Below are 54165 nucleotides of genomic sequence, written 5' to 3'. Positions count from 1 at the left end.
ATCGGACGCGACCTCACGGAGAGTTATCGTGGCCGCCTGCCCGCGGGGGTTAGTATTGCCCGAGACGAACGCCTGGTCGTCATTCCTCGCAAGATGCTCGTAGCCGCCAAGCCGGATATCCCTGATGCTTAGAAACGTCGCTGCGGCGCAGTCCCAGCTGCTCACTCCAGATGAGTATTTCTCCGATTTCTGGCCGTACTTCCAAGGGCTCGAACGGGTCTTCTGGAAACTGGAGACCCGCCAGAGCTACCGCGAGCCGGACGAGCCGAGCTGGCTGGCCCTCGACGCCGGCGACTGGGGCGAGGCGATCCGGCTCATCGACGAGCGCCGCCACGAGATCCAGCGGCCGCTGCGCGAGGCGGGGGAGTTCGCGATGCGGCGCGTCCGGCTCGTCGAGCGGCCCTTCAGCCGCTACCTGCAGTGGGAGCTCTACTACATCCGCCTGCGGGCGCTGGCGGGTGAGCACATCCGCGTGCTCGAAGCCGACCGCCTGCCCGCGCTCGGTTTCCCCGGGCCGCTGCCCGAGCTGGTCGTCCTCGACTCGACGGTCATGTACGAGGTGCTCTACAGCGAGGACGGCACACTGACCGGAGCGCGCAAGATCCTCGACCGGTCGTTGATCGAGAGCTGCGGAGACGACATGGACAAGCTCTTCGGCCAGGGGGTGGAGCTCATTCCGTACATGGCCGCCGAACGCGACGTCCTCCCCCCGCCCCTGCGCCACTCCGCCACGTTGTAGCCCGGTGAACAGGCGGTCGTTCGGACGCTACTGGGTGACCATCCTGCTCCTGCTGTCGGTGGTCGCCGCCGCCGGGCTGGTCGTCGCCTCGCCGTTCTTCCTGGCCGCCCTGGGGCGCAGCCGCGGCGACTGGTCGGTGCTCGGCGACATCGGCCAGACGTACGGCGCGGCCTCGGCCATCCTGGCCGTCCTCGCGCTCATCGGCGTGGCGTTCTCGCTCGTGCTCCAGGCCAGGGAGGCCAAGTCCGCCAGGGAGCAGGCGCTGCGCACGCTGCACGGCGACCTGATGAAGATGGCGATGGACGACCCGCTCTACCGGGCCTGCTGGGGAGCGTTCTTCGCCTCCGGCGACGAGGAGGGCCAGCGGGCCCACCTGTACGTGAACATGATCCTCAACCACTGGCTGCTGATGTGGGAGCTGCGCTCGATCACCGAGGCGCACCTGCGGGAGATCGCCGCCACCGTGCTCGCCGGGCCGATCGGGCGCGACTTCTGGCGGCAGGCCCGGACGCTGCGGACGACGAGCGCCGGGTCGCGCAGGGAACGCCGGTTCAACCTGATCATCGACGACGTCTACTCGGAGGTCACCGCCGGCGGGGCGGCGCCCGTGGCCGCGCGGGCGGCCCGCGGGGGGAGTTCTGTGGTGATGGGGGTCGGGGTGGCGCTCGCGCTGGTTGTTGTCGTTCAGCGTATTTTGCGGGGATTCGTCAGGGGTGGGCGCTAGTTTCGTCCACCATGAGCTACGACCTGTACTTCGGCTCGGAGGACGACGAGCCGCGCCCGCCGGACCTGGTGGCCTGGAACAACGTCGTCACCCAGGCCCGCGCGCTGCTCGGCGACGTGACGGTCTTCGAGGACCCGCCCAACTGGGAGCTCGAACACGAGGGCACCGGCATCTCCGTGGACCACTGGGCGGGCGGCTGGGGGATCAGCGTGCCCTACTGGTGGCACGGTGAGGCCGCGGGCAGGGTCGTGGACCTGATGTACCAGGTGGCGCGGATCGTCGAGCGCGAGTCGGGGCTCGACGGCAACGATCCCCAGCTCGACTGCCCGCTCGCGGACGCGGACGCGGCGGCGGCGGTCCGGATCTTCGACGCGGTCGCGGTGCGCTCCGGAAGGATCTGACGGGGTGCGCTCCGGAAGGATCTGACCCAGCAATCTGAACGATCGGTCGTTAATGTATGCTGGCGGCATGGCCGACGTGAAGGAAGACGGTCGCCGGGCGCGCGGGCAGCGCAGCCGTGAGGCGATCCTCGGGCAGGCCGTGTCACTGGCCTCGGTGCACGGTCTGGACGGGCTGACCCTGGGCCGGCTGGCCGAAGCCGCCGGAGTCAGCAAATCCGGATTTTTCGCCCACTGGAGGGATAAAGAGCAACTTCAGCTCGACACCATCGAGTGGGCCGTCCGCCAATGGACCGACGAGATCGTCAAGCCCGCGCTCAAGGCCCCTCCCGGCGTGGCCCGCGTCCTGGCCCTGCACGAGGCCCGCCTGCGGTTCTACGAGAGAGGCGTCCTGCCCGGCGGGTGCTTCTTCTACACGGCGCGGGTGGAGTTCGACGACCGTCCCGGCCCGGTCAGGGACCGGGTGGCCGAGTCGATGGCCGACTGGCTGAGGTTCATCGAGCGGCTGGTCCGGGAGGCGGTCGAGCTGGGGGAGCTGCCCCCGGAGACCGACCCGGCGCAGCTCGCGTACGAGATCGACGCCCTCGGCGAGGCCGCGGTCACCCACACCCGCCTGCTCGGCAGGGGCGAGGCCGCCTACGAGCGGGCCCGCCGAGCCGTCCACGACCGACTGAAGGAGTTCGCGTGACCCAGACCCGCCCCGCCCAGGTGCACTTCGACGACCTCGACGCGATGGGCCTGCTGCACAACTCGCGTTACGCCCTGCTGGTCGAGCGCGCGATCTCCGCCTACTGGGCCGAGCAGGGCTGGAGCTTCGACCCGGCGATCTCCAAGTTCAAGGACCTCTACCTGGCCGTACGCGAGTTCAAGATCACCTACAACGCGCCGGTCATGGGCGCGGGCGAGGTGCAGGTCGACTTCTGGATCGACCGCATGGGCCGCACCAGCGGCGTGTACGGCTTCCGCGTCCTGTCGCAGGACCGCTCGGTCGTGCACGCCGAGGGCTACCGTGTCAACGTCAACCTCGATCCGCAGACCTTCCGGCCCACGCCGTTCAGCGCCGAGCTGCGTACCGCCGCCGAGCCGCTGATGGCGGGCTGAGCCGCCGACGGTAGACCCTGCACTACTGCGGGCCGTTCCCCGCCCCGGATACGGTCACCGGGTGGGAGACAGGACCGCGCTCGAAGCGCTCACGCAGCGGCCGCCCGGCTTCCTCCGGTCGGCGTGGCCGTGGCGGTGCGTGGCGTACCTGGTGGGCAGCGTGGTCCCGGGGGCGGCCGTCGTCCTCGGGGTCATCGCGGTCGGGCTCGCCGGGCCGCCGGCCGGCCTGCTGCTCGTGCCGGTGCTCTTGGCGCTGGTCGTGCCGCTGGTCGCCCGGTTCGAACGGGTGCGGCTGCGCCTGGTGGACACCGTGCCGCTGCCGCCGGTGCCCGACCGGCGCCGGCGGGAGATCGGGGTCGCGGTCATGACGGTGTTCGCGATGTGGTGGATCGACCTGGTCATGCTGGGGTTCACCGTCGGGGGGCCGGTGCTGCTGATCCTGTCGCCCGCGGTCCAGCCGGAGGCCGGGCCGGCCCTGGGCGCCGTGGCGAGCGTGGCGGGGGTGCTGCTGCTGCCGGTGGCGGCGTACACGATCACGGCCTGGGGCGGGGCGCGCGGCGCGATGGTCAGGGCGGTGCTCGCGCCGGCCGCGTCGGAGCTGGGCGAGGTCGTGCGGTCGCGGGCACGCCTGGTGGACGCGTTCGAGACCGAACGCCGCAGGATCGAGCGCGACCTGCACGACGGCGCGCAGCAGCGGCTGGTCGCGCTGTCGATGACGCTCGGCCTCGCCCGGCTGGACGTGCCCGACGACTCGCCGACGGCCCGGCTGCTCGACGTGGCGCACGACGAGGCCAGGCAGGCGCTGGCCGAGCTGCGCGAGCTGATCCGGGGCGTGCACTCGCAGGTGCTCACCGACCGCGGGCTGGGCGCGGCGATCCGCGACGTGGCCGGACGCTCGCCCGTCCCCGTGGACGTGGACGCCGACGAGCTGGGACGGCTGCCCGCGCCCGTCGAGGTCACCGCGTACTACGTGGTCAGCGAGGCCCTGGCGAACGTGGCCAGGCACAGCGGAGCCGCCAGGGCCACGGTCACCGCCCGGACGGCGGCCGGCACGCTGGCCGTCGAGGTGCGCGACGACGGCGTCGGCGGCGCGGACCCGGCCAGGGGCACCGGGCTGACCGGCCTGGCCGACAGGCTGGCCGTGGTGGCGGGAAGATTGTCGGTGTCCAGCCCGCCGGGCGGCCCGACCCTGGTACGAGTGGAGATTCCGTGCGCGTCGTGATCGCCGAGGACGCCGTGCTGCTCCGCGAGGGGCTGGTGGGGCTGCTCGAACGGTTCGGCCACACCGTGGCGGCCTCGGTCGGCGACGCCGAAGCCCTGGTCGCGGCGGTCGCCGAGCACCGCCCCGACGCCGTGGTGACCGACGTGCGCATGCCCCCGGACTTCACCGACGAGGGCCTGCGCGCCGCGCTCGGCCTGCGCCGCCGTCATCCCGAGCTGGCCGTCCTCGTGCTCAGCCAGTACGTCGAGCAGACGTACGCGGCCGAGCTGCTGGAGTCCGGCGCCGGCGCGGGCGTCGGCTACCTGCTGAAGGACAGGATCGGCGACGTGCGCGAGTTCGTCGACGCGCTCGACCGGGTGGCCGCGGGCGGCACGGTCGTGGACCCGGAGGTGGTGCGCCAGCTCCTGCGCCGACGACGCGACCCGCTGGCCCGGCTCACCCCGCGCGAGCAGCAGGTGCTCGCCCTGATCGCCGAGGGCCGCGCGAACGCCTCGATCGCCAGGGAGCTGGTCGTCACCGACGCCGCGGTGGCCAAGCACATCGCCGGCATCTTCACCAAGCTGGACCTGCCGCCCGAGTCCGACGGCCACCGCCGGGTCCTGGCCGTGCTGGCCTACCTTCAGGGGTGACCGGCGGGAAGTCCGAAAAGTAAGGTTCGTTGCCATGAACGAGCAGTGGCAGGAGGTCGGCGATCGGGTCTACGTGCGCCGCCATCGGTCCTTCGACCTGAACACGGGCCTGATCGTGGGCGACGGGCACTGCCTGGTGCTCGACACCCGCAGCTCCCACCGGGAGGCGGCCGACCTGATCGACGCGATCAGGACGATCACCGGCCACCCGTGGACGGTCGTGAACAGCCATTCGCATTTCGACCACTACTTCGGCAACGCGCTCTTCCGTCCCGCCGAGATCTGGAGCCACGTCCGGTGCGCCGAGGAGATCGACGTCTACGGCGAGCGGCACCGCGCGGACGTCATCGAACGGCTGCCGGACCGCCGAGCGGAGATGGAGGAGATCGCCATCGTGCCGCCCGACCACACCTTCACCACCTCGGCCAGCCTCGACATCGGCGGACGCATGGTGCACCTGCGGCACTTCGGGCTCGGCCACAGCAGCAACGACATCGTCGTGCACGTGCCGGACGCCGGCGTGGTGTTCGCCGGTGACCTGGTCGAGGAGGGCGCGCCGCCGGCGTTCGGCGACTCCTACCCGCTCGACTGGCCCGACACGACGGCCGCGATGCTCGACGCGCTGCCCGAGCCGGTGTTCGTGCCGGGGCACGGCGCGGTGGTCGGCCGGGCCTTCGTCCAGGAGCAGCAGGCCGAGCTGGCGCTGGTGGCGGAGCTGGCCGCGAAGGCCCACGTGGAGGGACTGCGCGACTCGATCACGCGGTTCCCGTACCCCGAGGAGGTGTCGCGGCAGGCGATCGAGCGGGCCTTCCTCCAGCTCGACAGGTGAGCTATATTGCAAACTGCAATATAGGGGGAGGCAACATGGCACAACGCAAGGGCCTGGTCGACCTGACCGTGCTCGCCCTGCTCACGATGCAGCCGAGCCACCCCTACGAGCTCCACCGCTTCATCATCGACACGCACAAGGACTACATCACCGGCCTGCCGCGCAGCCTCTACCACGCGGTCGAGCGGCTGGCCGGGGACGAGCTGATCGTCCCCGCCGCGACCGGGCGCGAGGGCCGCCGGCCCGAGCGCACGGTCTACGAGATCACCGACGAGGGCCGCGAGGAGCTGATCACCCGGCTCCGGCGGCTGCTGGAGCAGCCCGACCCCGACCGGCGCGCCTTCGTGGCGGCCATCTCGCTGATCGGCTGCCTGCCGCTGCCCGAGGCGCAACGGGCGCTGCGCACCCGCGCCGCCACCCTCGAAGGCACGCTCGCCGGGATGGAAGGACACATCAAGGCCATGCGCGACAGTGGCCTGCCCGAGATCCTCATGCTGGAGGTCGAGTGCGAGCAGGCGCTGCACGCCGCCGAGCTCGCCTGGATCAGAAACCTTCTCGACCGGCTCGACCAGGGCGAGCTCGCCTGGACGAGCACGACCGAGAGGTGAGAGGAGGGCCGCCGGGGTGCGCCAACACCCCGGCGGCCGGACATCCGAACACGGCGCCTGCCCTGCCCGGACGCGCAACTCCCAGGATAGGCGCCGCGACGAAAGGAGCTGTGCCATGTCCGAAGAGATCACCCGCCTGGTGGAGCGGATGACCGAGACCTGGAACGCCGGCGACTCCGCCGCCTACGCCGGCCTGTTCACCGAGGACGCCGACTACATCACCTTCTTCGGCCTGCACCTGCAGGGCAGGAAGGCGATCGAGGAGACCCACCGCGCGCTGTTCGAGACCTCCGTCAAGCTCGCCGAGGGCGGCCCCGCGCCGCTCGTCAGGCCGCTGACCGACGACGTCGCGCTGGTGATCGCCGGCGGCAATTCGTCGGTGGCCGGCGTGCCCGACCCGAGCAGGGAGTCCGTCGTCACGCTGACCGCGCTGCGCACGCCGGAAGGCTGGCGGTTCGCCTCCTTCCAGAACAGCCGGGTGCGCAAGCCATGAGGAAACGGCTGATCACCGAGGTGGCCGGGGTGGTCGGCGCCCCGGTCGAGCGGGTGTGGCAGGCCCTGACGCGTTCCCTGCCCGAACACCCGATGACCGTCGAGCAGAACGGGTACACCGTCGCCTACCAGGGCGGCTGGTGGTACCGGGGCGAGTGGACCGTGCTCCCGCACCCCGAGGGCGCCCGCGTGGAGCACCGCGTCTACGACGTGGCCGAGCGGGGACGCTGGGCCGTGCCCCTGGCCAACCGGTTCTTCATCGGGTTCGCACAGCGGACGAGGAAGGGCTTCGCCGAAGGCATCGCCCGCATCGGGAAAGAATTGGGGTGCTCCGCCAGGCTGTCCTAGGCTGCTGGCCATGAGCCTGGTGTGGGAACCGCTGACCCCTGACGACGCCGAGGCGCTCGCCGCACTCCTGGCCGCGATCGAGGCCGAGGATCGCACGGGCGAGGTCCACGACCTCGACGACGTCAGGGAGCAGCTCGGCCACCGCCTGATCGACCTGGCCGCGGGGACGCTCGCGGCCAGGCAGGGCGGCGAGATCGTCGCCTACGGCTACCTGCCGACCCGGCAGTCCGTCACCGACACCCACGTCATGCGGCTGTCGGGCGGCGTGCACCCCGCCCACCGCAGGCGCGGGCTCGGCCGGCGGATCGTCGACTGGAGCCTGGCCGCGGCGCCGGGGCTGAGCGAGCGGGCCTTCCCCGGCGTGCAGCCGGAGATCCACCTCTACGCGCCCGACACCAACCTCGGGCTGAAGGCGCTGGCCGAGGGCGCCGGTTTCGTCGCCAACCGCTGGTTCGCCCACATGGGACGCTCGCTGTCGGGCGACCTGCCGGCCGTCACGCCGCCCGCCGGGGTGACCGTCGCCCCCTGGTCGCCCGAGCTGGACGAGGGCGCCCGCCGCGTACGCAACGAGGCGTTCCTCGACCACTGGGGCAGCGTGCCGCACACCCCGGAGAGCTGGCGCGACTACATCGTCGGCTCCCAGAACTTCCTGCCCGAATCGTCGTTCCTGGCCCTGCACGAGGGGCGGCCGGTGGGCACGCTCATCACCCACACCTTCGAGGGCTACAACGCGCTGGCCGGCGAGCGCCGGGCCTGGATCCAGATCATCGGCACGCTCCGGGAGTGGCGCGGCAAGGGCGTGGCCGGCGCGCTGATCGCGCACGCCCTGGCCGCCTTCCGCGCGCAGGGGTTCGACACGACCGGGCTGGGCGTCGACGCCGACAACCCCACGGGAGCCGTCAGCGTCTACTCCCGCGCCGGTTTCGAGATCTTCCAGCGCAGCACGAACTACGCCCTGGCCGTCAAACGGGGCTGAGCGCCCCCTCCGCGAGGGGGAACCGGGCCACGAAACCGGCGTCCGTGTACGTGAGCGTGCCGCCGTGCAGGTGGGCGATGTCCCTGGCGATGGGCAGGCCGAGCCCGGCGCCGCCGGCGTCCCTCGCCCGCGCCTCGTCCAGGCGGGTGAAGCGGCCGAAGACGGCCTCGCGGTGCTCCGGCGGGATCCCCGGGCCGTCGTCGCGCACCTCCAGCACGGCCCGGCCCTCCTCGGCGCGCACCCGTACGCGTACGGCCGAGGCGGCGTGCCGTACGGCGTTGTCGGCCAGGTTGGTGACCAGCCGGTCGAGGTGGGCGCGGGAGCCGTGCAGCACCACGTCCGGCTCGATGTCCAGCTCGACCCTGATCTCCGGCCGCCGCCTGGCGCGCAGCGACTCCTCGGCCGCCACCTGACCCAGGTCCAGCTCGTCGGTGCGCAGCGGCTCGCCGGCGTCCAGCTTGGCCAGCATGAGCAGGTCGGCGGCCAGCGACTGGAGGCGTTCGACGTCGGCCAGCGCCTCGCGGGTGAGCTCGCTCTGCTCGGCCAGTTCGAGCCGGGCCCGCAGGGTCGCGATGGGGCTGCGCAGCTCGTGCGCGGCGTCGGCGACGAACCGCTTGTGCCGGCCCACGGCCGTCTCCAGGCGGTCGAGGGTGCCGTTCACGGTGGTGGCCAGGGCCGCGATCTCGTCCTTGGAGCCCGGCACCGGCACGCGCTGGTGCAGGTCGCGGGCCGTGATGTCGGCCACCTTGGCCCTGATCGCGGCCACGGGGGTCAGCGCGCGGCCCACGGAGAACCAGGTCATCCCGGCCACCACGAGCAGCAGGGCGGGCACGCCGGGCAGCAACGCGCCGTACAGGGCCTGGACGGCCTTCTGCACGCCGTCCAGGGAGACCCGCGACCAGAGCGTGGCCGGGCCGGTCGGCGTGCTCACCTGCAGGCCCGCGACGGCGTAGTCGGCCGGCTGCGCCCACAGGGCGGGCGAGCCGGTGGCGCGGCCGGCCAGGACGAGGTCCGGATCGGCGAGCCGCACCACGGACAGGTCGTCCACCATGATCGTGCTCATCTGGGCGGCGGTCGTCGTGGCCGCCGGCGTCGCACCCTCCGGCATGATCGGCACCGTCTCCGCGTACGGCATCGCCGCCGCGGCGCGCCTGACCGCCTCCTCGCCCGCGTTGCCCTCCAGCGTGCCGCGCAACGCCATGACCAGCACCAGGGCGGCCACGCCGAGCGCCAGGGCCACCACCAGCGTCGCCGCGACGGTGGCCCGCACCCGCACCGACGACAGGCCGCCCGACACCCGGGCCCACGTCGGCCGTCCGAGCAGCGCCTTCATGCCGCCTCCAACCGGTAACCCGCTCCCCGGACGGTCACCAGCGTCGTCCGGCCGAACGGCAGGTCGATCTTCCTGCGCAGGGCGCTGATGTAGACCTCGACGATGTTCGGGTCGCCGTCGTAGGAGAAGTCCCACGCCTGGGCCAGCAGCTCGCTCTTGGAGACCACCTCGCCGGGACGGCGGGCCAGCGCGTGCAGCACCGCGAACTCCTTCGGCGTCAGCCCGACCTCCACCCCGCCCCTGCGGCAGCGCAGGCCGGCCGGGTCCACCACCAGGTCGCCGACCGTGATCGTGACCGGCCGCTCGGTCCCGCCGCGCCGCACCAGGGCGCGCAGCCGGGCCAGCAGCACCACGTACGAGAACGGCTTGGCCAGGTAGTCGTCGGCGCCGTTGTCGAGCGACTCGGCCTCGTCGTAGACGCCGTCCTTGGCGGTGAGCATCATGATCGGGGTCCAGTCGCCCGCCTCGCGCAGCCGGGAGCAGACCGTGTAGCCGTTCATCCTGGGCAGCATCACGTCCAGGACGATCACGTCGTAGGCGTTCTCGGTCGCCATCCACAGGCCGTCGCGCCCGTCGTGGGCCACGTCCACGGCGAAGCCCTCGCCCGCCAGCCCGCCCTTGATCAGGCCGGCCAGCCGTTCCTCGTCCTCCACCAGCAGCACTCGCACGACGTCCAGAGTGCCTGAGCGAACCTAAAGCCAACCTGAAGATCATTTCGGGCGCGTTCAGGGTCGCTTCAGGTGCGGGCGAGCACGCTCGGGGCGTTCGGATGGATTCCACTGAGGAGAATGCATGTTCAAGCGACGTCTCGCGGTCCTCGGCACGGTGGGGGTGCTCGCGCTCGCGGGCCTGGGCGGCTCCGCCCTGGCCGACGGAACCCCCGCACCCGACGACGCCACCGCCACGACCACGGCTGTGTCCTGCCGGACGCCGGACGGCAAGGAGGTCAAGCTCGCCGACGGCCCGGCGGCCCGCGTGTTCGTCATGCGCGAGGAGAAGGGGGAACGGGCGGACGGCGCGCCGGAGCTCAAGGCCGAGCGCGGCCGCGTGATCGAACTCGCCCGCCGGACGATCAGCGAGGCCGCCCCGACCACGCCTTCCGCCCCGGCTGCCCCTCAGTCCGGCACCGAGGCCGCGCCCACCACGCCGAGCGCCACCGTTCCCGAGGGCGAGGCCGTGCCGGCCGTCCCGGCGACCCCCCTGACCGATGCCGAGGCCGGGCCCACCGCCCTTCCTGAAGGCGAGGCGGCGCGGATGCTTCCGGCGCTGCCCGCGACCGAGCTTCCCCCGGGCGCCGTGCAGCTGGACGACCCCAGCAAGGTCGTCCACATCGTGTGCGCCCCCGCCGAGCCCGCCAAGTAGGTTCACCCGGGGAACGACGGGTGCGGGCCGAGCGCCCAGTACTCGTACAGGCCGTGGCCCACGAGCCCGTCGTACTCGAAGCGGCCGACGGCGTCGACCAGGCCCCACATCCTGGCGGCGTCGTCGGGCAGCCGGTACGTCACCCCCTGCACGACCGGCCCCGGCCCCTGGTACATGCCGTGCCGCCACTCCGGCTCCAGCCCGTATCCGGTGCCGGCCATGAGGTGCACCGGCAGCACCGGCGTGCAGCGCACCTCGAACGGCCTGCCGCCCGGCGGCGAGAAGGCGATCACGGCGTCCACGACGTCCCGGGTGCCCGGGGCGTAGACCGGGCGGTAGTCCGGCCGGCCGAGGTACTCCTCCTCCCGCCCGTCCGTCCAGACGCGTACGGCCTCCTCCAGCAGCCGCCGGCCACGGTGGTCCTCCTGGATGATGCACAGGATGGCGTGGTCGTCGAACTTCATCGGCGTGTACAGCCAGTAGAACGTGCCGGGGTTGTTCGCCTGGATGCCGGGCGGCTCGGGCTCGCCCACCGGCCGCACGCCCCATGACCGGTCCCTGGTGCCGAGCCAGCGGTCGGGGGTGACCGGGATCACCTGGTCGCCGACGGTGATGCTGCCGGACCAGCGGCCGGTCTGGGCGAGCCGCACCGAGTCGAACATCACCCGTTCCTGCCATCGCAGGAAGTGGCGGGGTTCGAGGGTCGCCGGGATCGTCCCCTCCCAGTCGAGCTCGAAGGACAGGCCATGCTCGGTCGGCTCCAGGATCACGCGGAGCCGCTTGAGCCCTTCGATCACCTCGACCCGGAAGGGGCCGATCCTGGTGTCCATCCGGTCGGGGCCCAGCTCGCGCGAGGCCCGCACGACCCGGTGCAGGTCGCCGTGCCTTACGAGGGCGAAGGCGTCGGTGACGCCGAGGTTGGGGTACTGGCCGAGGCCGACGATCAGCATGAGCTCGTCGGTGCCGGCGTGGCAGTTGAAGTAGTAGCGGTCGTAGAAGTTCCGGTCGGAGGTGGCGACGTGCCGCATGACCTGGGCGGTCTGGTGCACGGGGTGATCGTCGAGCGGTGACAGCGCCATGCTCGGCTTTGTAGCAAGCGCTTGGTGAACCGTCAACGGGCCGGAACGCGAAAGCGCGCCTCCGCTCTCGTGAGAGCGGAGGCGCGCTTTCGGTCCGGATCAGGGCATGTTGTGCGATGCCTGGTCCGTCTTGTTCTGCACGTTGGACGCCATCCGGTCCGCGGAATGCGCGGTCCTGTCCGCCTTCTCGCCGACCCAGCGTGATGCATCGGAGGCAGAGTCCTTCATGTGCTCGGTCCACTGCTGGGCGTTGCGACGGTAGGCCATGTAGCCGATCGCGCCGACCGCAAGACCGGTCAGCAGCACCATCGTCGGCCACCGCCGTGACCGGGACGGTTTCGGGTCGATTCGCTTGGCCGCCGCCGACAGCATCCTGCTGACCTTGGGGGCGACCTGATCCTCGAACCCGTGCGCCGCGGCGTCGAGCCTTGGCGCCGCCCAGTAACGGGCGTCTTCGATGCGCTGTGCGGTGGCCACCTTGGCCTGGTCCGCCATTGGCGCCATGCGATGGCCGGTCTTGACGGCCTGGGCCTTCATGCGGCCCATCCACGTGGCGGGTACCTCTATTACCACGCGGCGTCTCTTCAGTGTCAGGGACACGACAACCTCCCCTGTCGTTGGGGCCCCGCGCTTGACCTTCCCTGGACAAGGCGGCTCAATCATGGCGGTCCATGGGAGGATGGCTCAGGAGGCCGAACGGCCATATTCCTCAGAACATCACAAACAACCCTGTACATAGAGGGGGGCAGCTGTCTCGTGGCTGAGAAGCTGATCGCAAATCTGAAGACCAATCGCGGCGATATCAAGGTCGAGCTTTTCCCGAACCAGGCGCCGAAGACCGTCCGCAACTTCGTGGAGCTCGCCGAGGGCACCCGCGAGTGGACGCATCCGGAGTCGGGCGAGAAGAGCACGGCCCGTCTGTACGACGGGACCGTCTTCCACCGGGTCATCTCCGGTTTCATGATCCAGGGCGGCGACCCGCTCGGCCAGGGCATCGGCGGCCCCGGCTACGAGTTCGACGACGAGATCCACCCGGACCTCTACTTCAACCGGCCCTACCTGCTGGCCATGGCCAACGCGGGCGTGCGGTTCGGCAAGGGCACCAACGGCTCGCAGTTCTTCATCACGGTCGTGCCCACGCCGCACCTCAACGGCAAGCACACGATCTTCGGTGAGGTCGTCGAGGGCCAGGACGTCGTCGACGCCATCGCCAAGACCGACACCGACCGGCGCGACCGTCCCGTCCAGGACGTCGTCCTGGAGTCGGTCACCATCGAGCGCGTACAGGGCTGAGCCGATCCCTGACGGGGGCGGGCCGTCCACGGGTCCCCGCCCCCTTCGGGCAGGCATGTCACAGCCCTGATCGACGGCACACAGCTACGTCCGGTACGTCATAGGCTCTGGACATGACCAGCCAGCCGCCCAGCCCGCCCTCGCAGCCCGAGCAGCCTGCCGAGGCGGTCCCCACGTGCTACCGGCATCCCGGCAGGGAGACCTGGGTCCGCTGCCAGCGCTGCGACCGGCCCATCTGCCCCGACTGCATGCGCGACGCCGCCGTGGGCTTCCAGTGCCCCGAATGCGTCGCCCAGGGCAACCAGGGCTTCCGCCAGGCCCGCTCCACCTTCGGCGGCCAGGTCGTCGGCACACCGTACGTCACCTGGGCCATCCTGGCTGTCAACATCCTCGTCTTCGGCGCCCAATACCTCGTGCCCGCCGTCACCGGCGCGCTGCAGATGTGGCCGGCCGGAGTGGCGGTCTTCGGCGACTACTACCGGCTGGTCAGCGCCGCGTTCGTGCACGCCGGCGTCTTCCACATCCTGTTCAACTGCTGGGCGCTCTACGTCGTCGGGCCCTACCTGGAGCGCGCATTCGGGCACGTGCGTTACACGGCCCTCTACCTCGTCAGCGCCGTCGGCGGCAGCGTGCTCAGCCTCTGGCTCGACCCGCTCGGCCAGCCGACCGTGGGCGCGTCCGGAGCCATCTTCGGCCTCTTCGGCGCCGTCTTCGTGGTGGGCCGCAAGCTCAACATGGACGTACGCGGCATCGCCATGCTCATCGTGATCAACCTGGTGATCACCTTCGTGTTCCCCGGCATCAGCTGGACCGGGCACGTCGGCGGCCTGATCACCGGCTCGGTGCTGGCGGGAGCGATGGCCTACGCCCCCAAGAACAACCGGACCCTGTGGCAGGTGCTGGCGATCGCGGGAGCGCTGGCCGTGCTAGCCGTGCTCGTGATGGCCCGGACCTCGGCGATCCTGAGCTCGATCTGACTTCCCCAGGCTGTGGAAAAGACTGTGGAAAGAACTAACGCCAGCGGGTGGAAAGAACCACACCGAAGATGATGAAGACAAACCCGATCAGCAGGTTCCAGTTCTGGAGGTCGCTGAAGAAGGGCGCCTGCGGGGCGATGTAGTAGATCGCGATCCACAGGATGCCGATGATCCAGGACACCACCATGGTGGGCGCCAGCCAGCGCGGGCTGACCCTGACCTGCTGGGACTTCTGCGGCGGGGTGTAAACCGCCTTCTTGCGAGCCTTGGACTTGGGCACTGGGTAACTCCTGCTGAGGGCCTGGGCTTCCGGATCGTCCACAGGCTCTTCGTTAAGCGTAGTTGAAGCGTGCCCCAGGATAGTCGCCACGCGCACGACATGGCGATCCCCCACGTCGGGAGATGTCATGAATACGCTGACGACATGCGGTCCATCTTCCGGGCCGTGGGGGAGCTGAGCATCACCGCCGGCCTGGTCCTCATGTTGTTCTGCGCCTACCTGCTCTGGGGCACCGGCGCCTACACCAAGAGCCAGCAGTTGCTGCTCCAGCGCGAGCTGGCCGCCGAGAAGGCGGAGCGCGACCGCGGCCGCATCGACAAGATCCAGCTCGGCAGGGCCGTCGCCATGCTGAGCATCCCGCGGCTCGGCCGCGACTACCGGTACGCCATCGTCGAGGGCGTGGACGCCGAGCACCTGAAGAAGGGCCCGGGACACTACCCCGACAGCGCCATGCCCGGCCAGATCGGCAACTTCGTGGTCTCGGGCCACCGCACCACGTACGCGGCCCCGTTCAAGGAGCTCGACGAGCTCGAACGCGGCGACGAGATCGTCGTGGACGCCCGCGAGGCCCGCTACACCTACCGCGTCACGTCCCAGGACGTCGTGGAGCCCACGGAGGTGGAGGTGCTCGCCCCCGTCCCCGGCAAGCCCGACATCCGTCCCATCCGCGCCTACATCACCCTCTCCACCTGCCACCCCGAGTACTCCGCCGCCCAGCGCCTCATCGTGTACGGCGTGCTCAAGAAGACCGAGCTCAGAAAGGAATGACATGTACGGCTGGATCTGGCGCAAACTGCCCGGCGACCCCCGTCGCAAGGTGCTGGCGGCCGCCTTGCTGGTCGTGGTCGTGGGGGTCGTACTCTGGTATGCCGTGTTCCCGCTCCTGGAGCCGGCGGTGACGCTCGACGAGGTGACCGTAAGAAGATGACCCGCGTGCTGGTCGTGGACAACCACGACAGCTTCGTCCACACGATCGTCCAGTACCTGCGCGTGCTGGGCGCCGACTGCGACGTGCGCCCCCGTGACGTCGTGGGCGTGCGCGACGGCGACGCCTTCGACGGCGTGCTCGTCAGCCCAGGGCCGGGCACCCCGGAGGCGGCCGGCGTGAGCGTGCCCCTGGTGCTGCGCGCGGCCGAGCGCGGCACGCCCCTGCTCGGCGTCTGCCTCGGCCACCAGGCCATCGCGGTCGCCTTCGGGGCCACCGTGGCCCGCGCGCCCGAGCTGGTCCACGGGCGTACCAGCGCCGTGCACCACGACGGCAAGGGGGTCTTCGAGGGCCTGCCGTCGCCGGTGCCGATGACCCGCTACCACTCGCTCGCCGTGCTGCCGGAGACCGTCCCCGAGGTCCTCGACGTGACCGCCCGCACCGACGACGGGGTGATCATGGGCCTGCGCCACCGCCGGGCGCCCATCGAGGGCATCCAGTTCCACCCGGAGTCGGTGCTGTCCGAGCACGGCCACCGGCTGCTCGGGAACTGGCTGCACGGGATCGTGTAACGCCCGGCTCGCACAGAGCGACTACCAAATGAACGCCCCCGCCGTTGCCCCCGAGCGGCGGGGGCGTTCTCCACGCTCCCCGGTAAACCCCGGCTCCCGGCGCGCCGGAACACCCGCCACCCCGTCCCTTCCGGCAGGGCTCGCCACTCGCCCCCCGGCGCTTTCCGCGAGGCGGAGTGGTCGGCGGGCCGGAAGTTCTGCGGGGGAACGCGAGGGCCGCCCTTCCCGTGTGGGGAGGGCGGCCCTGGGTGGTCGGGTCAGCCGTTGAGGCCGTCGTCGCCGATCGGGTTGTCCTCGGTCGGCTCGTCGGACGGGAAGTCGTCCGTCTGGTCGTCGGTCGGTTGCTCGGTCGGCTGCTCGTTGGTGGGCGGCGGAGCCGTCTCGGGGCCGGTGGACACCACGATCGTGATCGTCGTGTTCGGCGGCAGCTTCTGGCCCGCGCCCGGGTTCTGCTGGATGACCGTGCCCTCGGCCTGGTTGTCGGCCTGCGGCGACACCTTCACCTTGAAACCGGCGCCCTTGAGCGCGGCGATGGCGTCCTGCTGGGTGTAGCCGGTCACGTCGGGCAGTTCGGTCAGCTCGAACGGCACGTAGAGGGTGACGCTGGCGTCCTTCTCGATCTCGGTGCCGGCCGCCGGCTTGGTCTCGAACACCTTGCCCTGGGGCTTGGCGGACTGCTTGGTCTTGACCACGCCCTTCAGGCCGACGTCGGCGAGGGCCTTCATCGCTTCCTGGGTGTCCATGCCGATGAGCCCGTCGGGTACGGCGACCTTCTCCTTGCCCTTGGACACGACCAGCTTGACCGTGGCGCCCTTCTCGACCTTCTCGCCCTCCGCCGGCTCGGTCCGGATCACCGTGCCCTTGCCGAACTCGTCGCTGGCCTCCTGCACCACCTCGGGCTTCAGGCCCAGGGCGATGAGCGCCTTCTGCGCGGGATCCAGCTTCTGCGTGGCCAGGGCCGGGATGGTGATCGAGGCGTCGGTGGGCGCGGCCTTGGTGCCGAACACCAGGTAGCCGACCGTGACGAAGGCGCCGATGATCAGCAGCGGGATGATGATCCACAACGCTGTCTTGACCGCGTTGCCGCCACCGCCGCCGGAGGCTCTGCGCCGCCCCACGCGGGTGCCGTCGCCGTCGCCGTACTCGTACGGCGGGACCGCGCCGGTGCGCTGCGTGGCCGGGCCCTGGGCCGCCTGGGTGGCGGTCATCATGCGGGTGCCCTGGTTGAAGTTCCCGGTCATCGCCATCGTCTGGGCGTCGACCGGCATGCCGGACATGGCCCGCTGGATGTCGGCCCGCATCTCGCCGGCGTTCTGGTAGCGGTGCGCCGGGTCCTTGGCCATGGCCTTGAGCACGATCGCGTCGGCCCACGCCGGGATCTCGCGGTCGATCTGCGAGGGCGGGATCGGCTCTTCGCGGACGTGCTGGTAGGCGATCGCCACGGGGGAGTCGCCGGTGAACGGCGGCTGGCCGGTGAGCAGCTCGTACAGCACGCAGCCGGTGGAGTAGATGTCGCTGCGGGCGTCGACGCGCTCGCCGCGGGCCTGCTCGGGCGACAGGTACTGGGCGGTCCCTATCACCTGCGCCGTCTGGGTCATGGTGGCGGCCGAGTCGGCCATCGCGCGCGCGATGCCGAAGTCCATCACCTTGACGTCGCCCGCGCGCGTGATCATCACGTTGGCCGGCTTGATGTCACGGTGGACGATGCCGCCGCGGTGGCTGTAGTCGAGCGCGCGCAGGATGCCGTCGACCAGCTCGGCCGCCCGCTCGGGCAGCAGCCGGCGGTCCTGGCGCAGCAGGTCGCGCAGCGTCCGGCCGTCGACGTACTCCATCACGATGTAGGGCACCGGGGTGCCGTCGGTGACGTCTTCGCCGGTGTCGTAGACAGCGACGACGGCGGGGTGGTTCAGTGAGGCCGCCGACTGCGCCTCGCGGCGGAAGCGGGCCTGGAAGGTGTGATCGCGCGCCAGGTCGGAGCGGAGGGTCTTGATCGCGACTATGCGGTCCAGCCGGATGTCTCGGGCGCGATACACCTCGGCCATGCCGCCGCGCCCGACGACACCGTCGAGCTCGTAACGACCTCCGAGTAGCCGAGGCTGAGTCATTTCCTGCACTGTCCCTTACCGTTCATCTTGGGTACCGGCCTGCTCGGGGGGCCGCCGGTGTCCATCATCGACCCCGTAGCGCATCACGTCTCCTCCTTCGGCGGGTTTGTGCCACCCGGGTCCGGCGAAGCGGTTGGTGTCGGAGTTGTCGGTGTCCTGCTGGGCGTTGGGGTGGTGGGGGTGGGAGTCGGGGTACGGGTGGTCGGGGTTGGCTTCGGTGTCGGCTTCTTCGTAGGAGTAGCCGACTTGCTTACCGTAGCCGACCGCGAGGGTACCGGCCGCGTCGACTTCACCGGAACCGCCGGGGGTCGGCGCGTGTGCTTCTTCGTCCGCGTGGGCCTGAGCAGCTCAGGCGACTGCATCGGGGAGTGGCTGGGCTCGGCGATCTCCGGCAGGGGAGGCGGCGTCGTATCGCGGTTGGCGAACGTGATCGCGCTCAGCCCCACCGCGGCCACGCAGCCGGCCGTCGCGACCAGCGCCAGCGTCCGCGCGCCGCGGCGGCTGCGGGGCGGCGGGTCGGGCGGGCTCTGGACGGTCGTCGCCGGGGCGAGGCTCTCGGTCGCCCGCTGGTCCTCCGTGGCCGGCTCGCGCACCCGGAAACCCGCCGGATCGGTATACATGCTCAGGTCGGCGCCCTGCTCGACGCCCTCGACCAGCGACTGGCGCAGCACGTACGCCCGGTCGGCCGCCTCCAGCGCCGAGGCCGGACGCATCCCCGGCTCCTTGGACAGCAGCGTCATGACCAGGTCGCGCACCGGGACGGGCACGTCCGCGCCGAGCGGCGGCGGCTGCTCGTTGAGATGCAGCAGCGCGATCGCCACCTGGCTGTCGGCCCGGAACGGCGTGTGGCCCGCCAGGCACTCGTAGGCCACCACGCCCAGCGAGTACAGGTCGGTCGCGGGTGTGAGCGGGAAACCCTGGGCCTGCTCGGGGCTGACGTACTGGGCAGTGCCGAGGACGGTGCCGGTCTGCGTGACGGGCGCGGCCTCCAGGGCACGGGCGATGCCGAAGTCGGTCACCTTGATCGTGCCCTCGCGGGTGACCAGCAGGTTGCCGGGCTTGACGTCCCTGTGGATGATCCCGGAGGAGTGGGCCGCGTGCAGCGCCTTGGCGGTCTGGTGCACCACGTCGAGGGCCACCTCGGGCCCGAGCGCGCCGTTGCGCCCCAGGATGGCCGACAGCGGCTCGCCGTGCACCAGCTCCATCACGAGATAGGCCAGATCGCTCTGCTCGCCGTAGTCGAAGATCTGGGCCACCCCTGGATCGGCCAGGGCGGCCGTGAGCCGCGCCTCGTTGCGGAAGCGCTCGCGGAACGTGGGGTCGGCGTGCATGTGACTGCGCAGGATCTTGACCGCGACCTCGCGGCCCAGAAGCTCGTCACGGGCGCGCCACACCTCTCCCATACCGCCCGTGGCGATGCGGGAGAGCAGGAGATAGCGGTTACGGAGCCGCATGACTCAGCACGTTACCGTCACTCACTTGTTCAGCACCGCCTCCAGCACAGCCTTTGCGATCGGGGCGGCGGTGTGGCCGCCCGTGGCCTCCGCGCCGACGTTGGCCGCGCCCGACTCGACGATGACCGCCAGCGCCACCTTCGGGTCCTCGGCGGGCGCGAAGGAGATGAACCAGGCGTGCGGCGGCGCGCCGGTGCTGGTCTCCGCGGTGCCGGTCTTGCCGCCCACCTGGACGCCCGGCACCTGCGCGAGGTTGGCCGTGCCGTTGTTGACCACGCTGACCATCATGTCGCGCAGCTTGCTCGCCGTCTCGGAGCTGACCGCCTCGGTCAGCTCCTCGGGCTTGGCCTCCTCCATGACGTCGTTCTTGGAGTCGGTGATCTTGTTCACCAGGTACGGCTTCATCACCTTGCCGTCGTTGGCGATGCCGGCCGCGATCATGGCCATCTGCAGGGGCGTCATCCGGTTGTCGCGCTGACCGATCGAGGCCATCGCGAGCGCGGCGTCGTCGTACTTGCTGCCGAAGTCGCTCTGGGCCACCGACATCGGCACGCCGATCTGCTTGCCCATGCCGAACTTCTCGGTCTGCTCGTTGAGCTTGTCGAAGCCCAGCTGCATGCCGATCTTGGCGAACGGCGTGTTGCAGGACTTCTCCAGCGCGTACACGAGCGGCACCTGGCCGGCGCCGCAGGCCGCGCCGCCGTAGTTGGGCAGGCTGATGTTGGTGTTGGGCAGCGGCAGCCGCTGCGGCGCGTCGACCGTGGTGTCGCCGCCGCGCGAGGAGTCGTCCTCCAGGTACGCCGCCGCCGTCACCACCTTGAACGTCGACCCCGGCGGGTACGTCTGGGCGATGGCCCGGTTGAGCAGCGGCTGGCTCTTGTCCTTGTCCAGCTCGTTGTAGCGGGTGAACACCGTGCCCTTGTCGGTGCCCGACAGCTCGGCCGGGTCGAAGGTGGGCAGCGACACCATCGCCAGGATCCCGCCGGTCCGCGGGTCGAGCGCCACCAGCGCGCCGCGCTTGCCGCTGGCGCGCAGGGCGTCGTAGGCCGCCTTCTGCGCCTTGGGGTTGATCGTGAGGTCGACGTTCGCGCCCCTGGTCGGCTCGCCCGTGAACAGGTCGATGCTCCGCCGCAGCAGCAGGTCGGCGCTGGAGCCGTCGAGCAGCTTGTTCTCGGCCCCCTCGATCGCGCTCGCGCTCTCGGGCGAGAAGTAGCCCGTGACGTGCGCGTAGAGCTTCCCGTCGGTGTACTTCCTGACGAACCTGAAGTTCTTGCTGTCGGTCTCCACCGACTGGGCGATCACCTTGCCGCCGGCGGTGATGCGGCCGCGTTCGACGGCGTAGCGCTCGTAGTAGTTGCGGCGGTTGCTCGGGTTGGAGCGGTAGTCGTCGGCCCGGACCGCCTGGAGGATGTTCACGTTGATCATCAGGAGCGCGAACATGACCAGGCAGGCCACGGCCGCGCGCTTCAGAGTGCTGTTCATCGCTGGAACACCTGCGTGAGTCCTTCGTTCTGGATCGCCTGGGGCGGGGGCCGCCGCGCCGCGTCTGACATGCGTACCAGCAGCGCGATAAGGATCCAGTTAGCCAGCAGCGCCGAGCCGCCCTGCGACATGAACGGGGTGACCAGGCCGGTCAGCGGGATGAGGTTCGTCACGCCGCCGACGATGATGAACACCTGCCAGGCCAGGATGAACGACAGGCCGCCCGCCAGCAGCTTCGAGAAGGGGTCGCGGGCCACGAGCGAGGTGCGCAGGCCGCGCTCGACCAGCAGCGCGTAGAGCATGAGCAGCGCCATCAGGCCGGTCAGCCCGAGCTCCTCGCCGGTCGCGGCGAAGATGAAGTCGGAGAAGCTCAGCGGGATCAGGTCGGGGTGGCCCTGGCCGAGCCCGGTGCCGAGGATGCCGCCCGCGCCGAACCCGAACAGCCCCTGCATGATCTGGTAGCTCTTGCTGCACATCGGGTCGCCCGGCGGGTCCTCCAGGCAGACGGGAGCCGTGCCGTAGTAGACCGGGTTGCTCGGGTCGAGCCAGGCGTCGAAACGCGCGCCCACGTGGTCGAAGACCTGCCCGGCGAGGAAGGCGCCGCCGACGAACAGCAGGATGCCGATGAGCACCCACGAGGTGCGCTGGGTGGCGATGTAGAGCATCGCGATGAACGTCCCGAACAGCAGCAGCGAGGTGCCCAGGTCCTTCTCGAAGACCAGCACCAGCAGGCTGAGGCCCCAGGTGACCAGGACCGGGCCGAGGTCCCGGGCACGCGGCAGGTCGATGAAGAGCAGCCGCCGCCCGGCCAGCGCCAGCACGTCGCGCTTGGCCACCAGGTAGCCGGCGAAGAAGACCACCAGCGCCAGCTTGGCGAACTCGCCCGGCTGGATGGAGAAGCCGCCGATGCGGATCCAGATCTTGGCGCCCTGGACCTCGCTGAGCGAGCCGGGTAGCAGTGCCGGGATCGCCAGCAGCACCAGGCCCACCGCGCCCGCCGTGTACGTCAGGCGTTGCAGCATGCGGTGGTCGCGCAGCACGATCAACGTGATCGAGAACATCACGACGCCGACGCCGGTCCACATGATCTGGTTGGCCGCTGAGGCGCCGCCCATGTCGGCCGACTCAAGCCGGTAGATCATCACCAGCCCGAGGCCGTTGATCAGGGTCACCAGCGGCAGGATCAGCGGGTCGGCCCATGGCGCGAACTTGGCCAGCACCAGGTAGGCCGCCAGCATCAGGCCGCCCAGGCCCAGCCCGTAGGCCAGCATGCCGGCCGGCACCTTGCCGTCGACGGCCAGGCCGACGTTGGCGTAGGCGCCCATGATGATCAGCACCGCCAGGGCGAGCAGGACCAGCTGGGCCACCCGCCGTTTGGCCGGCATCGGGACGGGGGTCGCGAGCATTTCTGCCATTTATTGCGATTTCGTCTTGGTGGCGGAGGGAGTCGGGGACGTGGCCGTGGTGGAGCTCGTGTCGCCCGTGTCGCCCTTGTCGTCCTGGGAGAACTTCAATCCGTTTATCTTCGTCACGCCTTCGTTGACGTCGGTGACGGGGATGCCGCTCTTGATCAGGGCCTGGTCCGCCGGGGACAGCTTGGAGACCGGACGGCCGGTGCGCTTCTCCACGTGGAAGAACTCGATCGGCCCCACCTCCTGCTTGATCCCCTGGAAGATGACCACTTCGTCGCCCCTGGCACCGACGAAGAACTGGTCCTGGGTCCACTGCCATCCGAGGTAACCGCCGGCGCCCAAGGCGACGGCGCCCACCCCGAGCACGGTGACCAGCACGGGCCACACACGACGGCGCCGCCCCGACCGCCGGGTCGCCTGCGCGACCGGCTCGTCGAAGTCGTCACCGTCGGCGATCGCCGGCTGGGGTGCGGTCACCGCGCTCACTCGCCCCGGCTGGGTCTCCGGGGCGCCTCCTCGCAGCCTGGTCATCCCCGCGGCGCCGACGACCGCCGCCTCCACGGGAACTTCCTGGCCGTCGCTGATCTCCAGCACGTCGGCGAGCACGCACGTGATGTTGTCGGGCCCGCCGCCCCGGTTCGCCAGATCGATGAGCTGGCGGACCACCTCTTCGGGGTCGTCGATGTTGGTCAGCGTGGCGTGCAGCGTCTCGGCGCTCACCACGCCCGACAGGCCGTCGGAACAGAGCAGGTAGCGGTCGCCCACCTGCGCCTCGCGCAGAGTGAGGTCGGGATCGACCTCGCCGCTGCCGTCGAGCGCGCGCAGCAGGATCGATCGTTGGGGGTGCGTGGCCGCCTCTTCGGGCGTGATGCGCCCGTCGTCGACGAGCTGCTGCACCAGGGTGTGGTCATGGGTGATCTGGTAGAGCTCGCCGCGTCTCAGGAGGTAGGCGCGCGAGTCGCCCACGTGCACCAGGGCGACCTGGGTGCCGTTCCAGAGCATGGCGGTGAGCGTCGTGCCCATGCCTTTGAGGCTGGGATCCCGCCCGACCATCTCGTGCAGCCGGCGATTGGCGTCGCGCACCGCTGCCTCGATGGCGTTGAGCAGGTCACCCCCCTGTTGGGCCTCTTCCAGAGAGGCCATGGCGGCGATGGCGACAGAGCTCGCCACCTCGCCGTGTGCGTGCCCGCCCATGCCGTCGGCGACGGCCAGCAGGCGGCCGCTAGCGTACGCCGAGTCCTCGTTCCCTTCGCGGAGGAGGCCGACGTCCGAGCGGGCGGCGTAGCGGAGTGCGATGGTCATTTGCGCAATTCAATGACTGTCTTGCCGACGCGGATCGGAACACCGAGCGGCACCGGGGTCGGACGGGTGACTTTCGAGCGGTCGAGATACGTGCCGTTGGTCGAACCGAGATCTTCCACGATCCACTGACCGTCCTGAGGGAAGAGCCGGGCATGCCGGCTGGATGCGTAGTCGTCGCTGACTACCAGCGTGGCGTCGTTCGCCCGGCCAATGGTGATGGGCGTCTCCGTGAGGTTAATGGTGGTGCCCTGCAATGGGCCACCGGTAACGATGAGCTGGCGTGGCTCGCCCTTTTTGCTCTTGGGCTTGGCCACCGGTTTGGCGGGCTTCACGGCTTTGCGCGGGCCCGCGGGAGCCGTGCGTGAACCGAACAAGTCAGTCCGGATCACGCCGACTGCGGCAATGACGAAAAACCACAGCACCGCCAGGAAGGCGAGCCGGATCAGCAGCAGCGTGAGCTCGGACATGGACCGTCTGTCTACCCCTAATCGCGCCGGAACACCAGAGTCGTGCGTCCCAGCGTCACTCGCGTGCCGTTCTGGAGCTCGATTCTGCGTACCGGCTGGCCGTTGACGAAGGTGCCGTTCGTCGAACCGAGATCGACGAGGGCCACGAGCTGCCCCTCGACGCGCAGCTCCGCATGGTGCCGCGAGACTCCCGGATCGACAAGACGAAGATCGCAGTCGGTGCCCCTGCCTAGCAAGGTCACCGGCGTGGTGAGCTCGTAGGAGCGGTCGCCCTGCGGGTCGTCCTGGGTGGAGACGAGCAGCCTGGGCCGCCCGTTGAAGGCCCCGGGCCTGGACGGGGGCAGGTCGCTCGCCGGCTGGCGGATCTCGTCCTGCTCGACCGTCGCGCCGCGGATGACGCCGGACCGGATGCGGAACAGGCCCACAGCCAGGTCTCCGGCGGTCTCGAAGCGCACCCGGACCGGTCCCACGAAGGAGTAGCCCTGTTCCTTGGCGTACTCCCTGGCGAGGTTGGCCAGCTCGTGGCTGATGCTGTCGGCGTAGACCTCAAGCCGTTCGCTGTCGGTCGTGGACAGCTCCACCACGAAGTCGTTGGGCACGAGCGTCCGGCCCTGTGCGACGATCGCCGCCCGCTCGTCCATCTCCCGTTGAACCGCGCTGGCGACCTCGACCGGCTGAAGGTCAGATTTGAACGCCCGCGCAAAGGCCCCCTCAACCAAGCCTTCGAGCCTTCGCTCGAAGCGCTGAAGGACTCCCACCGGGTACCTCCCTTCTTCCCTGCATATGATCGCGGCCCCAGACGCTTCCGGCGCCCGGTTTCCGCTCGTCCCACGAGGCGGCGTCGTGACGCTCGTTGCCAGTCGCGCCCAGCTCCTCCGCTTCCGTGTCTTCTGCGATCGTATCCGGGTTCAGTACCAGTGGCTGTTCCGTGCTACTGTTTCTCCGCACCCACAAACGGGCGGGTGGCGGAACGGCAGACGCGCACGGTTCAGGTCCGTGTGTCCGAAAGGACGTGAGGGTTCAAATCCCTCCTCGCCCACTCGGTGACTAGGGGATCCTTGGTCGCCGGCCTTACAGGTCGGCTTCCTCGGGTCCCCTCGTCATATCTGCCCGGGGGATAACCCCCGGACCCCCAGGGGGACAAGCGTTCGGGGGATTCTCCCCCGGACCCCCGTCCATGAGGGTTGCTGTTCGTGGGTCTGGCCCACCGTTTCGTACTGGGTCTTGCTGCGCAAGGGTCCTGGGATTTCTTTCTTGTGACGTGGTTCTTGGACCTTAGGTCAGCCGGCTTGCAGCGAACTTTCTGGTGGCTTGCGTGATTTAGGTCACATTGGTTTGGTGGGCGGGTTCGGGTGATCCTGAGGGCTACGGCAAACTGTGGCCGCTGGGTTTCTGTTCAGGGGGTTGCCGCACATGGATGACTCGATGGTTCAGCTGCTCACGCCCTCCGGTGAGCGCGTGGAGCATCCGGAATATCCGCTGGTCGTCTCGGATGATGAGATCCGGGATCTTTATCGGGATCTCGTGACCGTCCGGCGGATCGACTCCGAGGCCGTCGCGCTCGCCCGTCAGGGGGAGCTGGGGCTGTGGACGTCCCTGCTCGGGCAGGAGGCCGCCCAGGTCGGCTCCGGGCGCGCCGTCGGGGATCTGGACGCCGTCTTCCCCTCCTACCGGGAGCACGGGGTCGCCTACTGCCGGGGGATGGACCCCCTCGACGTGGTCGCCATGTGGCGCGGCGTCAACCACGGCGGCTGGGACCCGTCCCGGCACAACTTCTTCCTGTACACGATCGTCATCGGGACGCAGGCGCTGCACGCCACCGGTTACGCGATGGGCATGCAGCGCGACGGCGTCATCGGCACCGACAAGGCCGGGGCGACCATCGTCTACTTCGGCGACGGCGCCACCTCACAGGGCGACGTGAACGAGGCGTTCGTCTTCGCGGGCGCCTGCCACGCGCCGATCGTGTTCTTCTGCCAGAACAACCAGTGGGCCATCTCCGAGCCCCAGGAACGCCAGTCGCGGATCCCGCTGTACCGCCGGGCCGAGGGCTTCGGGTTCCCCGGCGTCCGGGTCGACGGGAACGACGTGCTGGCCTGCCTCGCGGTCACGCGCAAGGCGCTGGCCGACGCCCGGTCGGGGCAGGGGCCCACGCTCATCGAGGCGTTCACGTACCGGATGGGGGCGCACACCACCTCCGACGACCCCACCCGCTACCGGGCCAAGGACGACGTCGAGGCGTGGCGGCGGCGCGACCCCATCGAGCGGGTCAGGGCGTACCTGACCGCGGCCGGCACCGGCGACGACTTCTTCCGCGAGGTCGAGGCCGACGCCGCCAAGATCGGGGCCGAGCTGCGCAGGCGGCTGCTCGAACTGCCCGACCCGGCCCCTTCGGCGATCTTCGAACACGTCTACGCCGAGCCGCACCCGCTCATCGAGGCCGAGCGGGCGCAGCACGCCGCCTACCTCGACGGGTTCGCCGCCGGGGAGTAGGCGCGCGAGGCGGCCTTGGTGTCCAGGAGCTCGCCCAGCAGGTCCGTGAGGCTCACCATGCCGATGACCGCGCCGCCCTGGCCGGTGACCAGCGCCAGGTGCGCGCGGGCCTCCTGAAGGGCCGTCACGGCCTCGGGGACCTGCGTGACGCACGCGAGCCTCGGCAGCGGCCTGGCGAGCTCACCGGCCGTACGCGTGGGCTGCAGGAGGGCGTCACGGGCGTGCAGGACGCCCTCGATTCCGGCCGGACCGCCCACGAGCAGCCGCAGGTGGCCGCTGCCCGCCGCCCTGGCCCTGATCTGGGCCGACCCGGCGGCCGGCGGCACCTTCACGGCCCGGTCGATCGGCACCATCAGACGCTCGATGCCCTCGGCCTGCAGCCGCAGCGCGCGGGTGAGCAGGTCGTGCTCCTCACGGTCGAGCAGGCCCATCCGGCCCGACTCGCCCACCAGCATGGCGAGCTGCCGGGGCGTCCTGGTGGTGGCCAGCTCGTCGCGCGGCTGCACGCCGAACAGGCGCAGGATCAGGTTGGTCAGCCCGTTGAGCGACGACAGCAGCGGGCGCATGAGCTGCGTGAACCCGCGGAACGGCAGCGTCAGCACCAGCGCCGCCCGCTCGGGGTGCGTCAGCGCCCACGACTTGGGGGCCATCTCGCCCACCACCATGTGCAGGAACGTCACCAGCGCCAGCGCGATCGTGAGCGCGATCGGCATGCGCAGCGACTCCGGCACGCCGACGGCGGCGAAGACCGGCTCCAGGAAGTGCTCGATGGCCGGCTCGGTGACCTGGCCGAGGCCCAGCGTGCACAGCGTGATGCCGAGCTGCGCGCCGGCCAGCATGAGCGAGAGCTGACGCCCGCCGCCCACGGCCGACTTGGCCGCGACCCGGACCAGGCGGTTGCCGCCCGAGGCCATCTCCTCCAGGCGGTGCCGCCTGGCGGAGACGAACGCGAACTCGGCGGCCACGAACAGCGCGTTGAAGAACAGCAGCGCGAGGCTGACCAGGATCATCGTCATCGGGACGCCTCCGCGTGCTGCACGGGCGCGAGCCGCACCCATTCGGGCACCCGGCGGTTGAGCGACATGACGGTCAGCTCGGCCAGGTGCTCGGCCGCGTCGTCGGCGAACGGGTCGGCGACCCCCTCGATGGGGACGATCACCATGTCGCCGGGGTCGGGCATCCGGCCCAGCCGGGCCAGCACCAGACCGGCGAGGGTGTCGTAGTCGTCGCTCTCCGGCAGCGCGACGCCGGTCGCGCGCTCGACCTCGTCCAGCCTGAGCCAGCCGGGCACCTCCCAGACGCCGCCGGACCGCTCGACGGCGCCCGCCGGCTCGGGGTCGTTCTCGTCGACGAGCTCGCCGACCAGCTCCTCGGCCAGGTCCTCGACGGTGAGCACGCCGGCCAGGCCGCCGTACTCGTCGATGACGCAGACGATGTCGTCGTTGGCCGCCCGCATCCGGTCGAGGACGGCCGGCAGCGGCAGCGAGTCGGGCACCAGCAGCGCGGGGCGGGTGATGCTGCCGACCAGGCCCTCGTCCAGGCCGGACTCCAGCAGCTCGCGCACGCCCGTCACGCCCACCACGTCGCCGTCGTCACCGACGACGGGGTAGCGGGAGTGGCCGCGTTCGCGCATGACCTCCACCAGGTCGGAGATGGGCTGGGAGTCGCGCAGCGCCACCACGCGGGGGCGCGGCACCATGATCTCCTCGGCGCTGTGGTCGCCGAACTCCAGGGCGCGCTCCAGCAGCTCCGACAACCTCGGGGGCAGCTCGCCCGCCTGGGTCGACTCCTCGATGATCCGGGAGAGCTCCTCGGGGGTGGCCCCGTGCTCGACCTCCTCGACCGGCTCGATGCCGACGCGGCGGAGCAGCCCGGTGGCGGCCGAGTCGAACAGCTTGACCACCGGCCCGACGACCGCCAGGTAGACCAGCGTGGACCCGGCCAGGAACTTGGCCACCGGCTCGGGCCTGGCGATGCCGAGGTTCTTCGGCGCCAGCTCGCCGAGCACCATCTGCACCACGGTCGCCACGAACACGCCGGCGGCCACGGACAGCCCCGTGATCGCCGCGTCGGGCAGGCCCGTGCCGTCGAGCCAGGGCCGTACCAGGACGGAGATGGCCGGCTCGGCCAGGAAGCCGACGAGCAGGGCCGTGACGGTGATGCCGAGCTGGGCGCCCGAGAGCATGAACGAGAGCCGGGAGGTCACCTGGAGCGCCTTTTCGGCCTGGGTGTCACCGGCGGCGGCCTGCTCGCGCAGGAGGCCCCGGTCGGCGGCGACGAAGGCGAACTCCTGGGCGACGAAGTACCCGGTGGCGGCGGTGAGGAGGAAAAGGGCCAGTAGGCCGAGATAGGCGCTCACCGGGGTGAGCCCTCAGAGGAACCCGTGCCGAGGCACGGGCCAAGACTCCACGAGTCCGGAGCGGACACGATCATCCCTTCGATAGAGGTCGTCCATAACGCTAACGACGCAGTCCGCGTCTATGTTTCCGCAGTGACTCTCCGCTAGTTGTGTGTACTTGTCCGTGGGAGAAACTTGGTGAGATGTCTTCACTGCCAGGGGGTTGGACGTAGCGTCTATGGCATACCGAAGGGAAGAAGGCGAAGTGTCTGAGGACGACCGTACGCGGGCCATGCGCTCGCCGGGCGACGGCCGCCCGCTGCCACCGAGGCCCGGCGACGGGCAGCGTTCCGGTGGCGCACCCGCCCACCGGGTCCCGCCGGGCGTGCCGAACGCGGCCACGTCCAAGCTGCCCGCCTACTCCGACGAGCAGCCGCCTCCGCCGCCTCCGCCGCCTCCCCGATCGGGCAAGGTCTACGGACGCGAGCGTGCCGGGAACAGCCCGGTCAAACCGCTCAGGGCGGCGGGCGAGACCGCGCCGAAGGAGCCGCGCGGGCCCAGGGGGCCGCGGGTGCGCGGCCGGACCGTCCTGAAGATCGTCGCGGGCCTGGTCGCGCTGCTCCTGGTGGCGTCCGTCGGCCTGTTCTTCTGGATCAACTCCCGGTTGGCGGGCATCGACGGGGTGCTCGACGAGTACCCGGGCCGGCCCGCCGACACGCCTGGCACCAACTGGCTGCTGGTGGGCTCCGACAGCCGCAAGGGCCTGACCGCGGCCGAGCGCAAGAAGCTGGCCACCGGGCGCGCGGTCGGGCAGCGCACCGACTCGATGATGCTGCTGCACATCTCCGACAACGGCGACAAGCCCACCCTGGTCAGCCTGCCGCGCGACTCGGCGGTGACCATTCCGGGGCGCGGGCGCGACAAGCTCAACGCGGCGTACGCGTCCGGCGGGCCGAAGCTGCTGGTCCGCACGATCGAGACGGTCACCGGCGTGCACGTCGACAACTACATGGAGATCGGCTTCGCCGGCTTCGTGGACATCGTGGACGCGATCGGCGGCGTCGAGATCAACGTCCGGGCCGACGTCGACGACCCCAAGGCCGGGCTCAAGCTCAAGAAGGGCAAGCAGGTGCTCAACGGCGCCCAGGCCCTCGGCTACGTGCGCACCCGCAAGGGCGGCGCGCTGCCGGACTTCGAGCGCACCAAGCGGCAGCGGCAGTTCCTCGGCGCGGTGGTGAAGAAGGCCGCCAGTCCGGGCGTGCTGATCAACCCGTTCACCTCGATCCCGCTGGCCATGAGCGCCACGGACGCGGTCGAGGTCGACTCCGGCACCGGCGCGTTCGACATGCTCTCGCTGGGGCTGGCGATGGGCGACAGCCCGGTCACGACGGTGGTGCCGTTCGGCGGGAACGAGATCGTCGCCGGCGGCGGCGCGGCGGTCAAGTGGGACCGGCTCAAGGCGCTGGCCCTCTTCGACGCGCTGAAGGCCGACAAGCCGGTGCCGAAGGAGATCGTGGACGCCGGTTGACCCGTTCCCGCATAGGCGCGAGCCTCGCGGGAACGGCCGGGCCCGGTCAGGGCCGGCTCAGGTCGTGGTGGCGGCGACGACCGCGGCGGTGGAGGCGGTGGCGGCGATGGCCGCGGTGATGGCGGTGATCGTCTTGGCGACCGCCTGGCCGGCCCACTCGCCCTCGGCGATCTCCTTGACGCGCTCGCGGTCGGCGCCCGGGAAGGCTTTGCGGTCGAGCTTCGCCGCGTGCATGATCGCGATCAGCGTGGCGGTGCGCTCGTCGGGGTCGGCGCCCGCGAGGACGGCCGTGACGCGTTCGCGCACGTCGGCCTCCACCTGGGGGTCCGCCTCCGGCCAGCGCGTGGTCGGGAAGATGCCCAGGACCCGGCCGCGCTCCTCGGCCAGCACGCCCGCCTCGGCGAGCCTGGCGAGCAGGCGCCTGCGCAGCTTGTCCGACTGCAGCCGCTGCACCCACCACGCGGGCTTCCTGGCCTTGCCGTCCTCGGCCATGCGGGCGAGGGCGGCGTCGAGCTCGGCGTCGCCCAGCGGGGTGGGGTCCGTCACCGTCACCTTGTCGTCGGCCAGCTCGACGCGGCCCGCGGCGGCCAGCTCGGCGAGGATCGCGCCGCCGAGCGCGGGGTCGAGCTGGACGCCTCCGATGAGCTGCTTGCCGGTTTCCTCGTCGTGGGCGAGGAGGAGGAGTTCTTCGGCGATCGTCACGGTCATGTCCCGACACTAACCTCCCAGGCATGAGCATTTCGGAAAGACTTCACGCGATCGGCCGGCCCTTGCTCCAGGCGCAGCTGGACCATCCCACGGTGGCCGGCATCGGGCGCGGCGACCTGCCGGAGCCGGTCTTCCGGTCCTGGCTGGAGCAGGACTACCTGTACCTGCTCGACTATGTGCGGGTGTTCTCCAGGCTGGCCTGGCAGGCGCCGGACGGGCATCTGGGAGACCTGGTGGATCTGGCGTACGCGACGTACCACGACGAGCTGCGGCTGCATCGGTCGTTGTCGGCGGAGTTCGGGGCCGATCTGGACAACGCGGTGAAGGGGCCGGCGTGTGTGGCGTACACGGCGTTCCTGCTGGAGGCGGCGGGGTCGTACGGGGAGGGGTTGGCCGCGCTTTATCCGTGTATGTGGGGATATTCGAGTCTTGGGAAGATTCTCGCCGAGAACCCGCCCGCCGAGCCGCGGTACCGGGCCTGGGTGGACACCTACGCCGACCCCGCGTTCGCGGCGCTGACCGTACGGATCGGGCAGATGATCGACGAGGCCGACCCCGACCCCGTGCGGGCGGAGGCGCTGTTCGCCGAGGGCATGGCACACGAGCTCGCCTTCTGGGACGTGCCGTAGTCGCGTGCCGGTCCGGTGCGCGCCATACCCTGGGGGCATGCCGGAACTTCCCGAGGTGGAGTCGCTCACCAACTTCCTGCGCGAGCGGGCGGTCGGCCGTTCGATCGCCGGCGTCGACGTCGTCGGCTTCCAGGCGCTCAAGACGTTCGACCCGCCGGTCACCGCGCTCGGCGGGCTCACCGTCACGAACGTGTCGAGGCACGGCAAGTTCCTCGACCTCGACTGCGACGGCCTGCACCTGATCATCCATCTGGCCCGCGCCGGCTGGCTGCGCTGGCGCGACGACCTGACCGGCGCGCGGCCGGTGCGGCCGGGCAAGGGGCCGCTGGCCGTACGCGTACGGCTGGCGCCGGACGACGACGGCCTGGCCCCCGGCTTCGAGCTGACCGAGGCCGGCACGCAGAAACGGCTGGCCGTCTACGTCACCGACAAGCCGGAGGACGTGCCCGGCGTCGCCGCGCTGGGCCCCGACCCGCTCGACGACGCCTTCACCGTCGAGGCGCTCAAGCGCATCGTGGGCGGCAACCGCACCCAGATCAAGGGGCTGCTGCGCGACCAGAAGGTGATCGCGGGCATCGGCAACGCCTACTCCGACGAGGTGCTGCACGCGGCGAGGATGTCGCCGTTCAAGATCGCCGCGACGCTGACCGACGCCCAGATCGCCGACCTGCACGAGGCCATCGTGACGACGTTGCGCGACGCCGTCGAACGGGCGCACGGGCTGGCCGCCAAAGACCTCAAGGCGGAGAAGAAGTCCGGGCTGCGCGTGCACAACCGGGCCGGCCAGCCGTGCGACGTGTGCGGCGACACGATCCGCGAGGTGTCCTTCGCCGACTCCGCGCTCCAGTACTGCCCGACCTGCCAGACGGGCGGGAAGCCGCTGGCCGACCGGCGGATGTCGCGCCTGCTCAAGTAGGGTCCCGGGCGCGGGATGATGGAGGCATGACCGTTCCAGAGATCGACGTCACCGCCGTTCCCGACGACGCCTACCTGCTCGACGTCCGCGAGCAGGACGAGTGGCTGGCCGGCCACGCCCCCGAGGCCGTGCACATCCCCATGTCGCAGATCCAGGGCCGGGTCGAGGAGGTGCCCGCCGACCGCACCGTCTACGTGGTGTGCCGGGTCGGCGGCCGGTCGATGCAGGTCACGGCGTGGCTCAACCAGCTCGGGCGCGACGCCGTCAACGTGGGCGGCGGCATGCAGTCGTGGGAGTTCGCGCGCCGTCCGATGGTCAGCGAGACCGGGCAGGATCCTTTCGTGGCCTGAATGCCCCACTGTGGCGGTTCCGCCGCCATTGAGGCATGATGAGGGCGCCAACTGCATAGTCGCGGGAGCTCGGGGTGCCGGGCTGAGAGGGCAGCAACACAGCCGCTGCCGACCGCCTGAACCTGTCCGGGTAATGCCGGCGTAGGGAGTGTGCGATGACGCATGTCGTCGACGAAGTTCCGCTGACCCTTGACGGCGCGCCCCCCAAGACCCTCGGCGTCCTCGACCAGGGCGCGCTCTGGGCCAACCTCGGTGTCAGCCTCCTCGGCTTCTCCGGCGCGCTCGTCCTGATCGATCCTCTGGGCAACGCGCCGCTCAGCCTCGTGGCCGCGCTCACGGCCGCCGTGGTCGGCAGCCTCATCGGCACGGCCATGGTCGGCCTGTCGGCCATTCCCGGCACGCAGACCGGGCGGCCGGCGATGGTGCTGCTGCGCGGGCTGTTCGGGGCGAAGATGTCGTACGTCCCGTCCGTGCTGAACATCGTGCAGATGCTCGGCTGGGGGGCCTTCGAGCTCTGGGTGATCGCCAAGGCCGCGAACGCGATCTTCGGAAGCGTCCCGTACCAGGTGTGGGTGGTGGTGGCGGGGGTGCTGACCACCGCGCTCGCCGTCTGGCCGCTCGGGTCGATCCGGCTGCTGCGCCGGTACGTGACCGCCGGCGTGATCGTGTCGCTGATCTGGTTCACCGTGTCGTTCCTGGGCGAGGCGCCGACGTACACGGGCGGGTCCTGGACGGCCTTCGCCCCGGCCGTCGACTACGTCATCGCCCTGTCGGTGTCGTGGGTGCCGATGGCCGCCGACTTCGCCAGGCACTCGCGTTCCAGCCGGGCCGCCTTCACCGGCGTCGTCGGCGGCTACACCGTCGCCCAGGTGGCCTGCCTGGCCCTCGGCGTGTACGCGGTGGCCATCGCGGGCGCCCAGGCGGTCCAGGCCGACGGCATGGTCGTGTTCCAGCCGTTCGTCGCGGCGCCGCTGGGCGCGCTGTTCTTCGGCATCCTGGTGCTGCGCGAGACCGACCAGTCCTTCGCCAACGTCTACTCCACCACCGTCTCGCTGCAGAACCTGATGCCGAAGGTGGACCGGCGGATCGTCTCGACCGCGATCGGCGTGCTCACCACCGCGATCGCCCTGGTCGTGGACGTCACCTCCTACGGCGCGTTCCTCGGGGTGATCGGCGCGGTGTTCGTGCCGATGTTCGCGGTGCTGGCCGTCGACTACTTCGTGCTCGGCGGCGCGGCCCGCTGGAACACCGCCGAGGACGCGCCCTCGCGCTGGCTGATGCTGCTGCCGTGGGCGCTGGGCTTCGCCGCCTACTGGTTCACCACCTCGACGCCCACGGTCGCCGGCTGGGACGACTTCTGGGCGTCCGCCCGCGAGGCCGTCGGCTTCACGCGGGAGCCGTGGATGAACGGCGCGCTCGGCGGCGCGCTGGTCGCGGCCCTGGTGACGCTGATCATCGGCGTGCTCGGCCGGCGTCGCTCAGCGGCCCGCTGAGACCCGGCGTTCGACGTTGAGCAGGTGCTGCTTGGCGGCCACGCCTCCGGCGTAGTCGCCGAGCTCGCCGTCCTCACGGACCACCCGATGACAGGGCACGATCACGCACACCGGGTTGGCGCCGATCGCGTTGCCGACCGCGCGAAGGGCGCGCGGCCGTCCGATGCTCGCGCCGATCTCCTCGTACGTCGTGGTCGTGCCGTAGGGCACCGCCATGGTCTTCTGCAGCACGGTACGGGCGAACGGTGTGGCCAGCGCGAGGTCCACCGGCGTGGCGAAGGTGCGCAGCCGGCCGGAGAAGTACGCGTCGAGCTCCCGGCGCACCGGGTCGAGGCGGCGGGCGTCGGGCCCGATGAACGTGCCGACCTCCTTGGCCACCCGCTCGAACACGGTGTTCTCGGCCTCGAAACTGCAGGCCGCGATGCCCTTGCCGGTCACCGCGAGCACCAGCCTGCCCACGGCGCCGTCGTAGGTGCCGAACGCGATGTGTGGCGGCCCCTCGCCCTTGTAGGTGCTGGAGGTCACTCTCAGCAGGGCATCGAGGTCGCTGCTCGACATGCCGCTCACCCGTTTCAGCCACCGGAATCTTCGTGAGCGCAGCGTATCGGACGGATCGCCCGTCAGACCCACCACGCCACGTGCACTATGGAGGTGTGGGATACGCATGGGTCGGGAGTGACGAGGAGATCGCTCGCGCCGTGCTCGCCGGGTCCCCCAACGCCGTGGTGGCGCTCGACCGCGACCAGAGCGTGCTGGTCTGGAACGCGGCGGCCGAGCACCTGTTCGGCTGGACGGCGGCCGAGATGCTGGGTCGCCGGGCGCCGATCGTCCCCGACGAGCTGGCCGCCGAGCACAACGCGGTGCTGGAGCGCGTCCGCACCGGGGGCCAGGTGTCGCTGCGCACCAAGCGCGTCCACAAGGACGGCAGGCCGCTCGACCTGCGGGTGGACATCAACGCCCTGCGCATGGGCAACTCCGTGGTCGGCTACGTCCTGGCCCACCATCCCGCGCGGGCCGACGAGGTCGCCGGGCTGCGCATGGAACGCCGGGCCAGGCTGGTGCGCCGGCTCACCGACGTGGTCGGCGACATCAACTCCGAGCTGGAGCTGCCGGCCGTGCTCGACCGCATCTCGGCCAGCCTCACCGAGCTGACGGGCGCGGACGCGGGCGGGTTCGTGCTGATCGAGGGCGAGCGGCTGCGGCTGGTCAGCACGTACCGGCTGCCGGAGACGCTCAGGGGCACCACCACCGGCCTGCGGACGAGCCTGGTGGACAAGCTCTTACGGACGGGCAAGACCGTCATGCTGGAGTCCCAGGGGCTCGGCGACCTGGTGTGGGCCAGGCTCAACGGGCTGCACACGATCGCGCTCGGCCTGGCCGCGGTCGGCGGCCGCCCCTACGGGGCCCTTTACGCGTTGTTCGCCGGGCCCGCCCCCGGCCACCTGGAGCTGGAGCTGCTCGAACTGCTGGCCGGGCACGCCGGCATCGCGGTCGGCAACGCGGTGGCCTACCAGGAGGCGGTGCGGCAGCGGGCGCACGAGCGGGCCGTGTTCGACGCCAGCGCCGACGGCATCGCCGTGCTGGACGACGCCGGCCGGGTCGTGCGCTGGAACCCCGCCGCGGCCGAGCTGACCGCCTTCCCCGCCGACGCGGTGCTCGGCGGCCCGCCGCCGTTCCCGCTGCCCAGCCCCGGCGAGAAGCTCACCTTCCAGCTGGAGAACGGGCGCTGGCTGGACGTGGTGAGCGCGCGCATCGAGGAGACCGGCGAGATCGTCATCGACTTCCGCGACGTCACCCAGGCCAAGGAGCTGGAGGAGGCCAAGGACCTCTTCCTGGCCACCACCAGCCACGAGCTGCGCACGCCGATCACGATCGTGCGCGGGTTCGCCGGCACGCTCGACGCGCGCTGGGACAAGATGAGCGACGCGGAACGCCGCTCGGCCGTGCACACGATCGCCGAGCGGGCCGGATCGCTGGGCCAGCTCATGGACCACCTGCTGCTGGGAGCCAGGGCGGGCGCGGACGAGCTGGCCGTGCGGATCGAGGCGTTCGACCTAGCGGCCCGGATCCACGCGGCCACGCTCGGCCTCCCCGCGTTGTCCGACCGCCACCGCGTCGAAGTACGCATCCCGGACGAATTGCCGCCGGTGCTGGGTGACGCCCTGGCAACCGACATCGTTTTGGGGCAATTGCTGGAGAACGCGTTTAAATATTCCCCAATGGGTGGATTGATCTGTGTTGAAGCTTGGCCCGAAGACGACGGCGTGGTCGTAGTGGTGGATGACGAGGGGGTCGGAATCCCACCGCCTGACCGCGAACGGATCTTTGAGCGCTTCGTCCAGGTGGACAGCGGGGACCGGAGACGCTTTGGTGGAGTGGGGCTCGGGCTCTACATCGTGCGCAGTCTGGCCAGGGCACAGGGGGGAGAAGTGAGTGCTCAACCGAGGCCCGGAGGGGGTACGAGGATGCGGTTGATCCTGAGGCGCGCTTCCCCTATCCGATCCGACACACCGATGCGGTAACGAGGTGGTCACAGTTGAGCTGATCTATCGTCCAATGTGTACAAGCTGTGATCGAGATGCGGTTTCTGCGATTGGCTAACGGGGCATTTCGGTCGTACCGGGGAGTGTTCCCGCGGGGGGCACAGGGAACGGGGAGGTGGGTGTGTCAAGCGTGGTGCTGCTGCCGTACGCGCCGTCCAGCGTCGCCGTCGCCCGCCAGCGTCTGAGCACTGACCTGCAGGATTGTGGGGTCTACACCGCCGCGATCGACGATGCGGTGCTGGTGGTGAGCGAGTTGCTGAGCAACGCGCTGCGGCACGCGCATCCGCTGCCTTCAGGCATGGTGAGGGTCGCCTGGATGCGTAGCGACGATCACATAGAGGTGGCGGTCAGCGACGGGGGTGCGGCGACGGAGCCGCGGGCGGGCCGCCCGACCCTGTCTTCGCTCGGGGGCCGGGGGCTGGGGATCGTCGAATACGTGGCTGAGAGCTGGGGGGTTCGTCACGACGGTGACACGACGACGGTGTGGGCCATCCTGCCCGCACCCAACGGGGCGGCGGTGAACGGGCAGGTCGCGGCCCTGAAGGAGGCCGGTTAGGCGGTCCTGGCCGCCAGTACGGCCCGTTCGGTGACGGCCCACGCCGTGGAGACCAGGAGGTACAGGCCGGCCGCAAGGGGGAGCACGAGCACGGCCAGCGCGGAGCCGTACGGCAACAGCGGCATGACCTTGCGCAGCAACTCCGGCTGCTCCTCCGACACCTTGATCGAGCGTGCCGACAGCCATGCCAGCAGCACGAGCCCCGCGATCACGATGACAAAGACCGAAACCGGCCAACTGATCAGTCCGAAATTGGCCACCACGCCCGCGAGCTGCTGGCCCAGCGGCGCCCCGAACAGAGTGTGACCGGCCAGTGCCGTCGGGTGCGTGGCCACCCTGAACATCAGCCACAGGAACGGCAATTGCGCCAGCATCGGCAAGATCCCCGCGAACGGCGACGTGCCCTCCCGGGCGTACAGAGCGGTCAGCTCCTGGGACAGCCGCTCGGGATCGCGCCCATGGCGCTTGCGCAGCTCCTGCAACTTGGGCGCGAGCCGCTGCCGGACCTGGCCGGCCCGCGCCTGCCGGACGTTGAGCGGCAGCAGGACCAGGCGTACGGCGAGGGTGAACAGCACGATGGCGAGCGCGGCATGGCCGCCGGACACGCCGATGACGAACGTGACAAGTGAATCGATCATGAGCCCTTCAGACATGACGACGGATCAGGGCTCACCCATGACGATGAGCCCCGCTTTGACGGAAGCGGGGCTCGCCTAAGGCGCTCGTGGACGCGGGCGTCCGGCCGCGTCGGGATCGCGCAGCCGCTGGAAGGCCGTGCGGCGCGCGTAGGTCAGCGGGAAGCCGGGAGACTCACCGCCGAGGACGGGCGGCAACGTGGCCGCCCACGTGGCCAGCAGGAGGATCGCCATCATGGTGATCCCCACCAGCCACGGATCGAACAGAAGCGACGTCACTGCGACGAACGGGACTTACCGACGACGGTGACGGTGATGAAGACGATCAGGCCGACGACCCCGACGATCAGGGCGAACTTGAACAGACCTGCCAGCAGGGGCAGGAGGAAGTTGAACAGCACGAAGAGACCGAGAAGGGTCCCTAAAACGAGCATCACGACTCTACTCATGAGGCCACCGTACGTCCTGCGAGCATGATCCGCGAGGCTTACGAACCTGTGACGTCCATGTCCGCCACCATGTCCGCCACGTGGGGCTCAGCCGTACGGTGAGACGGTGAACACCCGCATCCTGGTGGTCGACGACGATCCGACCGTGTCCGAGGTCGTGGCGCGCTATCTGGAGCGCGACGGGCACGAGGTGGAGTGCGTGGGCGACGGCGCCGAGGCGCTGCGCAGGGCCCTGGCCGACCCGCCCGACCTCATGGTGCTCGACCTGATGCTGCCCAGGATCGACGGGCTCCAGGTGTGCAGGAAGCTCAGGGAGCGGTGGCCGGTCCCGGTGATCATGCTGACCGCGCTCGGCGAGGAGATCGACCGGGTGGTGGGCCTGGAGACCGGGGCCGACGACTACGTGACGAAGCCGTTCAGCCCCCGGGAGCTGGCCTTGCGCGTGCAGTCGGTGCTGCGCCGGGCGCGGGGGGCGTCGGTCACGGCCGGCACCGGCGTGCTGCGCGACGGCGACCTCGTCGTGGACGTCGGCGCCCACGAGGTGCGGCTCGGCGGCGCGCAGGTGATGCTGACGGCCAGGGAGTTCGACCTGCTGGCCTACCTCATGCGCAACCCGCGGCAGGCGTTCAGCAGGTCGGCGCTGCTCGACCAGGTGTGGGGATGGTCGTTCGGCGACTCCTCGACCGTGACCGTGCACGTGCGGCGGCTGCGGGAGAAGGTCGAGGCGGACCCGACCGAGCCGCGGCGGATCGTCACGGTCTGGGGTGTCGGCTACCGGTACGAGCCGCAGGAGAGCGCGGGGTGACGCCTCCCGATCCCATGGTGTCGGTGAGCGAGCTGCCCATGGTCGTGGCCGTCTCGGCGGGGCTGGGGCTGCTGGTCGCCGCCGCCGGCGTATGGGCCATGGGACGGCTGCGGACCAGGTCGATCGGGGTGATGCTGGCCGTCGTGGTGGTGGTCGCCGTGGCGGCGACGCTGGCGGGCGTGGTCGCCATCACCATGAAGATGATCATCGAGGGGGCGGTCAAGGACTTCGTGCTCAGCGTGGTCGCGGTGGGCGGCCTGGTGGGGCTCGGGGTCGCGTTCGTGCTGGCCAGGCGGGTGGTGGGGGAGAGCAGGCGGCTGGTGGCGGCCGTGCGCGACGTGCCGTTCAGGGCGCCGCTGGGGTTGCCGGCCGAGCTCCAGGAGATCGCGAGCACCCTTGAGGAGGCGTACGCGCGGGAACGCGCGCTCGAAGGCGCGCGCCGGGAACTGGTCGCCTGGGTGAGCCACGACCTGCGCACGCCGCTCGCCGGCCTGCGGGCCATGGCCGAGGCCCTGGAGGACGGGGTGGTGGCCGACCACGAGACGGTCGCGCGCTACCACGGCCAGATCAAGCTGGAGGTCGAACGGCTCTCGGCCATGGTGGACGACCTGTTCGAGCTGTCGCGCATCCACGCGGGCGCGTTGCGGCTCTCGCGGGCCAGGATCGGGCTCGCCGACCTCGTCGCGGACACGCTGGCCGGGGTCGAGCCGCTGGCCAGGGCCAAGGGGGTGGTGCTCACGGCGGAGGCGGCGGGGGCCGTGCCCGTGGAGGCCGACGCGGCGGCGCTGGGCCGGGCCCTGCGGAACCTGGTCGTCAACGCCATCCGGCACACGCCGTCGGAACGGGCCGTGGTGCTGCGGGCGGGGGTGGACGAGCAGGGGATGGCCTGCCTCTCGGTGGCCGACGGTTGCGGGGGGATTCCCGAGGAGGATCTGCCTCGGGTGTTCGAGGTGGCGTTCCGGGGGGAGGCCGCGCGTACGCCCACCGCCGACGGCGGCGCCGGGCTCGGGCTGGCGATCGCCCAGGGGATCGTCGAGGCGCATGATGGGATGATCGGGGTGGTCAACGAAGGACCGGGGTGCCGGTTCGAGATCCGGTTGCCCCTGGTGTCTGGAAGTTGACGTTCCCGCACGGTGTCCTGCCTCGATCTTCCGCTGTGGTCTCGCTTCCTCGATCGTGGGTCGCCCGGGTCTGGGCGCCCGGGTCAGGCGGGTTCGGGGAGCGCGGTGTCGCGTTGCCCGAACGACTCCGACATCGCCCGGAATGTCGGGCAGGGCCAGCGCCACATGCAGCTCCGGCACCGCAGGATCGGGTTGGCGGTGTCGCTCGTGATGCCACCCGCGTCGCGCGGCTGGTGCAGGTCGAGCAGCCGCAGCCCGAGCTCGGCGAACCTGAGCAGGTCGGCGCGGGAGCCGGCCAGGAAGTCGAGGTCTTCGCTCGCCAGCCTGGTGCGGATCGGGACGTAGCCCTCGTGGTTCAGCAGACTGCGCAGGCGCGCTGCTTCGTCATGCCATGACGTGGCCTTTTCTGTGCGGATGAGGATGGTCTCCAGACGTTCCCGGAGCCCCTGACGCTGTGGATCTTCAGGTTTCTCTGCATTCATCGATACGAGGCCCATGGGGCGGGCCACAGCCCCTCCTTCTCCATGAAGCGTTGCCGGTTCCGGTGTCACGCTGTCAAGCTTCGCGTACTCTCCGTTTTGATGGAGCCCAAACGGAGGACAAAAACCTGTCGTTCCCCTCTCGGCGTGACAACGTGACCGGAAGCCTCCGCGCCGCTAGCCTGCCCATGTGGAGCTCAAGGTCTCGACTCGATCACATGCCGGGTGCGCACTCGTTGCCATCACCGGAGAAATCGACCTCTATACGGCGCCTCACCTGCAGGCCGAGTTCACTCGGCTGCTGCAGGACGAGCCCAGCCGAGTGGTCATCGACATGTCCGCCGTGGATTTCTGCGACTCCACGGGGATGAACGTGCTGCTCTCGGCGCTCAAGCGCATGAAAGAGCGGGGAGGTGTGCTGGAGGTGGCCGCGCCGCGTCCGGCCGTCCGCAAGATCCTGCAGGTGACGGGGCTCGTCTCGGTGTTCACCGTGCATGACGAGCTGCCGCAGGAGTTCCTCATCACCGAGGGATCATGACGCAGGCTGACACGGCCGTCGTCATTCCCGCGGTGAACGAGGGCGACCGCATCGCCGCCACCGTCGCCGCGGCGGCCGGCCTGCCGGGCGTCGATCTCGTCGTGGTCGTCGACGACGGCTCGCACGACCGCACCGGCAAGGTGGCGCGGGCGGCGGGCGCGCGGGTGGTCCGCCACAGCCGCAACCGCGGCAAGGCCGCGGCCATGGAGACGGGCGCTGAGGCCGTACGCCTCCTCGACGAGGACCGTACCCCTCGCCACCTGCTCTTCCTCGACGCCGACCTGGGTGACACGGCGAGCGCCGCGGCGCCGCTGGTGGAGCCCGTGCGCGAGGGCAAGGCCGACATGACGATCGCGCTGTTCGGCACGCGGGTGAAGCTCGGCGGCCATGGGTTAGTCGTGCGCGTGTCCAAAGACGGCATCCGCCGCGCCACCGGCTTCGAGGCCGCCCAGCCGCTCAACGGCCAGCGTTGCCTGACCCGAGCCGCCTTCGAGGCCGCCCGGCCGCTGGCGCACGGGTTCGGCGTGGAGACGGCGCTCACCATCGACCTGCTGCGCAAGGGGTTCAGGGTCGTCGAGGTCGAGGTGGAGATGTCCCACCGGGCCACCGGCAACGACTGGCGGGCCCAGCTGCACCGCGCCCGGCAGTTGCGGGACGTCGCTCTGGCTCTGGCGAGCCGGGAGCCGGTGGTCGTCGAAAATCTCGGCAAACTCCTTCCTAAGCGGTGATTTCGTGCTCCGGGTTATCCACAGGCGTGGATGATCTGGGGCTGGGGCCGTGACGAGTGTGCTGGAATTTGCGGGTGACTTCGGAGAGACGCCGCAAACAGCCACAAGCCCCACCCTTCCGGGTGGCATCGCTGCGGCTTCCGTGGTCTGCCGCCGACCGGCGCCGGTTCCCGGCGGGCGGAGGCGGGGTCGTCGCGTGGGGTGGGCGGCCGGTGTTCGCCCGGGCCTCCGCGGCCGGTGGGCGGGCGGCGGCGCCTCGGCCGGGGCGGCTCGTCGACGCCGTTCGAGCGCGGCTCGCGGTTCCCGGGCTGGTGATGATCGCGGTCTCGGTGCTCCTGACGATCACGATCGGGTTGCTCGGGCCCTCTCCCATGGTTCCCGCGCTGGGCGGGCCGGGGTGGCAGCCGCCGTACTGGCTGGATGCCCGTCCTGATCCTTATGCGGTGCTCGTCCTGGGCGCGGCGGCATTGCTCATCGGCGGGGCCGGGCTGCTGGCGGCGCTGGCCGCCGGGCCGCGTCCCGGGCTGCGGGTCCGGCCGCTGGTGCTGCTCGGTTGTCTCGCCGCGGGGGTGCTCGCGTTCCTGCCTCCCTCGGGCTCCGGCGACCACCTCAACTACGCCGTGTACGGCCGGATGGTCACGCTGGGGCTCAACCCCTACACGCACGGCGCCGTCGACCTGCCGGGCGATCCCATCGCCGACGCGGTCGAGCGGCCGTGGCGCGAGGAACCCAGCGTCTACGGGCCCGTCGCCACCGCTCTGCAGGCGCTGGCGAGCTGGATCGGCGGCGACTCGCTCCGGTTGACCGTCTTCGTGCTGGCGGTGTTCAACGCCGCCGCCTTCGTCGTCACGGCCCTGCTGATCGACCGCTTCACCAGGGATGACCCCGCCCGGCGGCTGCGGGCCGCCCTGTTGTGGGCGGTCAATCCGCTCCTGCTCTACCACCTGGTCGCGGGCATGCACGCCGACACCCTGGCCATCGCCTGCATGGTGGCCGCGCTGCTGGCCAGGGCACGTCCGGTCGCGTCGGGGGTGCTGCTCGGGCTCGGGGTGGCGACGAAGCTCAACGCGGGGCTGGTGGCGCTGGGGCCCGCGTGGGAGCTGCGCCGCCGTCCTGGGCGGCTCGCCGTCATGGCGGCCGGCGCGCTGGCCGTGGTGGTCGTCGGCTACGCGGTCGTCGGGCCCGAGGCGATCACGCCGGTGACGACCACCAGCAAGGCGATCTCGCACGCCTCGTTCTGGAAGCTGGTGCAGGGGTGGCTCTGGGCCCTGGTGGGCACCGGGCGCGCGTACCGGGGCGAGATCCAGGTGGGCGCGCTGGTGGTGCTCGCGCTCGTCGCCTGGTCGTTGCTCCGGCTGGCGTCCCGGCGGTCCGCCTTCCGCGAGGGGGCCTCAGGAGGGCTGGAGGCGCCGGTCGTGGCGGCGGCGCTCGTCGTGGCCTACCTGTTCGCCACGCCGTACATCCTGCCCTGGTACGACGGGCTGGCGTTCGGCATGCTCGCCCTGGTGGGCGCCTCGGCCGTCGACGGGTTCATGGTCGCCCACCTGCTGGTCCTGTCCCTGGCCTACCTGCCCGCCCGGGTCGACGGGCAGCCGCGGGGCGTCGAATGGCTCAGTGGCGTCCTCAGGCCTCAGATCGCGTGGGCGCTGCTGGCGTTGACCGTTCTGCTGGTGGTGTGGGCGTGGCGAGCTGGAGGGCCCGTACGCAGGCCGCGAGCGTCAGCGGCACCGCCACCGTGAGCGCCATGGCCGGGATGGCGATGCCCGAGTCGTTCATCAGGAAGCCGATGAAGGCGCAGGTGAGCGTCCCGAACAGGCCGGCCCTGAGCGGCGGGGCCAGCGTGTACGCCTGCCCCAGCGCCGAGATCCCCCATCGCGACGGGCGGGCCAGCACCAGGAACAGGAACGCCAGCGCGACCAGCGAGAGCAGGGTCAGCGGCCAGTTGCCCACGGTCACGCCGATCATGGCCCCGAACTTGCGTCCGACCACGGTCCACGCCTGGCCGTCGATGATCTGCTGCACGAACGCGCCGAGGTGGGTGCGCCTGTCGGCCGGGCGCATCCAGTCGAAGATCGAGATGGCGGCGATCAGCGCGACCGCGCCCACCCCCACGAGCAGGAGTTTCACCACCGACACCCGCCTGCCGGACAGCAGGATGAGGAAGACCGCCACCCCGATCACGAACGCCGGGACACCGCCGAAGTCGGCGCCCCACGAGGGCGAACCGTCCGCGAAGACGGCGAAGGCGCCGTACAGGCCGCACAGCGCCACGACCACCGTCCTGGAGACGCCCCTGCCGAGCAGCCAATGCGCCACCCCGGCCAGGCCGAGAACCGTGCCGGTGGCGTAGACGGCGAAGGCGATGTTGCTGAAGCCGTAGAACCGTCCTCCGGTGACGGGTTCGTAGCCGGTCACGGCGTTGACCTGGAGGGCCGAGCCGGTCATCACGTCGATCAGAAGGGCGAGCGAGGTGACGGCCGCGACCACGGTGAGCGGGCCGAGCACGTGCGCACGCCAGGGGCCGGCGAACGCGAGGCCGGTGATCAGGGCGGCGATGGCCAGGATCGTCACGATCACCGAGACCATCGGCATCGGCAGGCTCCACCACGGCACGAGCTGGGCCAGGAACGTGGAGACGGCGATGGCGCCGCTGACCGTCGCCACCACCTGGATGGCGGCCAGCAGCTTCGAGGCGTCGGCCGGGTCGCCGCCCGCAGCCGGGGCAGGGTGGTCGTTCGCCTGGGGAGCGCCCGGCACGGCGGCGGTCGCCGTGGGCGTGCGGTCGGCCGACGAGCCGGCGGCGTCGGAGGCGGGCAGGGCCTGCCGGGCACGGGAGGAGCGGCGGCGGCGCAGCGCCAGGGCGGCCAGCGCGTAGAAGAGCAGCTGGACGCTCACCAGGACGGTGAAGAAGGGCCCGCGTACGTCCCGGAGCACCTGGCTGGCCAGGTCGCCGTCGGCCAGTCGGGTCACCGTGGCGGCGGCCGGCGCGGAGGCGTCGCCGTCGGGCTGCCAGGCGCGGCCGACCACGTCGCGGGGGGCGGTCAGGCCCAGGAGCTGGATGGCGGTGGCGGTGAGGTCGGTGATGGTGACCAGGCCGTCCTGGCGGGTGGAGGAGGCGGTGAGAGAGCCACCCCGCGGGTACGGCTGCCCGCTCGGGGACGGTCCCGTGGCGAGGGCCGCGTGCAGGTGGGCGTTCGGGCTGAGGTCGGAGATGCCGGCGAGCAGGACGGTGGTGTTCTGGGGCACTTTGCCGATCAGGGCGGCGATCTGCTGGTCTGCCCTGGTTACGGCGGCTTGGCGTTCGGCGGCCGGGAGCGAGACCGGGATGCCGTGATCGTCGAGGGGGCCGCGGGCCCAGGCGGTGGTGAGGTCGGCGGCTTCGAAGACGATCAGGTTGTAGGGGGTCAGGTCGTTCAGGGCGTCGAGGGTGGGGGCGTATTTGGTGATTTTTCCGGTCTTGTCGGCGGCGGCGAGGGCGGCGCCGGGGCCGATCGCCGCCACCTTGCCTCCGCCGTCCGCCACCAACTGGCCGAGCGTGCCGATCTGGGCCGCGTAGCCGGTGTCGGCCTGGAAGGCCACCAGCTCCCGCCACCCGGGGACGGTGGCGCCCTCCCCAGCGGGCTGAGGAGGCGTCGCGGCGGGGCAGCCCTGTCCGGGGGTGCCGGCGCGCTGACCGGCGGAGACGGTCAGCCAGCCGGCCATGGGGCAGGTGAGGCCACGGTCCTTGGGCGGGACGGCGCGGGTGGACAGTGACGCCGAGCTGCCCTGGGCGACGAGCTTCCACAGGGTCGGCGTGCCCGACTCGCTGAAGTCACTCCACTGGAGGCCGGGGACGCCGACCACGACGACCCGCCGCCCTGCCGGCCCGCCTTGCCCCGGGACGCCGTTGCCCGAGGCCGCCGCGGCGCTCCCCTGGGCGGCGGCGGCCGTGCCGGGGAGGAGGAGGGCGGCGATCAGGAGGCCGAGGAGCACCGTGATGAGATGGCGGCGCGCCCGAGGCGCCGCTGCACCGAGATCGTGCAGGGGCTTGGGGTGGGCGCTCGGGGTCGCGGGGCGTACGCGACGCGCTTGGTGCTCGCCCCCGAGCGTGGCGTAAGGCATGTACGGAACCCCCAGTGTCTGCGCCCTCGATCAACAGCCACGGTAACGTGCCACATCGTGACAAGAGGCGAGGTGCGAGTGATCCGGCGGCAGTGGTGGGCGTGGGTGGTGGTGGCGCTCGTCGTCGCGGCGGCGGCCGCGCCTCTCGTGCACACGTGGCTGACCAACCCGGACGACCAGCGGCTCGTCGACCTCGACGTCTACCGTACCGGCGGCCAGATGCTGCTCGACGGCCGTCCGGTGTACGACTTCTTCACCCCGGCGCCCCAGCTGCTGCCGTTCACCTATCCGCCCGTCGCGGCGATGCTGGCCGTGGCGCTGGCCGAGATGTCCTGGGGCACCGCCCAATGGGTGTGGACGGCCGGCATCTTCGCGGCGCTGGCCGTCACCGTCTGGTTCGCCTTCCGTCAGGCGCTGCGGGCCTACGTGCCGTGGGTGTTCGGGTTGCTCATGGTGGCCTGCACGTACCTGATGCCGATCCGGGACCAGGTGCGGTTCGGGCAGGTGGACATCCTGCTGGTCGCCCTGTGCCTGGTGGACTGCCTGGCACGGCGGCCCTGGCTGCCCCGGGGCTTCCTGGTCGGGCTCGCCACGGCCGTCAAGCTGACTCCCGGCGTCTTCCTGATCTACTTCCTGGTCACCAGGCAGTGGCGGACGTTCTTCATGGCGGCGTTCGTGGCGGCCGTGCTGACGGTGCTGCCGTTCGTGGTGATCCCGCAGGACGCGTCCGCCTTCTGGTTCTCGGCGCTGCTCGATCCGGAGCGGCTGGGGGCGAACACCGCCACGACGAACCAGTCGATCCGCGGCATGTTGCTGCGGCTGTACATGCCGGAGTCGCTGACGTTCGTGATCTGGGCCGTGATCGTGGCGGCCGTGGCCTGGTACGGGTTCCGGGCGGCGCGGGCGGCGTACCAGGCGAAGGACGAGCTGACGGCGGTGGCGCTGACGTCGCTGATGGCGGTGCTGCTCTCGCCGGTCGCCTGGATCCACCATCTGGCCTGGGTGGTCGTGGTGCTCGGGGCGATCGTCGGCGACGGGCGCGATCCGGTGAGGCTGCGGGTGGCGGCGGGGGTCTGGCTGTTCTACGTGGTGCCCGTGCCCTGGTGGGGGGTCTCGCTGATCGCCGCCGGGATCCCGGGGGTGAGCCTGGTGCTCGGGAAGATCGTGCAGGACGGGTTCGGGCTCGGGGCGCTGGTTCTGGTCTGGCTGCTGGCGTCCTGGTTGCCCAAACGGCGGCAGCCGGCTTGACCGAAGTATTACCCTCTGTGTCGTGCTCGTTACCGCTTGGGTAGTCGTGGGCCTCGTGGCCGGGGTGAGTGGCGTGTTCATCGGCTACATGGGCCTCAGGCAGGCCAGGGCCGCCGTCGACGACTGTCTGCGCAGGGTGGCCAGGCAGGCCGGCGAGGGCGCCGGCGATCTCAAGGCGATCAGGGACGTGGCCGTGTGCCGCTACGACGCGCTCGCCGAGATGAGCGGCAGGCTCTCGTTCTCGGTGGCCATGATCAACGGGCTGGGCGACGGCATCGTGCTGACCTCGATCAACGGCACCAGCGAGACGCGCACGTACGTGCGTCCGGTGGTGGGCGGGAAGGGGCAGCAGCCGCTGTCGCCGGAGGAGGAGCAGGCGGTGCGGGCGGCCCGGCTCGGACTGGGGCCGCTGGTCCCGCCGCGGGTCCTCAAGGGTTCACGCTGAGTGTCCACACGGGTGCCGTACGCGGTCGGCGAAAGGGCGGCGTGCTGCGACCACCTGCGGATACTCTGGATGCATGCCCAGACTCGCCTATCTCGGACCGGAAGGGACCTTCACCGAAGAGGCCCTGAGGCTCCTTGACCCCGCCGCCGAGCGCCTGCCCTGCGCCACGGTGAGCGCGGCGCTCAACGCCGCCCGTTCCGGTGACGCCGACGGCGCCGTCGTGCCGCTGGAGAACTCCATCGAGGGCGCGATCACCACGACGCTCGACGAGTTCGCCTGGGGTGAGCCGTTGACGATCACGGCCGAGCTGCTGCTGCCGGTCCAGTTCTCGCTGCTGGCCAGGCCCGACACCGAGATCGCGCACATCAAGCGGGTCTACACCCATCCCGCGGCCATCACGCAGTGCCGCGCCTTCATCGCCCGCGAGCTGCCCGACGCCGTGGTGGTCGCCGCGCCTTCCACTGCGGCCGCGGCCCAGGAGGTCTCGCTGCCCGGCTCGCCGTACGACGCGGCCATCGCCGCGCGCATCGCCGGCGAGCACTACGGGCTGGTCGCGCTGGCCGGCGACATCGGCGACCGGTCCGACACGGTGACCAGGTTCGTCAAGGTGAGCCGTCCGGGGCCGCTGCCGGAGGCGACCGGCTCCGACCGCACCACGCTGGTCGTCTTCCTGGCCGACGACCACCCGGGCGCGCTGCTGGAGATGCTGACCGAGTTCTCCGTGCGCGGGGTCAACCTGACCCGCATCGAGTCCCGGCCGACGGGCGACGGCATCGGGCGCTATTTCTTCCACTTCGACTTCGAGGGGCACATCGCCGACGCGCGGGTGGGCGAGGCCGTCGCCGGGCTCCACCGCATCTGCGGCGAGGTGCGCTTCCTCGGCAGCTACCCCCGCGCCGACGGGGTCACGCCGCAGATCAAGAGGGGCACGGCCGACACCCAGTTCGCCGAGGCCGCCGACTGGCTGGCCCGCATCAGATCCGGCCGGCTCTGACCCCCGGGGCGTGCACGCGGGCCTGACCGCTCTGAGGCGTTGACGCGGGTCCGACCGTTCCCGATGGTTCGCAGGGTCCGACCGTTCCCGATGGTTCACACAGGTCGCGGTGCCTTCGGGGGGTCCGCGGGTGCGCCCCGAGTGGTGCGCCGGGGAATCCGGGGGCGGGGCGGGGGTGGGCGCCGGTAGCCTTTCCTTGTGATTGACCTGCGTACCCTTCGTGAGGATCCCGACCGGCTACGGGCGTCGCAGCGTGCCCGCGGTGAGGACGACTCCGTCGTCGCAACGCTGCTCGACCTCGACGAGCGTCACCGATCCGCGCTGACCTCGTTCGAGTCGATGCGCGCTGAGCAAAAGAGCATGGGCAAGTCGGTCTCCAAGGCGCAGGGCGAGGAGAAGGCCGCGCTGCTCCAGCGGGCCAAAGACCTCGCGAGCCAGGTCAAGGCCGCCGAGGCCGAGGCGGAGAAGCTGGCCGCCGAGCTCGACCAGCTCATGCAGACGGTGCCGAACATCGTCGAGGAAGGCGCCCCTCCGGGCGGCGAGGACGACTATGTCGTCCTGGAGACGTGCGGGGAGCCGCGCCAGTTCGACTTCGAGCCGAAGGACCACCTGGAGCTCGGCGAGGCGCTCGGCGCGATCGACATGGAGCGCGGCGCCAAGGTGTCCGGCTCGCGGTTCTTCTTCCTCAAGGGCGTCGGCGCGCGCCTGCAGCTGGGCCTGCTCAACATGGCGATGCAGCAGGCGATCGAGGCCGGTTTCACCCCGATGATCACTCCGGTGCTGGTCAAGCCGGAGACCATGCAGGGCACCGGCTTCCACGTGGCCCACGACAAGGAGATCTACCGCCTGCCGGAGGACGACCTCTACCTCGTCGGCACCTCCGAGGTGGCGCTGGCCGGCTACCACGCCAACGAGATCGTGAGCGGCGACGAGCTGCCGCTGCGCTACGCGGGCTGGTCGTCGTGCTTCCGCCGCGAGGCCGGCTCGTACGGCAAGGACACCCGGGGCATCATCAGGGTCCACCAGTTCGACAAGGTGGAGATGTTCTCCTACGTCCGTCCCGAGGAGGCGCACGAGGAGCACCAGCGGCTGCTGGCCTGGGAGAAGGACATGCTGGCCAAGATCGAGGTCCCCTACCGGATCATCGACACGGCGGCGGGCGATCTCGGCATGTCGGCGGCGCGCAAGTTCGACTGCGAGGCGTGGATCCCGACCCAGGGCCGTTACCGCGAGCTGACCTCGACCTCCAACTGCACCGAGTTCCAGTCGCGCAGGCTCGCCGTCCGCTATCGGGACAAAGACGGCAAGCCACAGCATTTGGCCACGCTCAACGGCACGCTGGCCACCACCCGGTGGATCGTGGCGATCCTGGAGAACCACCAGCAGGCCGACGGCTCGGTGGTGGTTCCCAAGGCGCTGCGTCCCTACGTGGGGCTCGACGTGCTGGAGCCGTCCAAGTAGGAGTGGCGGCGGGCGTCGATCGCGATGACGGCGACGCCCGCGACCACGATCAGGCCGGTCAGCAGGGCCGCGAGCGTGACGGCGGTCCCGTGGGTCTCGGGCGTGCCGCGTGCCCAGCCGTGGAAGGGCAGGTAGACGGCCGCGTAGACCAGCGGCGCGGCCACCACGCCGGTCAGCGCGCTCACCGGCTGCGGCTTGCCGTCCCAGGCCAGCACGAGGCACGCCAGCCCGGTCGCCAGCGCGACCGCCCAGCTGAACACGGCGGTGAGGTTGACGAACACCGTCTCGCCGATCCCGCTGTCCAGCGCGACGTACATGGCCAGCGCCCCGATCGCCCCTGATGTCGCGAACGCGCCCTGATACCTGCGCATCCTGGCGCCGACGCCGCCCAGCAGCATGCACACCGCCAGGAAGAGCGCGACGTTCCGCTCGGGGCTGAGGTCCACCTCGTCGGCCCGCACGTCGTCGAGCGCGTAGGACCAGCCGAGACGACGCCAGGCGCCTGAGACGTCCCTGACCAGGATGCCGTCCACGCCGTTGGCGGCGACCACGACGTGCCCTCCGGGCCTGGCCTGGACCGCCAGGTCGTAGGACATGAGCATGCTCTCGTCCGCGCCGTACTTCCTGGTCAGCCGGAGGCGGGCGTCGGGGGACGGTTCCCAGGAGGGCCGCCAGGTCCGGCCGCCGTCGTCCGACTGGTCCACGCCGAGGTGGTTCTGGCGGACGCGGTAGCAGCGGGTCGCCTGGCCGGGCACGCACTGGGCGCTGATCGACGTCCGGGTCGCGGCGGGGGCGGTTCCGTCGGTCCAGGTCGTGCCGCCGTCGTCGGAGAGGCGGGAGCTGTGTTCCGTGCCGGTCGTCCCAACGACGATCTTGCCCGACTCGGTCACGTCCACGGACAGGGCCGCCGATGCCGGGACGGGCCCGGCCGTGGCGGTCACGGCCAGGACGGCCAGCGGCACGGTGACCATGATCCGCCGGCGTGGGGAGTCGGTGCCGGCGCTGCGCTGCCGTACCCACCAGGCCAGGGCGAGGGCGGGCAGGGCGATCAGGTCCGTGGGGTCGGCCAGGACGCGCGAGGGCCCGGCCACGAGGCTCCAGGCATGGGAGGCGAGATCGGCGCCCGTCTCCGTGGTCTTCATCAACGTGAACAGCAGGCCGGTCAGGACGGTGGCCGCCAGGTCGGCGCGGCGTCCGAGGAGCAGTGCCAGCACGGCGGGGGCGACCACGAGTCCGGCCAGGTCACTGAGCTTGCCGGTGAGGAGGCCTGGCCAGAGCGGCTTGAAGAGGTGGTCGTTGAGCAGGAGCAGGATGACCCCGGTGATGGTCACGGGGTGACATAACCACGCGTACCTCATATACGGGTGGATGGCCGGAGACGGAGGGAAGTTGGGCCGTGCCCGAGGCCGTGATTGATTTGTGAAGCTCCCCTTTGTCCACAGGGCGAGATGCGCCTGTGGACAGAAGTTCGGCAGGCGCTTCAGGCGGCCGCTGAGGCGCGAGTACATGTCCGGACGCGGGGAGGGGCCGCCCGACGCCTCTCGGGGCCGCCACGGCGTCCTCAGGCTTTGGCGAGAGGCGATGGCGGTCTACGGGGCGAGAAGCAAAAAGACCGGAGTCCGCTGGAATGCGGACCCCGGCCTTACTTGCGAACTACGAACTACAGGTCAGATAGCACGGACCTGGGAGGCCTGCGGCCCCTTCTGTCCCTGCGTGATCTCGAACTCGACCCGCTGGCCGTCTTCAAGGCTGCGGTAGCCGTTGCCGACGATCTCGGAGAAGTGCACGAACACGTCCGGCGCACCGCCGTCCGGGGCGATGAAGCCGAAGCCCTTCTCAGCGTTGAACCACTTGACGGTTCCCTGAGCCATAAAAGCTCTCCCTCAGGATGTGAATCTATGGGACCCACACCTCGTGGATCCCGGTGTGTCGTACAGCAGGCACCCGGGGTGGCTCAGACAAAGTCATGCTGGTTTTCACTACGGGATCAGCTAATACAACGCCATCACATCTAACACCATTCTGGCGCGTTGGTGTTCCCGTCCCTACGAAGATTTCTGTCAGGCGGCATCACCGGGCAAACTGGAACCTGTTATGCAGAGCCTTGCACCGCCGCGCCTAGTGGCCACCGACCTCGACGGCACCGCCCTGCGCGCCGACGGAACCGTGTCTCCCCGGACGGCTGCGGCCTTCGCGAAAGTCGAGGAATCCGGGGCCGCGCTCGTCTTCGTGACCGGACGGCCGCCCAGGTGGATGAGGGAGGTCGCGGGCGCCGTACGGCACCGTGGCCTGGCCGTATGCGCCAACGGCGCACTGATCTACGACCTCCATACCGAACGGATAGTGGAATCTCACCTCATCGACGCACACGTACTCGGGGAAGTCGTCGCTCAGCTACGAGCGAACGTGTCCGGTCTCGCATTTTCGGTCGAGTATGAAGGTGGTTTTGCGCATGAGTCCGATTTCCGGCTCGGTGGCCTGGATCGCAAGGGTGTCGGAGTTGTCCGGATTGACCGTGACGCGTTGACCGCCCGGCCCTGCGCCAAGTTGCTCGCCCTCCATCCCGAGATGGGCGCCGACGAGCTGCACGCGACCGTGCATGACCTGGTGGGCCACCTGGTGACCGCGACCCACTCCAGCCACGGCGGCCTGGTCGAGATGAGCGCCCAGGGCGTGACGAAGGCCACGGCGCTGGCCACGCTCGCCGGGCGGCACGAGATCAAGCCTGCCCACGTGGTCGCCTTCGGCGACATGCCGAACGACCTGCCCATGCTGAGCTGGGCAGGTACGTCGTACGCCGTCGCGAACGCCCACCCCGACGTGCTGGCGGCGGTCGATCACGTGACCGCGTCCAACGACGAGGACGGCGTCGCTCAGGTGCTGGAACGGCTCTACAGGTAGGGGCCCGACCCGCTCGGCGGCCGGTGGCCCTCGTCACCCGGCACGCCGGGCAGCGCCCTGCGCATCTGCTCCAACTGGGCCCTGGCCGCCATCTGCTGGGCGAACAGGGTGGTCTGGATACCGTGGAACAAACCCTCCAACCAGCCCACGAGCTGGGCGTGCGCGATGCGCAGCTCGGCCTCGCTGGGGGGCGTGCCGTTGTCGTCGGTGAACGGGAGCGACAGCCGTTCCAGCTCGTCGACCAGCTCCGGCGCCAAACCGTCCTCAAGCTCCTTGATGGAGGACTCGTGGATCTCCTTCAACCGCTTGCGGCTGGCCTCGTCGAGGGGGGCGGCGCGCACCTCCTCCAGGAGCTGCCTGATCATGCTGCCGATGCGCATCACCTTGGCGGGCTGCTCGACCAGGTTGGTGACCGAGCGCTCTTCATCACCGCTATCGCCCTGACCTTGGAAGTCGGGGCCCACCACCACGATGTGAGGGGTGTTGTTGTCCTCAGCATTCATAACACTCACCGTACTAGCAGGATCTTGCCGACGTGCTCTCCCGAATCCAACATTCGGTGTGCATCGGCTGCCTCTGCCATGGGCACGCTCGCGT

62 protein-coding genes, 1 tRNA gene and 1 riboswitch (2 of these 64 cut by a window edge) are annotated in these 54165 nt (G+C 70.7%); of the genes, 38 read left to right on the top strand and 25 right to left on the bottom strand.

What is annotated here, in order from left to right; translation table 11 throughout:
* From ACIBK9_RS04135 to ACIBK9_RS04075, 13 genes are all read left to right on the top strand, one after another.
* Positions 1 to 132, top strand: the end of a protein-coding gene (locus ACIBK9_RS04135) for a hypothetical protein (protein ID WP_358291054.1). 138 nt of this gene lie to the left of the window's left edge; the window shows 132 of its 270 coding nt (coding positions 139-270); the start codon falls outside the window, past its left edge; the stop codon is at positions 130 to 132.
* A complete protein-coding gene (locus tag ACIBK9_RS04130; RefSeq protein WP_397155017.1) occupies positions 125 to 739 on the top strand; it encodes a DUF6879 family protein in 615 nt (204 codons plus the stop codon). The genes ACIBK9_RS04135 and ACIBK9_RS04130 overlap by 8 nt, the downstream gene beginning before the upstream one ends.
* A gap of 4 nt (positions 740 to 743) precedes the next feature.
* Entirely contained in the window at positions 744 to 1463 is a 720-nt protein-coding gene (locus ACIBK9_RS04125; RefSeq protein ID WP_397155015.1) for a DUF6082 family protein, read from the top strand.
* An 11-nt stretch (positions 1464 to 1474) separates the two neighbouring features.
* A complete protein-coding gene (locus ACIBK9_RS04120) occupies positions 1475 to 1864 on the top strand; it encodes a hypothetical protein (RefSeq protein ID WP_397155013.1) in 390 nt (129 codons plus the stop codon).
* Positions 1865 to 1931: 67 nt separating this feature from the next.
* Complete coding sequence (locus tag ACIBK9_RS04115; RefSeq protein ID WP_387671965.1) at positions 1932 to 2549, top strand: TetR/AcrR family transcriptional regulator; 618 nt, start codon at positions 1932 to 1934, stop codon at positions 2547 to 2549.
* The gene (locus ACIBK9_RS04110) at positions 2546 to 2962 is read left to right on the top strand and encodes a thioesterase family protein (RefSeq protein ID WP_352363345.1); all 417 of its coding nucleotides are present in this window, start codon (positions 2546 to 2548) and stop codon (positions 2960 to 2962) included. The genes ACIBK9_RS04115 and ACIBK9_RS04110 overlap by 4 nt, the downstream gene beginning before the upstream one ends.
* Before the next feature lie 61 nt (positions 2963 to 3023).
* Positions 3024 to 4184, top strand: coding sequence for a sensor histidine kinase (locus ACIBK9_RS04105; RefSeq protein ID WP_397155010.1), 1161 nt, complete (start codon positions 3024 to 3026; stop codon positions 4182 to 4184).
* Positions 4172 to 4813 (top strand): response regulator, encoded by a 642-nt coding sequence (locus ACIBK9_RS04100; RefSeq protein ID WP_397155008.1) that lies wholly within the window; start codon positions 4172 to 4174, stop codon positions 4811 to 4813. Before ACIBK9_RS04105 ends, ACIBK9_RS04100 begins: the two co-directional genes overlap by 13 nt.
* Positions 4814 to 4847: 34 nt before the next feature.
* On the top strand, positions 4848 to 5642 hold the full coding sequence (locus tag ACIBK9_RS04095) for an MBL fold metallo-hydrolase (RefSeq protein WP_397155006.1): 795 nt from the start codon (positions 4848 to 4850) through the stop codon (positions 5640 to 5642).
* Positions 5643 to 5677: 35 nt separating this feature from the next.
* The gene (locus ACIBK9_RS04090; protein ID WP_397155004.1) at positions 5678 to 6250 is read left to right on the top strand and encodes a PadR family transcriptional regulator; all 573 of its coding nucleotides are present in this window, start codon (positions 5678 to 5680) and stop codon (positions 6248 to 6250) included.
* Between the two features lie 115 nt (positions 6251 to 6365).
* On the top strand, positions 6366 to 6743 hold the full coding sequence (locus tag ACIBK9_RS04085; RefSeq protein WP_397155002.1) for an SgcJ/EcaC family oxidoreductase: 378 nt from the start codon (positions 6366 to 6368) through the stop codon (positions 6741 to 6743).
* On the top strand, positions 6740 to 7090 hold the full coding sequence (locus ACIBK9_RS04080; protein ID WP_397155000.1) for a hypothetical protein: 351 nt from the start codon (positions 6740 to 6742) through the stop codon (positions 7088 to 7090). Before ACIBK9_RS04085 ends, ACIBK9_RS04080 begins: the two co-directional genes overlap by 4 nt.
* A 10-nt stretch (positions 7091 to 7100) precedes the next feature.
* Complete coding sequence (locus tag ACIBK9_RS04075; protein WP_397154998.1) at positions 7101 to 8066, top strand: GNAT family N-acetyltransferase; 966 nt, start codon at positions 7101 to 7103, stop codon at positions 8064 to 8066.
* Here the strand turns inward: ACIBK9_RS04075 and ACIBK9_RS04070 are convergent.
* Both ACIBK9_RS04070 and ACIBK9_RS04065 read right to left on the bottom strand, forming a co-directional pair.
* On the bottom strand, positions 8053 to 9399 hold the full coding sequence (locus ACIBK9_RS04070) for an ATP-binding protein (protein ID WP_397154996.1): 1347 nt from the start codon (positions 9397 to 9399) through the stop codon (positions 8053 to 8055). The two genes, ACIBK9_RS04075 and ACIBK9_RS04070, sit on opposite strands and share 14 nt — an antisense overlap.
* Positions 9396 to 10067 carry a response regulator transcription factor gene (locus tag ACIBK9_RS04065; RefSeq protein WP_352363329.1) on the bottom strand — a complete coding sequence of 224 codons (672 nt, stop codon included), beginning with the start codon at positions 10065 to 10067 and terminating at the stop codon, positions 9396 to 9398. The genes ACIBK9_RS04070 and ACIBK9_RS04065 overlap by 4 nt, the downstream gene beginning before the upstream one ends.
* A 124-nt stretch (positions 10068 to 10191) precedes the next feature.
* Here ACIBK9_RS04065 and ACIBK9_RS04060 point away from each other — a divergent pair, with 124 nt between their 5' ends.
* The gene (locus ACIBK9_RS04060) at positions 10192 to 10761 is read left to right on the top strand and encodes a hypothetical protein (RefSeq protein ID WP_397154994.1); all 570 of its coding nucleotides are present in this window, start codon (positions 10192 to 10194) and stop codon (positions 10759 to 10761) included.
* Between the two features lie 2 nt (positions 10762 to 10763).
* Here the strand turns inward: ACIBK9_RS04060 and ACIBK9_RS04055 are convergent, their stop codons facing one another.
* Both ACIBK9_RS04055 and ACIBK9_RS04050 read right to left on the bottom strand, forming a co-directional pair.
* Positions 10764 to 11840, bottom strand: a complete 1077-nt coding sequence (locus ACIBK9_RS04055) for a hypothetical protein (protein WP_387671994.1) — start codon at positions 11838 to 11840, stop codon at positions 10764 to 10766.
* Positions 11841 to 11939: 99 nt separating this feature from the next.
* Positions 11940 to 12377: a hypothetical protein gene (locus ACIBK9_RS04050; RefSeq protein WP_352363324.1), complete on the bottom strand. Its 438-nt coding sequence runs from the start codon at positions 12375 to 12377 to the stop codon at positions 11940 to 11942.
* A 219-nt stretch (positions 12378 to 12596) separates the two neighbouring features.
* On the opposite strand from ACIBK9_RS04050, the gene ACIBK9_RS04045 reads away from it, so the two are divergent.
* On the top strand, positions 12597 to 13133 hold the full coding sequence (locus tag ACIBK9_RS04045; protein ID WP_397154991.1) for a peptidylprolyl isomerase: 537 nt from the start codon (positions 12597 to 12599) through the stop codon (positions 13131 to 13133).
* 113 nt (positions 13134 to 13246) lie between these two features.
* Positions 13247 to 14110, top strand: coding sequence for a rhomboid family intramembrane serine protease (locus ACIBK9_RS04040; protein WP_397154989.1), 864 nt, complete (start codon positions 13247 to 13249; stop codon positions 14108 to 14110).
* Positions 14111 to 14144: 34 nt separating this feature from the next.
* Here ACIBK9_RS04040 and ACIBK9_RS04035 read toward each other — a convergent pair whose 3' ends face one another.
* On the bottom strand, positions 14145 to 14390 hold the full coding sequence (locus tag ACIBK9_RS04035) for a cell division protein CrgA (RefSeq protein ID WP_387671998.1): 246 nt from the start codon (positions 14388 to 14390) through the stop codon (positions 14145 to 14147).
* 144 nt (positions 14391 to 14534) lie between these two features.
* Here ACIBK9_RS04035 and ACIBK9_RS04030 point away from each other — a divergent pair, with 144 nt between their 5' ends.
* The 3 genes from ACIBK9_RS04030 to ACIBK9_RS04020 are packed head-to-tail and all read left to right on the top strand — an operon-like array spanning position 14535 to position 15887.
* A complete protein-coding gene (locus ACIBK9_RS04030) occupies positions 14535 to 15158 on the top strand; it encodes a class E sortase (RefSeq protein ID WP_397154986.1) in 624 nt (207 codons plus the stop codon).
* 1 nt (position 15159) lies between these two features.
* Positions 15160 to 15318, top strand: a complete 159-nt coding sequence (locus ACIBK9_RS04025; RefSeq protein ID WP_358291016.1) for a hypothetical protein — start codon at positions 15160 to 15162, stop codon at positions 15316 to 15318.
* Positions 15315 to 15887, top strand: a complete 573-nt coding sequence (locus ACIBK9_RS04020; protein WP_364327984.1) for a gamma-glutamyl-gamma-aminobutyrate hydrolase family protein — start codon at positions 15315 to 15317, stop codon at positions 15885 to 15887. The genes ACIBK9_RS04025 and ACIBK9_RS04020 overlap by 4 nt, the downstream gene beginning before the upstream one ends.
* A 257-nt stretch (positions 15888 to 16144) precedes the next feature.
* Here ACIBK9_RS04020 and pknB read toward each other — a convergent pair whose 3' ends face one another.
* From pknB to ACIBK9_RS03985, 7 genes are all read right to left on the bottom strand, one after another.
* Complete coding sequence (pknB, locus tag ACIBK9_RS04015) at positions 16145 to 17992, bottom strand: Stk1 family PASTA domain-containing Ser/Thr kinase (protein WP_397154983.1); 1848 nt, start codon at positions 17990 to 17992, stop codon at positions 16145 to 16147.
* Positions 17993 to 18075: 83 nt separating this feature from the next.
* The gene (locus tag ACIBK9_RS04010; RefSeq protein WP_358291010.1) at positions 18076 to 19446 is read right to left on the bottom strand and encodes a serine/threonine-protein kinase; all 1371 of its coding nucleotides are present in this window, start codon (positions 19444 to 19446) and stop codon (positions 18076 to 18078) included.
* A gap of 21 nt (positions 19447 to 19467) precedes the next feature.
* Positions 19468 to 20928, bottom strand: a complete 1461-nt coding sequence (locus ACIBK9_RS04005) for a peptidoglycan D,D-transpeptidase FtsI family protein (RefSeq protein ID WP_397154981.1) — start codon at positions 20926 to 20928, stop codon at positions 19468 to 19470.
* Entirely contained in the window at positions 20925 to 22343 is a 1419-nt protein-coding gene (locus ACIBK9_RS04000; protein WP_358291006.1) for an FtsW/RodA/SpoVE family cell cycle protein, read from the bottom strand. Before ACIBK9_RS04000 ends, ACIBK9_RS04005 begins: the two co-directional genes overlap by 4 nt.
* Positions 22344 to 23642 (bottom strand): Stp1/IreP family PP2C-type Ser/Thr phosphatase, encoded by a 1299-nt coding sequence (locus tag ACIBK9_RS03995; protein WP_358291004.1) that lies wholly within the window; start codon positions 23640 to 23642, stop codon positions 22344 to 22346.
* Positions 23639 to 24109 carry an FHA domain-containing protein gene (locus tag ACIBK9_RS03990; protein ID WP_357693136.1) on the bottom strand — a complete coding sequence of 157 codons (471 nt, stop codon included), beginning with the start codon at positions 24107 to 24109 and terminating at the stop codon, positions 23639 to 23641. The genes ACIBK9_RS03995 and ACIBK9_RS03990 overlap by 4 nt, the downstream gene beginning before the upstream one ends.
* Positions 24110 to 24126: 17 nt before the next feature.
* Complete coding sequence (locus ACIBK9_RS03985; RefSeq protein WP_125640997.1) at positions 24127 to 24867, bottom strand: DUF3662 and FHA domain-containing protein; 741 nt, start codon at positions 24865 to 24867, stop codon at positions 24127 to 24129.
* A gap of 198 nt (positions 24868 to 25065) precedes the next feature.
* On the opposite strand from ACIBK9_RS03985, the gene ACIBK9_RS03980 reads away from it, so the two are divergent.
* Together ACIBK9_RS03980 and pdhA are read left to right on the top strand one after the other, a co-directional pair.
* A tRNA-Leu gene (locus ACIBK9_RS03980) sits at positions 25066 to 25148 on the top strand.
* A gap of 386 nt (positions 25149 to 25534) precedes the next feature.
* A complete protein-coding gene (gene pdhA / locus ACIBK9_RS03975; RefSeq protein WP_358291002.1) occupies positions 25535 to 26602 on the top strand; it encodes a pyruvate dehydrogenase (acetyl-transferring) E1 component subunit alpha in 1068 nt (355 codons plus the stop codon).
* On the opposite strand, the gene ACIBK9_RS03970 is transcribed toward pdhA, so the two are convergent.
* The gene (locus ACIBK9_RS03970; protein WP_357982951.1) at positions 26572 to 27618 is read right to left on the bottom strand and encodes a hemolysin family protein; all 1047 of its coding nucleotides are present in this window, start codon (positions 27616 to 27618) and stop codon (positions 26572 to 26574) included. The genes pdhA and ACIBK9_RS03970 overlap by 31 nt on opposite strands.
* Entirely contained in the window at positions 27615 to 28961 is a 1347-nt protein-coding gene (locus tag ACIBK9_RS03965; RefSeq protein ID WP_397154977.1) for a hemolysin family protein, read from the bottom strand. The genes ACIBK9_RS03970 and ACIBK9_RS03965 overlap by 4 nt, the downstream gene beginning before the upstream one ends.
* A gap of 244 nt (positions 28962 to 29205) precedes the next feature.
* Between ACIBK9_RS03965 and ACIBK9_RS03960 the strand changes: the two genes are divergently transcribed.
* On the top strand, positions 29206 to 30468 hold the full coding sequence (locus ACIBK9_RS03960; RefSeq protein WP_397154975.1) for an LCP family protein: 1263 nt from the start codon (positions 29206 to 29208) through the stop codon (positions 30466 to 30468).
* 57 nt (positions 30469 to 30525) lie between these two features.
* Here ACIBK9_RS03960 and ACIBK9_RS03955 read toward each other — a convergent pair whose 3' ends face one another.
* Entirely contained in the window at positions 30526 to 31176 is a 651-nt protein-coding gene (locus ACIBK9_RS03955; protein ID WP_397154973.1) for a GPP34 family phosphoprotein, read from the bottom strand.
* A gap of 23 nt (positions 31177 to 31199) precedes the next feature.
* Here ACIBK9_RS03955 and ACIBK9_RS03950 point away from each other — a divergent pair, with 23 nt between their 5' ends.
* From ACIBK9_RS03950 to ACIBK9_RS03935, 4 genes are all read left to right on the top strand, one after another.
* Positions 31200 to 31805, top strand: a complete 606-nt coding sequence (locus ACIBK9_RS03950; protein WP_397154971.1) for a TenA family protein — start codon at positions 31200 to 31202, stop codon at positions 31803 to 31805.
* A gap of 37 nt (positions 31806 to 31842) precedes the next feature.
* Entirely contained in the window at positions 31843 to 32721 is an 879-nt protein-coding gene (locus ACIBK9_RS03945) for an Fpg/Nei family DNA glycosylase (protein ID WP_387672027.1), read from the top strand.
* A gap of 26 nt (positions 32722 to 32747) precedes the next feature.
* A complete protein-coding gene (locus ACIBK9_RS03940; RefSeq protein WP_352318274.1) occupies positions 32748 to 33071 on the top strand; it encodes a rhodanese-like domain-containing protein in 324 nt (107 codons plus the stop codon).
* Positions 33072 to 33122: 51 nt separating this feature from the next.
* Positions 33123 to 33236: riboswitch (TPP riboswitch) on the top strand.
* On the top strand, positions 33227 to 34564 hold the full coding sequence (locus ACIBK9_RS03935; protein WP_397154968.1) for a purine-cytosine permease family protein: 1338 nt from the start codon (positions 33227 to 33229) through the stop codon (positions 34562 to 34564). (Overlaps the previous riboswitch by 10 nt.)
* On the opposite strand, the gene ACIBK9_RS03930 is transcribed toward ACIBK9_RS03935, so the two are convergent.
* On the bottom strand, positions 34550 to 35122 hold the full coding sequence (locus tag ACIBK9_RS03930) for a methylated-DNA--[protein]-cysteine S-methyltransferase (protein WP_397154966.1): 573 nt from the start codon (positions 35120 to 35122) through the stop codon (positions 34550 to 34552). The genes ACIBK9_RS03935 and ACIBK9_RS03930 overlap by 15 nt on opposite strands.
* Before the next feature lie 95 nt (positions 35123 to 35217).
* Here ACIBK9_RS03930 and ACIBK9_RS03925 point away from each other — a divergent pair, with 95 nt between their 5' ends.
* Both ACIBK9_RS03925 and ACIBK9_RS03920 read left to right on the top strand, forming a co-directional pair.
* A complete protein-coding gene (locus ACIBK9_RS03925; RefSeq protein WP_397154964.1) occupies positions 35218 to 37086 on the top strand; it encodes an ATP-binding protein in 1869 nt (622 codons plus the stop codon).
* A gap of 151 nt (positions 37087 to 37237) precedes the next feature.
* Positions 37238 to 37663 carry an ATP-binding protein gene (locus ACIBK9_RS03920; protein ID WP_352363279.1) on the top strand — a complete coding sequence of 142 codons (426 nt, stop codon included), beginning with the start codon at positions 37238 to 37240 and terminating at the stop codon, positions 37661 to 37663.
* Here ACIBK9_RS03920 and ACIBK9_RS03915 read toward each other — a convergent pair.
* The 3 genes from ACIBK9_RS03915 to ACIBK9_RS03905 form a co-directional block, all read right to left on the bottom strand.
* Positions 37660 to 38301, bottom strand: coding sequence for a YidC/Oxa1 family membrane protein insertase (locus tag ACIBK9_RS03915; RefSeq protein WP_397154962.1), 642 nt, complete (start codon positions 38299 to 38301; stop codon positions 37660 to 37662). The two genes, ACIBK9_RS03920 and ACIBK9_RS03915, sit on opposite strands and share 4 nt — an antisense overlap.
* Positions 38302 to 38376: 75 nt before the next feature.
* Positions 38377 to 38577, bottom strand: a complete 201-nt coding sequence (locus tag ACIBK9_RS03910) for a DUF6412 domain-containing protein (RefSeq protein WP_352318263.1) — start codon at positions 38575 to 38577, stop codon at positions 38377 to 38379.
* Positions 38574 to 38747 (bottom strand): hypothetical protein, encoded by a 174-nt coding sequence (locus ACIBK9_RS03905; RefSeq protein ID WP_358290981.1) that lies wholly within the window; start codon positions 38745 to 38747, stop codon positions 38574 to 38576. Before ACIBK9_RS03905 ends, ACIBK9_RS03910 begins: the two co-directional genes overlap by 4 nt.
* 106 nt (positions 38748 to 38853) lie before the next feature.
* Between ACIBK9_RS03905 and ACIBK9_RS03900 the strand changes: the two genes are divergently transcribed.
* Positions 38854 to 39552 carry a response regulator transcription factor gene (locus ACIBK9_RS03900; protein WP_358290979.1) on the top strand — a complete coding sequence of 233 codons (699 nt, stop codon included), beginning with the start codon at positions 38854 to 38856 and terminating at the stop codon, positions 39550 to 39552.
* Positions 39549 to 40673: a HAMP domain-containing sensor histidine kinase gene (locus ACIBK9_RS03895; RefSeq protein WP_364327934.1), complete on the top strand. Its 1125-nt coding sequence runs from the start codon at positions 39549 to 39551 to the stop codon at positions 40671 to 40673. Before ACIBK9_RS03900 ends, ACIBK9_RS03895 begins: the two co-directional genes overlap by 4 nt.
* Before the next feature lie 83 nt (positions 40674 to 40756).
* Here the strand turns inward: ACIBK9_RS03895 and ACIBK9_RS03890 are convergent, their stop codons facing one another.
* On the bottom strand, positions 40757 to 41182 hold the full coding sequence (locus tag ACIBK9_RS03890) for a hypothetical protein (protein WP_358290975.1): 426 nt from the start codon (positions 41180 to 41182) through the stop codon (positions 40757 to 40759).
* A 160-nt stretch (positions 41183 to 41342) separates the two neighbouring features.
* Here ACIBK9_RS03890 and ACIBK9_RS03885 point away from each other — a divergent pair, with 160 nt between their 5' ends.
* The 3 genes from ACIBK9_RS03885 (at position 41343) to mptB (ending at position 44157) form a co-directional block, all read left to right on the top strand.
* On the top strand, positions 41343 to 41690 hold the full coding sequence (locus tag ACIBK9_RS03885) for an STAS domain-containing protein (protein WP_352318253.1): 348 nt from the start codon (positions 41343 to 41345) through the stop codon (positions 41688 to 41690).
* On the top strand, positions 41687 to 42418 hold the full coding sequence (locus tag ACIBK9_RS03880) for a glycosyltransferase family 2 protein (protein WP_397154958.1): 732 nt from the start codon (positions 41687 to 41689) through the stop codon (positions 42416 to 42418). The genes ACIBK9_RS03885 and ACIBK9_RS03880 overlap by 4 nt, the downstream gene beginning before the upstream one ends.
* 212 nt (positions 42419 to 42630) lie before the next feature.
* On the top strand, positions 42631 to 44157 hold the full coding sequence (gene mptB / locus ACIBK9_RS03875) for a polyprenol phosphomannose-dependent alpha 1,6 mannosyltransferase MptB (RefSeq protein WP_397154956.1): 1527 nt from the start codon (positions 42631 to 42633) through the stop codon (positions 44155 to 44157).
* On the opposite strand, the gene ACIBK9_RS03870 is transcribed toward mptB, so the two are convergent.
* The gene (locus ACIBK9_RS03870) at positions 44042 to 46390 is read right to left on the bottom strand and encodes a hypothetical protein (protein WP_397154954.1); all 2349 of its coding nucleotides are present in this window, start codon (positions 46388 to 46390) and stop codon (positions 44042 to 44044) included. The genes mptB and ACIBK9_RS03870 overlap by 116 nt on opposite strands.
* Before the next feature lie 186 nt (positions 46391 to 46576).
* Between ACIBK9_RS03870 and ACIBK9_RS03865 the strand changes: the two genes are divergently transcribed.
* From ACIBK9_RS03865 to serS, 4 genes are all read left to right on the top strand, one after another.
* Positions 46577 to 47767, top strand: coding sequence for a glycosyltransferase 87 family protein (locus ACIBK9_RS03865; protein ID WP_397154952.1), 1191 nt, complete (start codon positions 46577 to 46579; stop codon positions 47765 to 47767).
* Between the two features lie 22 nt (positions 47768 to 47789).
* Entirely contained in the window at positions 47790 to 48212 is a 423-nt protein-coding gene (locus ACIBK9_RS03860; protein WP_358290965.1) for a DUF4446 family protein, read from the top strand.
* A gap of 73 nt (positions 48213 to 48285) precedes the next feature.
* The gene (pheA, locus tag ACIBK9_RS03855) at positions 48286 to 49206 is read left to right on the top strand and encodes a prephenate dehydratase (protein ID WP_387672065.1); all 921 of its coding nucleotides are present in this window, start codon (positions 48286 to 48288) and stop codon (positions 49204 to 49206) included.
* 198 nt (positions 49207 to 49404) lie between these two features.
* On the top strand, positions 49405 to 50667 hold the full coding sequence (gene serS / locus ACIBK9_RS03850; protein ID WP_364327912.1) for a serine--tRNA ligase: 1263 nt from the start codon (positions 49405 to 49407) through the stop codon (positions 50665 to 50667).
* On the opposite strand, the gene ACIBK9_RS03845 is transcribed toward serS, so the two are convergent.
* Both ACIBK9_RS03845 and ACIBK9_RS03840 read right to left on the bottom strand, forming a co-directional pair.
* Positions 50631 to 51998 carry a hypothetical protein gene (locus ACIBK9_RS03845; protein ID WP_397154949.1) on the bottom strand — a complete coding sequence of 456 codons (1368 nt, stop codon included), beginning with the start codon at positions 51996 to 51998 and terminating at the stop codon, positions 50631 to 50633. The two genes, serS and ACIBK9_RS03845, sit on opposite strands and share 37 nt — an antisense overlap.
* Positions 51999 to 52334: 336 nt before the next feature.
* Complete coding sequence (locus ACIBK9_RS03840; RefSeq protein WP_043619750.1) at positions 52335 to 52538, bottom strand: cold-shock protein; 204 nt, start codon at positions 52536 to 52538, stop codon at positions 52335 to 52337.
* Between the two features lie 223 nt (positions 52539 to 52761).
* Between ACIBK9_RS03840 and ACIBK9_RS03835 the strand changes: the two genes are divergently transcribed.
* A complete protein-coding gene (locus tag ACIBK9_RS03835) occupies positions 52762 to 53568 on the top strand; it encodes an HAD family hydrolase (RefSeq protein ID WP_397154947.1) in 807 nt (268 codons plus the stop codon).
* Here ACIBK9_RS03835 and ACIBK9_RS03830 read toward each other — a convergent pair.
* Together ACIBK9_RS03830 and ACIBK9_RS03825 are read right to left on the bottom strand one after the other, a co-directional pair.
* Positions 53559 to 54071: a bacterial proteasome activator family protein gene (locus ACIBK9_RS03830; protein WP_352318235.1), complete on the bottom strand. Its 513-nt coding sequence runs from the start codon at positions 54069 to 54071 to the stop codon at positions 53559 to 53561. The two genes, ACIBK9_RS03835 and ACIBK9_RS03830, sit on opposite strands and share 10 nt — an antisense overlap.
* A 5-nt stretch (positions 54072 to 54076) precedes the next feature.
* Positions 54077 to 54165, bottom strand: partial view of an NAD(P)H-quinone oxidoreductase gene (locus ACIBK9_RS03825; protein WP_397154945.1) — the final stretch only. The gene runs 868 nt beyond the window's last position; 89 of the gene's 957 nt are visible here — the last part of the coding sequence; its start codon lies beyond the right edge, outside the window — the gene reads right to left on this strand; it ends in the stop codon at positions 54077 to 54079.

Origin of the sequence: Nonomuraea sp. NPDC050227 (assembly GCF_044459705.1) — a bacterium.
Lineage (GTDB): Bacteria > Actinomycetota > Actinomycetes > Streptosporangiales > Streptosporangiaceae > Nonomuraea.
This window is presented reverse-complemented; position numbering and strand designations above follow the sequence as displayed.

Excerpts from the sequence above, each read along its gene's own strand:
- ACIBK9_RS04000 (WP_358291006.1), bottom strand. The coding sequence starts at position 22,343 with ATGGCAGAAATGCTCGCGACCCCCGTCCCGATGCCGGCCAAACGGCGG.
- pheA (WP_387672065.1), top strand. The coding sequence starts at position 48,286 with ATGCCCAGACTCGCCTATCTCGGACCGGAAGGGACCTTCACCGAAGAG.
- ACIBK9_RS03995 (WP_358291004.1), bottom strand. The coding sequence starts at position 23,642 with ATGACCATCGCACTCCGCTACGCCGCCCGCTCGGACGTCGGCCTCCTC.
- ACIBK9_RS04030 (WP_397154986.1), top strand. The coding sequence starts at position 14,535 with ATGCGGTCCATCTTCCGGGCCGTGGGGGAGCTGAGCATCACCGCCGGC.
- ACIBK9_RS04040 (WP_397154989.1), top strand. The coding sequence starts at position 13,247 with ATGACCAGCCAGCCGCCCAGCCCGCCCTCGCAGCCCGAGCAGCCTGCC.
- ACIBK9_RS03840 (WP_043619750.1), bottom strand. The coding sequence starts at position 52,538 with ATGGCTCAGGGAACCGTCAAGTGGTTCAACGCTGAGAAGGGCTTCGGC.
- ACIBK9_RS04005 (WP_397154981.1), bottom strand. The coding sequence starts at position 20,928 with ATGAACAGCACTCTGAAGCGCGCGGCCGTGGCCTGCCTGGTCATGTTC.
- ACIBK9_RS03970 (WP_357982951.1), bottom strand. The coding sequence starts at position 27,618 with ATGACGATGATCCTGGTCAGCCTCGCGCTGCTGTTCTTCAACGCGCTG.
- ACIBK9_RS04050 (WP_352363324.1), bottom strand. The coding sequence starts at position 12,377 with ATGAAGGCCCAGGCCGTCAAGACCGGCCATCGCATGGCGCCAATGGCG.
- ACIBK9_RS03935 (WP_397154968.1), top strand. The coding sequence starts at position 33,227 with ATGACGCATGTCGTCGACGAAGTTCCGCTGACCCTTGACGGCGCGCCC.
- ACIBK9_RS04055 (WP_387671994.1), bottom strand. The coding sequence starts at position 11,840 with ATGGCGCTGTCACCGCTCGACGATCACCCCGTGCACCAGACCGCCCAG.
- ACIBK9_RS03950 (WP_397154971.1), top strand. The coding sequence starts at position 31,200 with ATGAGCATTTCGGAAAGACTTCACGCGATCGGCCGGCCCTTGCTCCAG.
- ACIBK9_RS04010 (WP_358291010.1), bottom strand. The coding sequence starts at position 19,446 with ATGCGGCTCCGTAACCGCTATCTCCTGCTCTCCCGCATCGCCACGGGC.
- ACIBK9_RS04025 (WP_358291016.1), top strand. The coding sequence starts at position 15,160 with ATGTACGGCTGGATCTGGCGCAAACTGCCCGGCGACCCCCGTCGCAAG.
- ACIBK9_RS04075 (WP_397154998.1), top strand. The coding sequence starts at position 7,101 with ATGAGCCTGGTGTGGGAACCGCTGACCCCTGACGACGCCGAGGCGCTC.
- ACIBK9_RS03990 (WP_357693136.1), bottom strand. The coding sequence starts at position 24,109 with ATGTCCGAGCTCACGCTGCTGCTGATCCGGCTCGCCTTCCTGGCGGTG.
- ACIBK9_RS04060 (WP_397154994.1), top strand. The coding sequence starts at position 10,192 with ATGTTCAAGCGACGTCTCGCGGTCCTCGGCACGGTGGGGGTGCTCGCG.
- ACIBK9_RS04020 (WP_364327984.1), top strand. The coding sequence starts at position 15,315 with ATGACCCGCGTGCTGGTCGTGGACAACCACGACAGCTTCGTCCACACG.
- ACIBK9_RS03940 (WP_352318274.1), top strand. The coding sequence starts at position 32,748 with ATGACCGTTCCAGAGATCGACGTCACCGCCGTTCCCGACGACGCCTAC.
- ACIBK9_RS03905 (WP_358290981.1), bottom strand. The coding sequence starts at position 38,747 with ATGAGTAGAGTCGTGATGCTCGTTTTAGGGACCCTTCTCGGTCTCTTC.
- ACIBK9_RS04070 (WP_397154996.1), bottom strand. The coding sequence starts at position 9,399 with ATGAAGGCGCTGCTCGGACGGCCGACGTGGGCCCGGGTGTCGGGCGGC.
- ACIBK9_RS04080 (WP_397155000.1), top strand. The coding sequence starts at position 6,740 with ATGAGGAAACGGCTGATCACCGAGGTGGCCGGGGTGGTCGGCGCCCCG.
- ACIBK9_RS03955 (WP_397154973.1), bottom strand. The coding sequence starts at position 31,176 with ATGACCGTGACGATCGCCGAAGAACTCCTCCTCCTCGCCCACGACGAG.
- ACIBK9_RS03835 (WP_397154947.1), top strand. The coding sequence starts at position 52,762 with ATGCAGAGCCTTGCACCGCCGCGCCTAGTGGCCACCGACCTCGACGGC.
- ACIBK9_RS04090 (WP_397155004.1), top strand. The coding sequence starts at position 5,678 with ATGGCACAACGCAAGGGCCTGGTCGACCTGACCGTGCTCGCCCTGCTC.
- pknB (WP_397154983.1), bottom strand. The coding sequence starts at position 17,992 with ATGACTCAGCCTCGGCTACTCGGAGGTCGTTACGAGCTCGACGGTGTC.
- ACIBK9_RS04120 (WP_397155013.1), top strand. The coding sequence starts at position 1,475 with ATGAGCTACGACCTGTACTTCGGCTCGGAGGACGACGAGCCGCGCCCG.
- ACIBK9_RS03880 (WP_397154958.1), top strand. The coding sequence starts at position 41,687 with ATGACGCAGGCTGACACGGCCGTCGTCATTCCCGCGGTGAACGAGGGC.
- ACIBK9_RS04085 (WP_397155002.1), top strand. The coding sequence starts at position 6,366 with ATGTCCGAAGAGATCACCCGCCTGGTGGAGCGGATGACCGAGACCTGG.
- ACIBK9_RS03915 (WP_397154962.1), bottom strand. The coding sequence starts at position 38,301 with ATGATCGATTCACTTGTCACGTTCGTCATCGGCGTGTCCGGCGGCCAT.
- ACIBK9_RS04095 (WP_397155006.1), top strand. The coding sequence starts at position 4,848 with ATGAACGAGCAGTGGCAGGAGGTCGGCGATCGGGTCTACGTGCGCCGC.
- ACIBK9_RS04130 (WP_397155017.1), top strand. The coding sequence starts at position 125 with ATGCTTAGAAACGTCGCTGCGGCGCAGTCCCAGCTGCTCACTCCAGAT.
- ACIBK9_RS03930 (WP_397154966.1), bottom strand. The coding sequence starts at position 35,122 with ATGTCGAGCAGCGACCTCGATGCCCTGCTGAGAGTGACCTCCAGCACC.
- ACIBK9_RS03945 (WP_387672027.1), top strand. The coding sequence starts at position 31,843 with ATGCCGGAACTTCCCGAGGTGGAGTCGCTCACCAACTTCCTGCGCGAG.
- ACIBK9_RS04115 (WP_387671965.1), top strand. The coding sequence starts at position 1,932 with ATGGCCGACGTGAAGGAAGACGGTCGCCGGGCGCGCGGGCAGCGCAGC.
- pdhA (WP_358291002.1), top strand. The coding sequence starts at position 25,535 with ATGGTTCAGCTGCTCACGCCCTCCGGTGAGCGCGTGGAGCATCCGGAA.
- ACIBK9_RS03830 (WP_352318235.1), bottom strand. The coding sequence starts at position 54,071 with ATGAATGCTGAGGACAACAACACCCCTCACATCGTGGTGGTGGGCCCC.